Annotated in this window: 56 protein-coding genes and 2 pseudogenes (2 of these 58 cut by a window edge); 17 read left to right on the top strand and 41 right to left on the bottom strand. The window is 71.0% G+C overall.

The annotated features are described in order from the left end of the window. Positions 1-796, top strand: the 3' portion of a protein-coding gene (gene fahA, locus ABD198_RS05600; protein WP_343998232.1) for a fumarylacetoacetase. Its footprint begins 419 nt before the window's first position; the window shows 796 of its 1,215 coding nt (coding positions 420-1,215); the start codon falls outside the window, past its left edge; its stop codon occupies positions 794-796. Positions 797-1,066: 270 nt separating this feature from the next. Further along, positions 1,067-2,005 (top strand): M56 family metallopeptidase, encoded by a 939-nt coding sequence (locus tag ABD198_RS05595; protein ID WP_343998231.1) that lies wholly within the window; start codon positions 1,067-1,069, stop codon positions 2,003-2,005. 54 nt (positions 2,006-2,059) lie between these two features. Here ABD198_RS05595 and recQ read toward each other — a convergent pair whose 3' ends face one another. The 15 genes from recQ to ABD198_RS05520 form a co-directional block, all read right to left on the bottom strand. Continuing rightward, positions 2,060-4,156, bottom strand: a complete 2,097-nt coding sequence (gene recQ, locus ABD198_RS05590; RefSeq protein WP_343998251.1) for a DNA helicase RecQ — start codon at positions 4,154-4,156, stop codon at positions 2,060-2,062. Positions 4,157-4,375: 219 nt separating this feature from the next. Beyond that, positions 4,376-6,034, bottom strand: a complete 1,659-nt coding sequence (nuoN, locus tag ABD198_RS05585) for an NADH-quinone oxidoreductase subunit NuoN (protein ID WP_343998230.1) — start codon at positions 6,032-6,034, stop codon at positions 4,376-4,378. Beyond that, complete coding sequence (locus tag ABD198_RS05580; RefSeq protein WP_343998229.1) at positions 6,031-7,602, bottom strand: NADH-quinone oxidoreductase subunit M; 1,572 nt, start codon at positions 7,600-7,602, stop codon at positions 6,031-6,033. Before ABD198_RS05580 ends, nuoN begins: the two co-directional genes overlap by 4 nt. A gap of 5 nt (positions 7,603-7,607) precedes the next feature. Further along, a complete protein-coding gene (nuoL, locus tag ABD198_RS05575; RefSeq protein ID WP_343998228.1) occupies positions 7,608-9,581 on the bottom strand; it encodes an NADH-quinone oxidoreductase subunit L in 1,974 nt (657 codons plus the stop codon). 11 nt (positions 9,582-9,592) lie between these two features. Then, the gene (gene nuoK, locus ABD198_RS05570; protein ID WP_028420845.1) at positions 9,593-9,892 is read right to left on the bottom strand and encodes an NADH-quinone oxidoreductase subunit NuoK; all 300 of its coding nucleotides are present in this window, start codon (positions 9,890-9,892) and stop codon (positions 9,593-9,595) included. After that, entirely contained in the window at positions 9,889-10,734 is an 846-nt protein-coding gene (locus ABD198_RS05565) for an NADH-quinone oxidoreductase subunit J (RefSeq protein WP_343998227.1), read from the bottom strand. Before ABD198_RS05565 ends, nuoK begins: the two co-directional genes overlap by 4 nt. After that, positions 10,731-11,372 (bottom strand): NADH-quinone oxidoreductase subunit NuoI, encoded by a 642-nt coding sequence (nuoI, locus tag ABD198_RS05560; protein WP_343998226.1) that lies wholly within the window; start codon positions 11,370-11,372, stop codon positions 10,731-10,733. Before nuoI ends, ABD198_RS05565 begins: the two co-directional genes overlap by 4 nt. Further along, positions 11,365-12,762: an NADH-quinone oxidoreductase subunit NuoH gene (gene nuoH / locus ABD198_RS05555; RefSeq protein WP_343998225.1), complete on the bottom strand. Its 1,398-nt coding sequence runs from the start codon at positions 12,760-12,762 to the stop codon at positions 11,365-11,367. The genes nuoI and nuoH overlap by 8 nt, the downstream gene beginning before the upstream one ends. Then, positions 12,759-15,263, bottom strand: a complete 2,505-nt coding sequence (locus ABD198_RS05550; RefSeq protein WP_343998224.1) for an NADH-quinone oxidoreductase subunit G — start codon at positions 15,261-15,263, stop codon at positions 12,759-12,761. Before ABD198_RS05550 ends, nuoH begins: the two co-directional genes overlap by 4 nt. After that, on the bottom strand, positions 15,260-16,609 hold the full coding sequence (gene nuoF, locus ABD198_RS05545; RefSeq protein ID WP_425580425.1) for an NADH-quinone oxidoreductase subunit NuoF: 1,350 nt from the start codon (positions 16,607-16,609) through the stop codon (positions 15,260-15,262). The genes ABD198_RS05550 and nuoF overlap by 4 nt, the downstream gene beginning before the upstream one ends. Beyond that, complete coding sequence (gene nuoE, locus ABD198_RS05540; RefSeq protein ID WP_343998222.1) at positions 16,609-17,469, bottom strand: NADH-quinone oxidoreductase subunit NuoE; 861 nt, start codon at positions 17,467-17,469, stop codon at positions 16,609-16,611. Before nuoE ends, nuoF begins: the two co-directional genes overlap by 1 nt. Further along, positions 17,466-18,806 (bottom strand): NADH-quinone oxidoreductase subunit D, encoded by a 1,341-nt coding sequence (locus ABD198_RS05535; protein WP_343998221.1) that lies wholly within the window; start codon positions 18,804-18,806, stop codon positions 17,466-17,468. Before ABD198_RS05535 ends, nuoE begins: the two co-directional genes overlap by 4 nt. Beyond that, complete coding sequence (locus ABD198_RS05530; RefSeq protein ID WP_343998220.1) at positions 18,803-19,552, bottom strand: NADH-quinone oxidoreductase subunit C; 750 nt, start codon at positions 19,550-19,552, stop codon at positions 18,803-18,805. The genes ABD198_RS05535 and ABD198_RS05530 overlap by 4 nt, the downstream gene beginning before the upstream one ends. Then, positions 19,552-20,103, bottom strand: coding sequence for a NuoB/complex I 20 kDa subunit family protein (locus ABD198_RS05525; protein WP_343998219.1), 552 nt, complete (start codon positions 20,101-20,103; stop codon positions 19,552-19,554). Before ABD198_RS05525 ends, ABD198_RS05530 begins: the two co-directional genes overlap by 1 nt. A gap of 13 nt (positions 20,104-20,116) precedes the next feature. Next, entirely contained in the window at positions 20,117-20,476 is a 360-nt protein-coding gene (locus tag ABD198_RS05520) for an NADH-quinone oxidoreductase subunit A (RefSeq protein WP_003992243.1), read from the bottom strand. Between the two features lie 758 nt (positions 20,477-21,234). On the opposite strand from ABD198_RS05520, the gene ABD198_RS05515 reads away from it, so the two are divergent. Beyond that, positions 21,235-22,059 carry a C40 family peptidase gene (locus ABD198_RS05515; protein WP_343998218.1) on the top strand — a complete coding sequence of 275 codons (825 nt, stop codon included), beginning with the start codon at positions 21,235-21,237 and terminating at the stop codon, positions 22,057-22,059. 599 nt (positions 22,060-22,658) lie between these two features. Here ABD198_RS05515 and ABD198_RS05510 read toward each other — a convergent pair. After that, positions 22,659-22,874, bottom strand: a complete 216-nt coding sequence (locus ABD198_RS05510) for a hypothetical protein (protein WP_343998217.1) — start codon at positions 22,872-22,874, stop codon at positions 22,659-22,661. Positions 22,875-23,253: 379 nt separating this feature from the next. Between ABD198_RS05510 and ABD198_RS05505 the strand changes: the two genes are divergently transcribed. Continuing rightward, positions 23,254-23,430 carry a hypothetical protein gene (locus ABD198_RS05505; RefSeq protein ID WP_343998216.1) on the top strand — a complete coding sequence of 59 codons (177 nt, stop codon included), beginning with the start codon at positions 23,254-23,256 and terminating at the stop codon, positions 23,428-23,430. 140 nt (positions 23,431-23,570) lie between these two features. On the opposite strand, the gene ABD198_RS05500 is transcribed toward ABD198_RS05505, so the two are convergent. After that, positions 23,571-24,905, bottom strand: a complete 1,335-nt coding sequence (locus ABD198_RS05500; protein WP_343998215.1) for a geranylgeranyl reductase family protein — start codon at positions 24,903-24,905, stop codon at positions 23,571-23,573. Positions 24,906-24,952: 47 nt separating this feature from the next. Between ABD198_RS05500 and ABD198_RS05495 the strand changes: the two genes are divergently transcribed. Both ABD198_RS05495 and ABD198_RS05490 read left to right on the top strand, forming a co-directional pair. After that, on the top strand, positions 24,953-25,459 hold the full coding sequence (locus ABD198_RS05495; protein WP_343998214.1) for a GNAT family N-acetyltransferase: 507 nt from the start codon (positions 24,953-24,955) through the stop codon (positions 25,457-25,459). A 120-nt stretch (positions 25,460-25,579) separates the two neighbouring features. Further along, entirely contained in the window at positions 25,580-25,924 is a 345-nt protein-coding gene (locus tag ABD198_RS05490; RefSeq protein WP_343998213.1) for a PASTA domain-containing protein, read from the top strand. 21 nt (positions 25,925-25,945) lie between these two features. On the opposite strand, the gene ABD198_RS05485 is transcribed toward ABD198_RS05490, so the two are convergent. Continuing rightward, positions 25,946-26,641 (bottom strand): demethylmenaquinone methyltransferase, encoded by a 696-nt coding sequence (locus ABD198_RS05485; RefSeq protein WP_343998212.1) that lies wholly within the window; start codon positions 26,639-26,641, stop codon positions 25,946-25,948. A 164-nt stretch (positions 26,642-26,805) separates the two neighbouring features. On the opposite strand from ABD198_RS05485, the gene ABD198_RS05480 reads away from it, so the two are divergent. Next, on the top strand, positions 26,806-27,822 hold the full coding sequence (locus ABD198_RS05480) for a chitinase (protein ID WP_343998211.1): 1,017 nt from the start codon (positions 26,806-26,808) through the stop codon (positions 27,820-27,822). A gap of 19 nt (positions 27,823-27,841) precedes the next feature. Here the strand turns inward: ABD198_RS05480 and ABD198_RS05475 are convergent, their stop codons facing one another. From ABD198_RS05475 to ABD198_RS05450, 6 genes are all read right to left on the bottom strand, one after another. Continuing rightward, positions 27,842-28,507, bottom strand: coding sequence for an imidazolonepropionase-like domain-containing protein (locus ABD198_RS05475; protein WP_343998210.1), 666 nt, complete (start codon positions 28,505-28,507; stop codon positions 27,842-27,844). Positions 28,508-28,514: 7 nt separating this feature from the next. Beyond that, positions 28,515-29,714, bottom strand: a complete 1,200-nt coding sequence (gene mqnC, locus ABD198_RS05470; protein WP_343998209.1) for a cyclic dehypoxanthinyl futalosine synthase — start codon at positions 29,712-29,714, stop codon at positions 28,515-28,517. Between the two features lie 124 nt (positions 29,715-29,838). Next, positions 29,839-30,651: a prepilin peptidase gene (locus tag ABD198_RS05465; RefSeq protein ID WP_343998208.1), complete on the bottom strand. Its 813-nt coding sequence runs from the start codon at positions 30,649-30,651 to the stop codon at positions 29,839-29,841. Between the two features lie 252 nt (positions 30,652-30,903). Beyond that, entirely contained in the window at positions 30,904-31,137 is a 234-nt protein-coding gene (locus ABD198_RS05460) for a hypothetical protein (protein WP_343998207.1), read from the bottom strand. A 591-nt stretch (positions 31,138-31,728) separates the two neighbouring features. Next, entirely contained in the window at positions 31,729-33,615 is a 1,887-nt protein-coding gene (locus ABD198_RS05455; RefSeq protein ID WP_343998206.1) for a serine/threonine-protein kinase, read from the bottom strand. A gap of 98 nt (positions 33,616-33,713) precedes the next feature. Beyond that, the gene (locus tag ABD198_RS05450; RefSeq protein WP_343998205.1) at positions 33,714-34,562 is read right to left on the bottom strand and encodes a menaquinone biosynthetic enzyme MqnA/MqnD family protein; all 849 of its coding nucleotides are present in this window, start codon (positions 34,560-34,562) and stop codon (positions 33,714-33,716) included. Positions 34,563-34,883: 321 nt separating this feature from the next. Here ABD198_RS05450 and ABD198_RS05445 point away from each other — a divergent pair, with 321 nt between their 5' ends. Further along, positions 34,884-35,087 carry a cold-shock protein gene (locus ABD198_RS05445; protein ID WP_004984723.1) on the top strand — a complete coding sequence of 68 codons (204 nt, stop codon included), beginning with the start codon at positions 34,884-34,886 and terminating at the stop codon, positions 35,085-35,087. Between the two features lie 358 nt (positions 35,088-35,445). Here ABD198_RS05445 and ABD198_RS05440 read toward each other — a convergent pair. Next, a pseudogene (locus ABD198_RS05440) lies at positions 35,446-35,853 on the bottom strand (cupin domain-containing protein); the annotation flags it as partial. On the opposite strand from ABD198_RS05440, the pseudogene ABD198_RS05435 reads away from it, so the two are divergent. After that, positions 35,844-36,464, top strand: a pseudogene (locus ABD198_RS05435) (LysR family transcriptional regulator substrate-binding protein); the annotation flags it as partial. The pseudogenes ABD198_RS05440 and ABD198_RS05435 overlap by 10 nt on opposite strands. 65 nt (positions 36,465-36,529) lie before the next feature. On the opposite strand, the gene ABD198_RS05430 reads toward ABD198_RS05435, so the two are convergent. Both ABD198_RS05430 and ABD198_RS05425 read right to left on the bottom strand, forming a co-directional pair. Beyond that, complete coding sequence (locus tag ABD198_RS05430; RefSeq protein ID WP_343998204.1) at positions 36,530-38,458, bottom strand: AMP-dependent synthetase/ligase; 1,929 nt, start codon at positions 38,456-38,458, stop codon at positions 36,530-36,532. Between the two features lie 254 nt (positions 38,459-38,712). Further along, positions 38,713-39,999, bottom strand: coding sequence for an acetyl-CoA C-acetyltransferase (locus ABD198_RS05425; protein ID WP_343998203.1), 1,287 nt, complete (start codon positions 39,997-39,999; stop codon positions 38,713-38,715). Between the two features lie 92 nt (positions 40,000-40,091). Here ABD198_RS05425 and ABD198_RS05420 point away from each other — a divergent pair, with 92 nt between their 5' ends. Both ABD198_RS05420 and ABD198_RS05415 read left to right on the top strand, forming a co-directional pair. Beyond that, positions 40,092-41,393 (top strand): 3-oxoacyl-ACP reductase, encoded by a 1,302-nt coding sequence (locus ABD198_RS05420; protein WP_343998202.1) that lies wholly within the window; start codon positions 40,092-40,094, stop codon positions 41,391-41,393. Positions 41,394-41,396: 3 nt separating this feature from the next. Next, the gene (locus tag ABD198_RS05415) at positions 41,397-42,242 is read left to right on the top strand and encodes a MaoC family dehydratase (RefSeq protein ID WP_343998201.1); all 846 of its coding nucleotides are present in this window, start codon (positions 41,397-41,399) and stop codon (positions 42,240-42,242) included. On the opposite strand, the gene ABD198_RS05410 is transcribed toward ABD198_RS05415, so the two are convergent. The 6 genes from ABD198_RS05410 to ABD198_RS05385 all read right to left on the bottom strand — a co-directional run bounded on the left by ABD198_RS05410 (position 42,212) and on the right by ABD198_RS05385 (position 46,872). After that, positions 42,212-42,895 (bottom strand): TetR/AcrR family transcriptional regulator, encoded by a 684-nt coding sequence (locus tag ABD198_RS05410; protein ID WP_343998200.1) that lies wholly within the window; start codon positions 42,893-42,895, stop codon positions 42,212-42,214. The genes ABD198_RS05415 and ABD198_RS05410 overlap by 31 nt on opposite strands. Before the next feature lie 343 nt (positions 42,896-43,238). Continuing rightward, positions 43,239-43,604: a DUF4229 domain-containing protein gene (locus tag ABD198_RS05405; protein WP_343998199.1), complete on the bottom strand. Its 366-nt coding sequence runs from the start codon at positions 43,602-43,604 to the stop codon at positions 43,239-43,241. A 122-nt stretch (positions 43,605-43,726) separates the two neighbouring features. Beyond that, complete coding sequence (locus tag ABD198_RS05400; RefSeq protein ID WP_343998198.1) at positions 43,727-44,251, bottom strand: GNAT family N-acetyltransferase; 525 nt, start codon at positions 44,249-44,251, stop codon at positions 43,727-43,729. A 238-nt stretch (positions 44,252-44,489) separates the two neighbouring features. Further along, positions 44,490-45,653: an aminofutalosine synthase MqnE gene (mqnE, locus tag ABD198_RS05395; RefSeq protein ID WP_343998196.1), complete on the bottom strand. Its 1,164-nt coding sequence runs from the start codon at positions 45,651-45,653 to the stop codon at positions 44,490-44,492. Between the two features lie 49 nt (positions 45,654-45,702). Continuing rightward, a complete protein-coding gene (locus ABD198_RS05390) occupies positions 45,703-46,161 on the bottom strand; it encodes an Lrp/AsnC family transcriptional regulator (protein ID WP_343998195.1) in 459 nt (152 codons plus the stop codon). A gap of 72 nt (positions 46,162-46,233) precedes the next feature. Further along, a complete protein-coding gene (locus tag ABD198_RS05385) occupies positions 46,234-46,872 on the bottom strand; it encodes a UbiX family flavin prenyltransferase (RefSeq protein ID WP_425580424.1) in 639 nt (212 codons plus the stop codon). A gap of 140 nt (positions 46,873-47,012) precedes the next feature. On the opposite strand from ABD198_RS05385, the gene ABD198_RS05380 reads away from it, so the two are divergent. Both ABD198_RS05380 and ABD198_RS05375 read left to right on the top strand, forming a co-directional pair. Further along, positions 47,013-47,606, top strand: coding sequence for a rhomboid family intramembrane serine protease (locus ABD198_RS05380; RefSeq protein ID WP_343998193.1), 594 nt, complete (start codon positions 47,013-47,015; stop codon positions 47,604-47,606). Further along, entirely contained in the window at positions 47,603-47,947 is a 345-nt protein-coding gene (locus ABD198_RS05375) for a hypothetical protein (protein ID WP_343998192.1), read from the top strand. Before ABD198_RS05380 ends, ABD198_RS05375 begins: the two co-directional genes overlap by 4 nt. An 18-nt stretch (positions 47,948-47,965) precedes the next feature. On the opposite strand, the gene ABD198_RS05370 is transcribed toward ABD198_RS05375, so the two are convergent. Continuing rightward, positions 47,966-48,253 (bottom strand): hypothetical protein, encoded by a 288-nt coding sequence (locus ABD198_RS05370; protein ID WP_343998191.1) that lies wholly within the window; start codon positions 48,251-48,253, stop codon positions 47,966-47,968. Beyond that, positions 48,250-48,579, bottom strand: a complete 330-nt coding sequence (locus ABD198_RS05365) for a hypothetical protein (RefSeq protein WP_343998190.1) — start codon at positions 48,577-48,579, stop codon at positions 48,250-48,252. The genes ABD198_RS05370 and ABD198_RS05365 overlap by 4 nt, the downstream gene beginning before the upstream one ends. 153 nt (positions 48,580-48,732) lie before the next feature. On the opposite strand from ABD198_RS05365, the gene ABD198_RS05360 reads away from it, so the two are divergent. Further along, positions 48,733-49,014 carry a GntR family transcriptional regulator gene (locus ABD198_RS05360; RefSeq protein ID WP_343998189.1) on the top strand — a complete coding sequence of 94 codons (282 nt, stop codon included), beginning with the start codon at positions 48,733-48,735 and terminating at the stop codon, positions 49,012-49,014. A gap of 57 nt (positions 49,015-49,071) precedes the next feature. On the opposite strand, the gene mqnP is transcribed toward ABD198_RS05360, so the two are convergent. Both mqnP and ABD198_RS05350 read right to left on the bottom strand, forming a co-directional pair. Continuing rightward, entirely contained in the window at positions 49,072-49,977 is a 906-nt protein-coding gene (mqnP, locus tag ABD198_RS05355) for a menaquinone biosynthesis prenyltransferase MqnP (protein ID WP_343998188.1), read from the bottom strand. Then, the gene (locus ABD198_RS05350) at positions 49,974-51,425 is read right to left on the bottom strand and encodes a menaquinone biosynthesis decarboxylase (RefSeq protein ID WP_343998187.1); all 1,452 of its coding nucleotides are present in this window, start codon (positions 51,423-51,425) and stop codon (positions 49,974-49,976) included. Before ABD198_RS05350 ends, mqnP begins: the two co-directional genes overlap by 4 nt. A gap of 67 nt (positions 51,426-51,492) precedes the next feature. On the opposite strand from ABD198_RS05350, the gene ABD198_RS05345 reads away from it, so the two are divergent. Continuing rightward, positions 51,493-51,840, top strand: a complete 348-nt coding sequence (locus ABD198_RS05345) for a PLD nuclease N-terminal domain-containing protein (RefSeq protein ID WP_343998186.1) — start codon at positions 51,493-51,495, stop codon at positions 51,838-51,840. A 101-nt stretch (positions 51,841-51,941) separates the two neighbouring features. Here the strand turns inward: ABD198_RS05345 and ABD198_RS05340 are convergent, their stop codons facing one another. Genes ABD198_RS05340 through ABD198_RS05330 form a run of 3 tightly spaced genes read right to left on the bottom strand, consistent with a single transcriptional unit; the run spans position 51,942 to position 53,165 of the window. Continuing rightward, positions 51,942-52,136, bottom strand: a complete 195-nt coding sequence (locus tag ABD198_RS05340) for a DUF397 domain-containing protein (RefSeq protein ID WP_343998185.1) — start codon at positions 52,134-52,136, stop codon at positions 51,942-51,944. Between the two features lie 5 nt (positions 52,137-52,141). Continuing rightward, entirely contained in the window at positions 52,142-52,255 is a 114-nt protein-coding gene (locus ABD198_RS05335) for a DUF397 domain-containing protein (RefSeq protein WP_343998184.1), read from the bottom strand. After that, positions 52,203-53,165: a helix-turn-helix domain-containing protein gene (locus ABD198_RS05330; protein WP_425580423.1), complete on the bottom strand. Its 963-nt coding sequence runs from the start codon at positions 53,163-53,165 to the stop codon at positions 52,203-52,205. Before ABD198_RS05330 ends, ABD198_RS05335 begins: the two co-directional genes overlap by 53 nt. Positions 53,166-53,272: 107 nt before the next feature. Between ABD198_RS05330 and ABD198_RS05325 the strand changes: the two genes are divergently transcribed. Beyond that, on the top strand, positions 53,273-53,746 hold the full coding sequence (locus ABD198_RS05325; protein ID WP_343998182.1) for a DUF7848 domain-containing protein: 474 nt from the start codon (positions 53,273-53,275) through the stop codon (positions 53,744-53,746). 42 nt (positions 53,747-53,788) lie between these two features. Beyond that, positions 53,789-54,247, top strand: coding sequence for a nucleoside deaminase (locus ABD198_RS05320; protein ID WP_343998181.1), 459 nt, complete (start codon positions 53,789-53,791; stop codon positions 54,245-54,247). A 28-nt stretch (positions 54,248-54,275) separates the two neighbouring features. On the opposite strand, the gene ccsB is transcribed toward ABD198_RS05320, so the two are convergent. Further along, positions 54,276-55,000, bottom strand: the 3' portion of a protein-coding gene (gene ccsB, locus ABD198_RS05315; RefSeq protein ID WP_343998180.1) for a c-type cytochrome biogenesis protein CcsB. 385 nt of this gene lie beyond the right edge of the window; only the last 725 of its 1,110 coding nucleotides appear in the window; the start codon falls outside the window, past its right edge; its stop codon occupies positions 54,276-54,278.

Here is a 55,000-nt window from a genome sequence, read left to right as displayed (position 1 = left end):
GACGCCCAACTGGAAGCACCTGCCGATCGGCTATCACGGCCGCTCGGGCACGGTCGTGGTGTCCGGCACCGACGTGGTCCGCCCCGCTGGCCAGCGCAAGGCGCCGACCGACCCCGCGCCGGTGTTCGGCCCGTCCGTCCGGCTGGACATCGAGGCCGAGGTCGGCTTCGTCGTCGGCGTGCCCTCCGAGATGGGCCGTCCGGTGCCGCTCGGCGCCTTCCGCGACCACGTCTTCGGGCTGTGCCTGCTCAACGACTGGTCCGCGCGGGACATCCAGGCCTGGGAGTACGTCCCGCTCGGCCCGTTCCTCGGCAAGTCCTTCGCCACCTCGGTGTCGGCCTGGATCACCCCGCTGGACGCCCTGGACGCGGCGCGGGTGGCGCCGCCGGAGCGCACCCACGAGCTGCTGCCCTACCTGGACGACTCGGACGAGGAGCCGGGCGGCTACGACCTGCGGATGTCCGTCAGCATCAACGGCCATGTCGTCGCCGAGCCTCCCTTCTCCACCATGTACTGGACGGCCGCCCAGCAGCTCGCCCACATGACCGTCAACGGCGCCTCGCTGCGCACCGGCGACCTCTACGGCTCCGGCACGGTGAGCGGTCCCACCGAGCGGGAGCGCGGCTCCTTGCTGGAGCTCACCTGGAACGGCCGTGACCCGCTGGAGCTGCCCGACGGCAAGCGGACCTTCCTGGAGGACGGCGACGTGGTCACGCTGTCCGCCTGGGCGCCCGGCCCGGACGGGGTCCGGGTGGGCCTCGGCGAGGTCACCGGCCGGATCGTCCCCGGGAGCTGACCGGCGGGCCGGCCGGCGGGCGGCGACCCGAGCGGGCGTTCGCCGTCGCCGGACCCCGCCCGGCTCGCGGCCGGCCACTCCCGTCACGGGGATCGCCGCCGACCCCTGCCTCACACCGCCCGGCGCCGTCATACTGGGCGTCGGGCGGTGTGCCGCGTCCGTACGTCCGGCACCGCCGCCCGCCCCCACGCGCGAGCCGTGCCCCCCGCCACGGCTTGCCAGCCCGCACGACCCGAAGCCGCCCTTCCGACGAGATCCGGAGCCCGTGGCATGACCGTCTGCCTGCTCCTGCTGAGCGTGGTCGCCCTGACGGCCGCCGTGCCCGTCCCCCGTGTGCTGACCCGGGCGAAGTGGCCGGAACGGGAGCCGGTGGTGGCCCTGTGGGTGTGGCAGTGCCTGGTCGCCACCGTGCTGCTGTGCTGCGTGACCGCGCTGGCGCTGGGGGCCGCCGCCGTCTTCGGCACCGTCCGCGCCCAGCTGTTCGCCCCGGCGCCGCCCGCGGTGACCGCTGCCTACGATCTGTCCGCCGCCTCGCCCTGGGCGACCGTGCTGACCGTGCTGCTGGCGGCCGGGGCGGCCTGGACCACCGCGATGCTCGGGCGGGAGCTGGTCGAGGCCCGCCGGCGCCGCGCCCGGGAGCGGGCGCATCTTCGGGAACGCGCCCCCGACCTGCCGGCCGGTCTGCCCGCCGCCCGCGGCCCGCTGCTGGTGCTGGAGGACGAATACCCGGACGCCTGGTGGATGCCGGGCCACCCGCCGCAGCTGATCGTCACCACCGGCGCACTGCACCGCCTCACCGACCACCAGCTGGACGCGGTCCTCACCCACGAGCGGGGCCACGCCCGCGCCCACCACGACTGGCTGCTGCACCTGTCCACCGCACTGGCCACCGGTTTCCCCCGCATCCCGCTGTTCGCGCACTTCTGCGACCAGACCCACCGCCTGGTCGAACTGGCCGCCGACGACACCGCCTCACGCCGCTGCGGCCACCTCACCACGGCCCTGGCGCTCATCGAGCTCAACCAGCACCGCGGCGTGCTGTCCTGCGCCTCCAGTCACCGCCTGCTCGGCGAGCGCGTCGACCGCCTGCTGGAGCCGCCGCCCCGGCTCGACCGCCGCCGGCGCGCGCTGACGACGACCGCGGCGTCCCTGGTCCCGCTGCTGCCCCTGCTGATCACCTTCGCCCCGGGCCTGACGGCCCTGCCCTGACGGGCCCCCGACCGGCGCACCCCGCCCGGCCCGGGCTGGGCTGTGCCGGACTGGTCACCAGTCGAGCTCGGGCTCCGGCTCCTCCTCCCCAGCGGGCCACATCCCGGCGTCCTCCGCCGCCGGGTCCGCCGCCCTGCCGGATCCTCCGGGGCCGCCCGTTGCATCGCCGGATGCCCCGGACAGGTCCCCACCTGGCGTCCCTGCCGTCCCTGGCGTCCTGGCCGCCCCGTCCTCACCAGCCGACGGACCGCCCAGCCCTTCCAGCACCGCCAGCACGCCCTCCCCATACGTCGCCAGCTTCTTCTCGCCCACCCCGCTGATGCCGCCCAGCTCCCGCACGGACGTGGGCCACACCGTGACGATCTCCCGGAGCGTGGCGTCGTGGAAGATCACATACGCGGGGACACCCTGCTCCCGGGCCTGCTCCGCCCGCCAGGCGCGCAGCGCCTCGAAGGCCGGGACCAGCGACTCGGGCAGCTCCGCCACCGCGGCCTTCGCCTTGCGCTCGCCCCGCGCGGAACCCGACGCTCCCGCTTTCGACCGCGAGGCGGCCGGCTTCTTCGGGTCCCTGCGCAACGGCACCTTCCGGTCGCCGCGCAGCACCGCCCCGCTGGCCTCGGTCAGCACCAGCGTGCCGTACTCCCCCTCGACCGCGAGCAGCCCCTGGGCCAGCAACTGCCGCACCACACCGCGCCACTCCGCCTCGCCGAGCTCCTGCCCGATACCGAACACGGACAGCTGGTCGTGGTCGAACTGGATCACCTTGGCCGTGCGCCGGCCCAGCAGGATGTCGGTGATCTGCACCGCGCCGAACTTCTGCCCGCGCTCCCGGTGCAGCCGCACCACCGTGGACAGCACCTTCTGCGCCGCCACCGTGCCGTCCCAGGTCTCCGGCGGGTCGAGGCAGGTGTCGCAGTTGCCGCAGGACGGCGAGTCGGGGTCCTGGCCGAAGTAGGCGAGCAGCTGAGCGCGCCGGCACTGGACGGTCTCGCACAGCGCGAGCATCGCGTCCAGGTGCTGGTTGGCCCGGCGCCGGAAGGCCTCGTCGCCCTCGCCGAGCTGGATCAGCTTGCGCTGCTGTATGACGTCGTTGAGGCCGTAGGCCATCCAGGCCGTGGAGGGCAGCCCGTCGCGGCCCGCGCGCCCGGTCTCCTGGTAGTAGCCCTCGACGGACTTGGGCAGGTCGAGGTGGGCGACGAACCGGACGTCGGGCTTGTCGATGCCCATGCCGAACGCGATGGTCGCGACCACGACCAGCCCGTCCTCCCGCAGGAACCGCGCCTGGTGCTCGGCGCGCGTGGCCGCGTCCAGCCCCGCATGGTAGGGCACCGCCTCGATGCCGTTGCGGGTGAGGAACTCGGCCGTCTTCTCCACCGAGTTGCGCGACAGGCAGTACACGATGCCCGCGTCGCCCGCGTGCTCCTCGCGCAGGAAGCTCAGCAGCTGCTTCTTCGGGTCCGCCTTGGGCACGATCCGGTACTGGATGTTGGGCCGGTCGAAGCTCGCCACGAAGTGCCGGGCGCCCTCGAGACCGAGCCGCTCGGTGATCTCCCGGTGGGTGGCCCGGGTGGCCGTCGCCGTGAGCGCGATCCGGGGCACGTCCGGCCACCGCTCGCCGAGCACGGACAGCATCAGGTAGTCGGGCCGGAAGTCGTGGCCCCACTGCGAGACACAGTGCGCCTCGTCGATGGCGAACAGCGAGATCTTCCCGCGCGAGAGCAGCTCCAGCGTGGCGTCGAGCCGCAGCCGCTCCGGGGCCAGGTACAGCAGGTCCAGCTCGCCGGCCAGGAACTCCGCCTCCACCACGCGCCGCTCGTCGAAGTCCTGCGTGGAGTTGATGAAACCGGCCCGCACGCCCAGCGCCCGCAGCGCGGTCACCTGGTCCTGCATGAGGGCGATCAGCGGGGAGACGACGACACCCGTGCCCGGCCTGACCAGGGCGGGGATCTGGTAGCACAGCGACTTGCCGGCCCCGGTGGGCATCAGGACGACCGCGTCGCCCCCGGCCACCACATGCTCGACGACGGCCTCCTGCTCACCGCGGAAGGCCTCGTACCCGAAGACCCGGTGCAACGCCTGCAGCGCCTCACTCCGCGCCACTGCCGTCTCCACCGTCTCTGCCATCCCGGCGACACCGCCCGTCCCACCCATCGTCTCGTCCCCCGTACGTCGTCCCTCGACCACGCCGTCCACGATAGGCGTCCGCGACGACAGACCCCGGAGTTATCCACAGGTCCCCGCCCGCGGCGCCCCGGCGTCCCCCACTCGTGCATCACCTGCCTCCCCCGTTCCCCGAACGGCCAGTGACGCACCGAAGCCCGCCCTCCCGCAGGAGGACGGGCCCCGGTCACTGCACCACCCGGATGCCGGTCAGCGCACGAACACCCCCGCGTCTCCGGCGAGGTCGAGGAAGTACTGGGGCGCCACGCCCAGTACCACCGTCACCGCGACGCCGACCGCGATGGCCGTCATGGTCAGCGGGGAGGGGACCGCCACCGTCGGGCCCTCGGGCCTCGGTTCGCTGAAGAACATCAGGACGATCACGCGGATGTAGAAGAACGCCGCGATCGCCGAGGAGATCACACCGATCACGACGAGCGGGACCGCGCCGCCCTCGGCCGCCGCCTTGAACACCGCGAACTTGCCGGCGAAGCCGGAGGTCAGCGGGATGCCGGCGAAGGCCAGCAGGAAGACGGCGAACACCGCAGCGGTGAGCGGGGAGCGGCGTCCGAGGCCCGCCCAGCGGGACAGGTGGGTCGCCTCGCCGCCCGCGTCGCGCACCAGGGTGACCACCGCGAAGGCGCCGACGGTCACGAAGGAGTAGGCGGCCAGGTAGAAGAGGACCGAGGAGATGCCCGCCGGGTTGGCGGCGATCACACCGGCGAGGATGAAGCCGGCGTGGGCGATCGAGGAGTAGGCCAGCAGGCGCTTGATGTCGGTCTGGGTGATGGCGACGATCGCACCGGCGAGCATGGTGACGATCGCCACCGCCCACATCACCGGCCGCCAGTCCCAGCGCAGGCCCGGCAGGACGACGTAGAGGACGCGCAGCAGCGCGCCGAACGCCGCGACCTTGGTGGCCGCCGCCATGAAGCCGGTCACCGGTGTCGGGGCGCCCTGGTAGACGTCCGGGGTCCACATGTGGAACGGGACGGCGCCGACCTTGAACAGCAGGCCCATCACCAGCAGCGCGGCGCCGACCAGCAGCAGCGCGTCGTTGCCCATGGTGCCGGCGAGCGCCGGGGTGACGTCCTGCACGGTGCCGTCGACGACCTGCGCGATCGTGCCGTACGACATGGAGCCCGCGTAGCCGTAGAGCAGGGCGATGCCGAACAGGGTGAAGGCGGAGGCGAAGGCGCCGAGGAGGAAGTACTTCACGGCCGCTTCCTGCGACATCAGCCGCTTGCGGCGGGCCAGCGCGCACAGCAGGTACAGCGGCAGGGAGAAGACCTCCAGCGCCACGAAGAGCGTCAGCAGGTCGTTGGCCGCAGGGAAGATCAGCATGCCGGCGACCGCGAAGAGCAGCAGCGGGAACACCTCGGTGGTGGTGAACCCGGCCTTGACCGCCCGCTTCTCGGCGTCGCTGCCCGGCACGGCTCCGGCCTGGGCGGCGAAGGAGTCGACCCGGTTGCCGTGGGCCATGGGGTCGAGCCGCCGCTCGGCGAAGGTGAACAAGGCGACCAGGGCGGTCAGCAGGATCGTGCCCTGCAGGAACAGGGCCGGTCCGTCGACGGCGAGGGCACCCATCGCCGCGATGCCGGCCTTGGTCGTGGCGTATCCGTCGGCCGCGAGCGCCACCACCGCGGCGAACGCGGCGGCCAGCGCCACGGTGGCGACGAACATCTGGGCGTAGTAACGGGACTTGCGGGGGACGGCGGCCTCGATCAGCACCCCGACGACCGCCGCGCCGACGACGATCAGCGTGGGCGCGAGCTGCCCGTACTCGATCTTCGGTGCGTCGATCTTCGAGATCGGATCGGCCGCGGTGGCCGCCGTTGTCCACAGGCTGTGGACGGCTGTTGCGCTCACTTGGCCGCCTCCACCTCGGGCTGGGGGTCCTTCTGTTCGACGTCGGACATGGTCTGCTTCACCGCCGGGTTCACGATGTCCGTGACGGGCTTCGGGTAGACGCCCAGGAAGATCAGCAGCACCACCAGCGGCGCCACCACCGCGATCTCCCGCACCCTGAGGTCGGGCATCTTCGCGACCTCGGGCCTGACCGGGCCGGTCATCGTCCGCTGGTAGAGGACGAGGGTGTAGAGCGCGGCGAGGACGATGCCGAAGGTGGCCATGATGCCGATCACCGGGTACCGCGTGAAGGTGCCGACCAGGACCAGGAACTCACTGACGAACGGGGCGAGCCCCGGCAGGGAGAGGGTGGCCAGGCCGCCGATCAGGAAGGTGCCGGCGAGCACCGGGGCGACCTTCTGCACCCCGCCGTAGTCGGCGATGAGCCGCGAGCCGCGCCGGGAGATCAGGAAGCCGGCGATCAGCATCAGCACGGCCGTGGAGATGCCGTGGTTGACCATGTACAGCGTCGCCCCGGACTGGCCCTGGCTGGTCATCGCGAAGATGCCCATGATGATGAAGCCGAAGTGCGAGATCGACGCGTACGCGATCAGCCGCTTGATGTCGCGCTGGCCGACGGCGAGCAGCGCGCCGTAGATGATGCTGACCAGCGCCAGCACCAGGATCACCGGCGTCGCCCACTTGCTGGCCTCCGGGAAGAGCTGGAGGCAGAAGCGGAGCATCGCGAAGGTGCCCACCTTGTCGACGACCGCCGTGATGAGCACGGCGACCGGGGCGGTGGACTCCTGCATGGCATTGGGCAGCCAGGTGTGCAGCGGCCACAGCGGCGCCTTCACCGCGAAGGCGAAGAAGAAGCCGAGGAACAGCCAGCGTTCGGTGCTGGTGGCCATGGTGAATTCGCCGCTCGCCCGGGCCTCGGCGATCTCGGTGAGGGAGAAGCTCCCCGCGACCACGTAGAGACCGATCACCGCGGCCAGCATGATCAGACCGCCGGCCAGGTTGTACAGGAGGAACTTCACCGCGGCGTAGGAGCGCTGGGTGGCCGCCTTCTCCTCGCCGTGCTCGTGGGCCCGGTCCCCGAAGCCGCCGATGAGGAAGTACATCGGGATCAGCATGGCTTCGAAGAAGATGTAGAAGAGGAAGACGTCGGTGGCCTCGAAGGAGAGGATCACCATCGCCTCGACGGCCAGGATCAGCGCGAAGAAGCCCTGGGTGGGCCGCCAGCGCCTGCTGCCCGTCTCCAGCGGGTCGGCGTCGTGCCAGCCCGCCAGGACGATGAACGGGATCAGCAGCGCGGTCAGCGCGATCAGCGCCACCGCGATGCCGTCCACGCCCAGTTCGTAGCGGACGCCGAAGTCGGCGATCCAGGAGTGGGACTCGGTGAGCTGGTAGCGCGCGCCGCCCGGGTCGAACCGCACCGCGACGACGATCGCGAGCACCAGGGTGGCGAGCGAGAAGAGCAGCGCGAGCCATTTGGCGGCGGTGCGCCGGGCGGCCGGCACGGCGGCCGTGGCGATCGCCCCGACGGCCGGGAGCGCCGCTGTCGCTGTCAGCAGAGGAAAGGACATCGGTATCAGACCGCCCTCATCAGCAGGGTCGCGGCGACCAGGACCGCCGCGCCGCCGAACATGGAGACCGCGTAGGACCGCGCGAAGCCGTTCTGCAGCCTGCGCATCCGTCCGGACAGGCCGCCCATCGCGGCCGCCGTGCCGTTGACGACGCCGTCGACCAGGGTGTGGTCGACGTAGACCAGCGAGCGGGTGAGGTGTTCGCCGCCACGCACCAGGACCACGTGGTTGAAGTCGTCCTGGAGGAGGTCGCGGCGGGCGGCCCGGGTGAGCAGCGAACCGCGCGGGGCGACGGCCGGGACCGGGCGGCGCCCGTACTGGCCCCAGGCGATGGCCACGCCGAGGACCATGACGGCGACCGTGGAGAGCGTCAGCGTCAGGGCGCTGACCGGCGGGTGGCCGTGCTCGAACCCGGTGACGGGCTCCAGCCAGTTCACGAAGCGGTCGCCGATGCTGAAGAACGCACCGCCGAACACGGAGCCGACCGCCAGCACGATCATCGGGATCGTCATGACGCCGGGCGACTCGTGCGGGTGCGGCGGCTCGTATGTGCCGCCGGTCTGCGCGGCGGGCTCCACGTCGGGCGAGGCCGGCGACGGCGTCGGGGCGTTGCGCCAGCGCTCCTCGCCGAAGAAGGTCATCAGCATCACGCGCGTCATGTAGTAGGCGGTGATGGCCGCGCCGAGCAGGGCGCAGGCGCCGAGGATCCAGCCCTCGGTGCCGCCCTTGGCGAACGCCGACTCGATGATCTTGTCCTTGGAGAAGAAGCCGGACAGGCCCGGGAAGCCGATGATCGCCAGGTAGCCGAGGCCGAAGGTGATGAAGGTGATCGGCATGTACGTGCGCAGTCCGCCGTAGCGGCGCATGTCGACCTCGTCGTTCATCCCGTGCATCACGGAGCCTGCGCCGAGGAAGAGCCCGGCCTTGAAGAAGCCGTGCGTCACCAGGTGCATGATCGCGAAGGCGTAGCCGATGGGGCCGAGGCCCGCGGCGAGCACCATGTAGCCGATCTGGGACATGGTGGATCCGGCGAGCGCCTTCTTGATGTCGTCCTTGGCGCAACCGACGATCGCACCGAAGAGCAGCGTGACCGCGCCGACGATGGTGACGACGAGCTGGGCGTCCGGCGCTCCGTCGAAGACGGCCCCGGAGCGGACGATCAGGTAGACGCCCGCGGTCACCATGGTCGCGGCGTGGATCAGGGCCGAGACCGGGGTCGGGCCCTCCATGGCGTCACCGAGCCAGGACTGCAGCGGCACCTGGGCGGACTTGCCGCAGGCCGCGAGCAGCAGCATCAGCGCGATCGCAGTCAGCTTGTCCTCACCGGCGGCCGCCGCGAGGCCTTCCTCCCCGTGGCCGCCGAGCACCGGCCCGAAGGCGAAGGTGCCGAACCACAGGAACATCAGCATGATCGCGATGGACAGACCCATGTCGCCGACCCGGTTGACCAGGAAGGCCTTCTTCGCGGCCGTGGCGGCGCTGGGCTTGTGCTGCCAGAAGCCGATCAGCAGGTAGGAGGCGAGACCGACGCCCTCCCAGCCGACGTACAGCAGCAGGTAGTTGTCGGCGAGGACGAGCAGCAGCATCGCCGCGAGGAACAGGTTCAGATAGCCGAAGAAGCGGCGGCGCCGCTCGTCGTGCTCCATGTACCCGACGGAGTACAGGTGGATCAGCGAGCCGACGCCGGTGATCAGCAGGACGAACGTCATCGACAGCTGGTCGAGCTGGAAGGCGACGTCGGCCTGGAAGCCCTCCACCGGGATCCAGCTGAACAGATGCTGGGTGAGGGTGCGTTCCTCGGCGCCCTTGCCCAGCATGTCGGTGAACAGCACGACGCCGAGGACGAAGGAGACGGCCGCGAGCAGCGTGCCGATCCAGTGGCCGACGGCGTCCAGCCGGCGTCCGCCGCACAGCAGGACCGCCGCTCCGAGCAGAGGCGCCGCCACCAGCAGCGCAATCAAGTTCTCTGCGTTTGTCACGTTTCAGCCCCTTACAGCTTCATCAGGCTGGCGTCGTCGACCGAGGCCGAGTGGCGGGTACGGAACAGGGACACGATGATCGCCAGCCCGACCACGACCTCCGCGGCGGCGACGACCATCGTGAAGAAGGCGATGATCTGGCCGTCGAGGTTGCCGTGCATCCGGGAGAAGGCGACGAACGCGAGGTTGCAGGCGTTGAGCATCAGCTCGATGCACATGAACACCACGATCGCGTTGCGCCTGATCAGCACGCCGGTGGCGCCGATGGTGAACAGCAGGGCGGCGAGATAGAGGTAGTTGACCGGGTTCACTTGGACGCCTCCTCGGACCGCTTGAACGCCTTCAGCGGCTCGATGGCCGTGCGCTCCAGGCGCTCCTCGGCGCGCTGCTCCAGCGCCCGCAGGTCGTTGAGCGCCTCCTGCGACACGTCACGGATCTGGCCGCGCTCGCGGAGCGTCTTGCTGACGGTGAGATCGGACGGGGTGCCGTCGGGCAGCAGGCCCGCGATGTCCACCGCGTTGTGCCGCGCGTACACGCCGGGCGCGGGCAGCGGCGGGATGTACGTGCCCTCGCGGATCCGCTTCCGGGACAGTTCGCGCTGGGTCCTGGCGCGCTCGGTGCGCTCCCGGTGGGTGAGCAGCATGGCCCCGACGGTGGCCGTGATCAGCAGCGCACCGGTGATCTCGAAGGCGAAGACGTACCTGGTGAACAGCAGGCTTGCGATGCCCTCGACATTGCCGCCGGCGTTCGCCTGGCCGATGCCGTTGAACTCCGTGAGGGCGGCGTTGCCGATGCCGGCCATCAGCAGGATGCCGAAGCCGAGCCCGCACAGCAGGGCCAGCCAGCGCTGGCCCTTGATGGTCTCCTTCAGGGAGTCCGCCGCGGTGACACCGACCAGCATCACCACGAACAGGAACAGCATCATGATCGCGCCGGTGTAGACGATGATCTGGACGACGCCGAGGAAGTAGGCGCCGTTGGCGAGGTAGAACACCGCCAGAACGATCATGGTGGCGGCGAGGCAGAGCGCGCTGTGCACGGCCCGCTTCATGAAGACGGTGCACAGGGCGCCGATCACCGCGACGGTGCCGAGGATCCAGAACTGGACGGCCTCTCCGGTGGACGTGGTGTACGCGGCGAGCTGCTCGGTCATCGCCCGATCACCTTCTCGGACGCGGGCTCGGTCGGGCCGAAGGTGGAGTCGGCCTCCTGCACCACCTCGCCCTTGGAGTGGGGGACCTGGCGCTCGGTGCCGGGGGCGGCCTCGGTCACCAGGCCCTTGTAGTAGTCCTGTTCGTCGGTGCCCGGGTACATGGCGTGCGGGGGCTCGACCATGCCCTCCTCCAGGCCGGCGAGCAGTTGCTCCTTGGTGTAGATGAGGTCGGCCCGGCTGGAGTCGGCCAGCTCGAACTCGTTGGTCATGGTCAGCGCCCGGGTCGGGCAGGCCTCGATGCACAGCCCGCACAGGATGCAGCGGGCGTAGTTGATCTGGTAGACGCGGCCGTACCGCTCGCCGGGCGAGTAGCGCTCCTCGTCGGTGTTGTCCGCGCCCTCGACGTAGATCGCGTCGGCGGGGCAGGCCCAGGCGCACAGCTCGCAGCCGACGCACTTCTCCAGGCCGTCCGGATGGCGGTTGAGCTGGTGCCGTCCGTGGAAGCGCGGAGCGGTGGTCTTCTGCTGCTCCGGGTACTGCTCGGTGAGCCGCTTCTTGAACATGGCCTTGAAGGTCACGCCGAAGCCGGCCACCGGATTCAGGAAACCGGGCTTGGTCTCCTTGGGCTCCTCAGCCATCGGACGCCTCCTTTCCATCCGTAGATCCACCCAGAGGTCCGTCACTCTGAGTATCGGGCCCACCACTGACAATCAGCTCCCGCTCCCGGCGCGGGCGGCGCCGGGGCACCGGCGGCAACTCCTGTCCGGGCAGCGGCGGTACCGGGAAGCCGCCGGCCATCGGGTCGAACTCGGCCGGGGCCTTGGCGGGCGGCGCCTGCTTGGCCTTCCTCGCGCGGAACATGTCGGCGACGAAGGAGAGCAGCAGCAGGCCGAGCACGGCGGCGCCGATGTAGAGGGCGATGTCGGCGAAGTCGTAGTTCTCGTTCCTGAGGGCCCGCACGGTGGCGACGAGCATCAGCCACACCAGGGAGACCGGGATGAGGACCTTCCAGCCGAGCTTCATCAACTGGTCGTAGCGGACTCGCGGGAGCGTGCCGCGCAGCCAGACGAAGAAGAACAGCAGCAGCTGCAGCTTCAGCACGAACCACAGCATCGGCCACCAGCCGTGGTTGGCGCCCTCCCAGAAGGTGCTGACCGGCCAGGGTGCCCGCCAGCCGCCCAGGAAGAGCGTGACGGCCACGGCCGAGACGGTCACCATGTTGACGTACTCGGCGAGCATGAACATCGCGAACTTGATCGACGAGTACTCGGTGTTGAAGCCGCCCACCAGGTCGCCCTCGGACTCGGGCATGTCGAAGGGTGCGCGGTTGGTCTCACCGACCATGGTCACGATGTAGATGATGAAGGAGACCGGCAGCAGCACCACGAACCAGCGGTCGGTCTGCTGCTCGACGATCGCCGAGGTCGACATCGACCCCGAGTAGAGGAACACCGAGGCGAACGCGGCGCCCATGGCGATCTCGTAGGAGATCATCTGCGCGCAGGAGCGCAGTCCGCCCAGCAGCGGGTAGGTGGAGCCCGAGCTCCAGCCGGCCAGCACGATGCCGTAGATGCCGACCGAGGCGACCGCGAGGATGTACAGCATCGCGATCGGCAGGTCGGTCAGCTGCATCGTGGTGCGGTGGCCGAAGACCGAGATCTCGTTGCCGGCCGGGCCGAACGGGATGACCGCGAACGCCATGAAGGCGGGGATGGCGGCGACGATCGGCGCGAGGACGTAGACCGCCTTGTCCGCGCGCTTGACGACGACGTCCTCCTTGAGCATCAGCTTCACGCCGTCGGCGAGCGACTGGAGCATGCCCCAGGGGCCGTGCCGGTTGGGTCCGATGCGCAGCTGCATCCAGGCGACGACCTTGCGCTCCATCACGATGGAGATCAGCACCGTCACCATCAGGAAGGCGAAGCAGAACACCGCCTTGAGGGCGATGAGCCACCACGGGTCGCGGCCGAACATCGACAGGTCCTCGGCGGCGACGTACGTGCTGACGGCGGCGACGTTCGCGCTCATGCCTCCACCTCCTCGGTGGCCTCACCGGCGGGCGTCGCCGGACCGATGCGGACGAGGGAGCCGGGGCGTGCCCCCGTGTCGGAGGCGACACCGCCGCCGGCGGAGTTCAGCGGGAGCCACACCACGCGGTCGGGCATCTCGGTGACGGCGAGCGGCAGCTGCACGGTGCCGGCGGTGCCGGTCACCGCGAGCAGGTCGCCGTCCTTGACGCCGATCTCGGCGGCCGTGGCGGCCGACAGCCGGGCGGGGGCGGCGTGCCGGGTGCCGGCGAGCGCCTCGTCGCCCTGCTGCAGGACGCCCTGGTCGAGCAGCATCCGGTGCCCGGCGAGCACCGCCTCCCCGGCGGCGGGCCGGGGCAGCGCGCCCGCGGTCTCCAGCGGTTCGGTGGCCCGGGGGCCGTCCCAGGCGCCGAGCCGGGTCAGTTCGGCGCGGATGGTGCGCAGGTCCGGCAGGCCCAGGTGGACGTCCATGGCGTCGGCAAGCATCTGCAGCACCCGCGCGTCGGTGGGCTGGAGCCGGCGGGTCATGTGGTCGGGCTTGAGCGCCGCCTCGAACGGCCGGGCGCGGCCCTCCCAGTTGAGGAAGGTGCCGGCCTTCTCGGCGACGGCCGCGACCGGCAGGACGACGTCGGCGAGTTCGGTGACCTCGCTGGGCCGCAGCTCCAGGGAGACCACGAACCCGGCCTCGGCCAGCGCCGTCCGGGCGCGGGCCGGGTCGGGCAGGTCGGCCACCTCGACACCGGCGACCAGCAGCGCCTGCAGTTCGCCGCTGACGGCGGCCTCGACGATCTGGCCGGTGTCCCGGCCGTAGCGCTGGGGCAGTTCGGCGACGCCCCAGATCGCGGCGACCTCCTCGCGGGCCCGCGGGTCCGTCGCGGGGCGGCCGCCGGGCAGCAGCGACGGCAGCGCGCCCGCCTCGATCGCGCCCCGCTCGCCCGCCCGGCGCGGGATCCACACCAGCCGGGCGCCGGTGGCGGTGGCGGCACGCACGGCGGCGGTCAGGCCGCCGGCCACTCCGGCGAGGCGTTCGCCGACGACGACCACCGCGCCCTCGGCGCGCAGCGCCTCGGCGGCCGCGGCCCCGTCACCCTCCAGGCCGACACCGGCGGCGAGCGCGTCCAGCCACTCGGTCTCGGTGCCGGGCGCGGCGGGCAGCAGCGTGCCGCCGGCCTTGGTCAGGCCGGGAGTGGCGTGGGTGGCCAGCGCGAAGGTGCGCTGCCCGCGCTTGCGCCAGGCCTTGCGCAGCCGCAGGAAGACGCCGGGCGCCTCCTCCTCGGACTCGAACCCGACGAGCAGCACCGCGGGCGCCTTCTCCAGCGCGGTGTAGGTGACGCCGGTGCCGTCCAGGTCACGTCCGCGGCCGGCGACCCGCGCGGCGAGGAAGTCGGACTCCTCACTGCTGTGGACGCGGGCCCGGAAGTCGATGTCGTTGGTGCCGAGCGCCACCCGGGCGAACTTGCTGTAGGCGTAGGCGTCCTCGACGGTGAGCCGGCCGCCGGTGAGCACGCCGGTGCGGCCCCGGGAGGCCAGCAGCCCCTGGGCGGCGATCTGCAGGGCCTCCGGCCAGGAGGCGGGCTGCAGCTCGCCCTCCGCGTTGCGCACCAGCGGGGTGTCGAGCCGGTCCCGCTGCTGTGCGTAGCGGAACGCGAAGCGCCCCTTGTCGCAGATCCACTCCTCGTTGACCTCGGGGTCCTCGGCCGCCAGGCGCCGCATGACCTTGCCGCGCCGGTGGTCGGTGCGCATCGCGCAGCCGCCGGCGCAGTGCTCGCACACCGACGGCGAGGAGACCAGGTCGAAGGGGCGGGAGCGGAACCGGTAGGCGGCCGAGGTGAGCGCGCCGACCGGGCAGATCTGGATGGTGTTGCCGGAGAAGTACGACTCGAACGGTTCGCCCTCGCCGATGCCGACCTGCTGCAGCGCGCCCCGCTCGATCAGCTCGATCATCGGGTCGCCCGCGATCTGGTTGGAGAAGCGGGTGCAGCGCGCGCACAGCACGCACCGCTCGCGGTCCAGCAGCACCTGCGTGGAGATCGGCACCGGCTTCTCGTAGGTGCGCTTCTTGCCCTCGAAGCGGGACTCGGCGTTGCCGTGCGACATCGCCTGGTTCTGCAGCGGGCACTCGCCGCCCTTGTCGCAGACGGGGCAGTCCAGCGGGTGGTTGATGAGCAGCAGCTCCATCACACCCTTCTGCGCCTTCTCCGCGACCGGCGAGGTCAGATGGGTCTTGACGACCATCCCGTCGGTGCAGGTGATGGTGCAGGAGGTCATCGGCTTGCGCTGGCCCTCGACCTCGACGATGCACTGGCGGCAGGCGCCGGCCGGGTCGAGCAGCGGGTGGTCGCAGAACCGGGGGATCTCGATGCCGAGCTGTTCGGCGGCCCGGATGACCAGGGTGCCCTTGGGCACGCTGATCTCGATGCCGTCGATGGTCAGGGTCACGAGGTCCTCGGGCGGCAGTGCCGCCTCGCCTCCTCCGGAGGGAGCGCTCGTGGTCACAGTCATGCGTTCACCTCCGTACGGTGGTCGGCCCAGGCCGTGGACCTGGCCGGGTCGAAGGGGCAGCCGCGGCCCGTGATGTGCTGCTCGTACTCCTCGCGGAAGTACTTCAGCGAGGAGAAGATCGGCGAGGCGGCGCCGTCGCCGAGGGCGCAGAAGGACTTGCCGTTGATGTTGTCGGCGATGTCGTTCAGCTTGTCGAGGTCGGACATCTTGCCCTTGCCGGCCTCGATGTCGCGCATCAGCTGGACCAGCCAGTAGGTGCCCTCGCGGCAGGGGGTGCACTTGCCGCAGGACTCGTGGGCGTAGAACTCGGTCCAGCGGGTGACGGCGCGGACCACGCAGGTGGTCTCGTCGAAGCACTGCAGGGCCTTGGTGCCGAGCATGGAGCCCGCGGCGCCGACCCCTTCGTAGTCGAGGGGGACGTCGAGGTGCTCGTCGGTGAGCAGCGGCGTGGAGGAGCCGCCCGGGGTCCAGAACTTCAGCCGGTGCCCGGGCCGCATGCCGCCGCTCATCTCCAGCAGCTGGCGCAGGGTGATGCCGAGCGGGGCCTCGTACTGGCCGGGGTTGGCGACGTGGCCGGAGAGCGAGTACAGCGTGAAGCCGGGGGACTTCTCGCTGCCCATCGACCGGAACCACTCCTTGCCCCGGTTCAGGATGGCGGGAACCGAGGCGATCGATTCGACGTTGTTCACCACAGTGGGGCAGGCGTAGAGGCCGGCCACGGCCGGGAAGGGGGGACGCAGCCGGGGCTGTCCGCGGCGGCCCTCCAGCGAGTCCAGCAGCGCGGTCTCCTCACCGCAGATGTACGCGCCGGCGCCCGCGTGCACGGTGAGCTCGAGGTCGAGTCCGCTGCCGAGGATGTTCTTGCCGAGGTAGCCCGCCTCGTAGGCCTCGCGCACCGCGGCGTGCAGCCGCCGCAGCACGGGGACGACCTCACCGCGCAGGTAGATGAAGGCATGGGAGGACCTGATGGCGTAGCAGGCGATGACGATGCCCTCGATCAGGCTGTGCGGGTTGGCGAACAGCAGCGGGATGTCCTTGCAGGTCCCGGGCTCGGACTCGTCGGCGTTGACCACCAGGTAGTGCGGCTTGCCGTCGCCCTGCGGGATGAACTGCCACTTCATCCCGGTGGGGAAGCCGGCGCCGCCGCGGCCGCGCAGTCCGGAGTCCTTGACGTAGGCGATGACGTCGTCCGGGGACATGGCCAGCGCCTTGCGGAGCCCCTCGTAGCCCTCGTGCCTCTTGTACACGTCCAGCGTCCAGGACCTGTCCTCGTCCCAGAAGGCCGACAGCACGGGTGCGAGCAGCTTCTCCGGGCTGGTGTCCTTCAGTTCGGGTGCCAAGGTCATCACTCCCCCTCCTCGGCGGCGGGCCCGGCCGGGTGGTCCGGGTCGGAGGCCGACGTCTGCTGCGGCGCGTCGTGCGAGCTGAGGTGCTCGGTGGGCGACGGCTCGTGCGGCGGCGCGTCGTCGGGGGCCGCGCCGCGCGGGTGCACCACGCGCGCGGGGGCGGCCTCGCCCTTGGCCAGCTTCAGGCCGACGAGGGAGGCGGGGCCCGCGCTGCCGGAGGCCTCGACGGCTCCCTCCCGCTCGTCGGGGAAGCCGGCCAGCATGCGCGCGGTCTGCTTGAAGGTGCACAGCGGGGCGCCGCGGGTGGGCGTGACGGTGCGGCCGGCGCGCAGGTCGTCCACGAGGCGCTTGGCGCTCTCGGGGGTCTGGTTGTCGAAGAACTCCCAGTTGACCATCACCACCGGCGCGTAGTCGCAGGCGGCGTTGCACTCGATGTGCTCGAGGGTGACCTTGCCGTCCTCGGTGGTCTCGCCGTTGCCGACCCCGAGGTGCTCCTGCAGCTCCTCGAAGATCGCGTCGCCGCCCATGACGGCGCACAGCGTGTTGGTGCACACCCCGACCTGGTAGTCGCCGCTGGGCTTGCGCCGGTACATGGTGTAGAAGGTGGCGACCGCGGTGACCTCGGCCGAGGTCAGGCCGAGCATGTCCGCGCAGAACTGGATCCCGGTGCGCGTGACATGACCCTCCTCCGACTGCACCAGGTGCAGCAGCGGCAGGAGGGCGGACCGGGAGCCCGGGTAGCGGGAGATGATCTCGCGCGCGTCGGTCTCCAGCCGGGCCCGGACGTCGTCCGGGTAGGGGGGTGCGGGCAGTTCGGGCATGCCCAGGCTGACGCCCCGCTCGGAAGAAGAGGTGGTCACCGGTCGACGCCTCCCATCACGGGGTCGATGGACGCGACGGCGACGATGACGTCGGCGACCTGGCCGCCCTCGCACATCGCCGCCATGGCCTGCAGGTTGGTGAAGGACGGGTCACGGAAGTGGACCCGGTAGGGGCGGGTGCCGCCGTCGGAGACGACGTGCACGCCGAGTTCGCCCTTGGGCGACTCGACCGCCGCGTAGGCCTGTCCCGGCGGAACCCGGAAGCCCTCCGTGACCAGCTTGAAGTGGTGGATCAGGGCCTCCATGGAGGTGCCCATGATCTTCTTGATGTGGTCGAGGGAGTTGCCCAGTCCGTCCGGGCCCAGGGCGAGCTGGGCGGGCCAGGCGATCTTCTTGTCGGCGACCATGACCGGTCCCGGCTCCAGCCGGTCCAGGCACTGCTCGATGATCCGCAGCGACTGGCGCATCTCCTCCAGCCGGATCAGGAAGCGGCCGTAGGCGTCGCAGGTGTCGGCGGTCGGGATGTCGAATTCGTAGGTCTCGTAGCCGCAGTAGGGCTGGGCCTTGCGCAGGTCGTGCGGCAGGCCGGTGGAGCGCAGGATCGGGCCGGTGGCGCCGAGGGCCATGCAGCCCGCCAGGTCCAGGTAGCCGATGTCCTGCATGCGGGCCTTGAAGATGGGGTTCCCGGTGGCGAGCTTGTCGTACTCCGGGAGGTTCTTCTTCATCTTCTTCACGAACTCGCGGATCTGGTCCACCGCGCCGGGCGGCAGGTCCCCGGCGAGTCCGCCGGGGCGGATGTAGGCGTGGTTCATCCGCAGGCCGGTGATCAGTTCGTAGATGTCGAGAATGTGTTCACGATCACGGAAGCCGTAGATCATGATCGTGGTGGCGCCGAGCTCCATTCCGCCGGTGGCGATGGCCACCAGGTGCGAGGAGATGCGGTTGAGCTCCATCAGCAGGACCCGGATGACCGTGGCGCGGTCGGGCACCTGGTCCTCGATGCCGAGCAGCTTCTCGACCGCGAGGCAGTACGCCGTCTCGTTGAAGAACGGCGTCAGGTAGTCCATGCGCGTCACGAACGTGGTGCCCTGGGTCCACGTCCGGTACTCGAGGTTCTTCTCGATGCCGGTGTGGAGGTAGCCGATGCCGCAGCGGGCCTCGGTGACCGTCTCGCCGTCGATCTCCAGGATCAGGCGGAGCACCCCGTGGGTGGAGGGGTGCTGCGGGCCCATGTTGACGACGATGCGCTCGTCGTCGGTGCGGGCCGCGCTCTGGACGACCTCGTCCCAGTCGCCGCCGGTGACGGTGTAGACGGTGCCTTCCGTGGTCTCGCGCGCCGAAGCGGCGGACGCGGCGGATGTGTTCGACGTGCTCACGAGTACGACCTCCGCTGGTCCGGAGCCGGGATCTGGGCGCCCTTGTACTCGACGGGGATGCCGCCGAGGGGGTAGTCCTTGCGCTGCGGAAAGCCCTGCCAGTCGTCCGGCATCATGATCCGCGTCAGGGCCGGGTGACCGTCGAAGACGATGCCGAAGAAGTCGTACGTCTCGCGCTCGTGCCAGTCGTTCGTCGGATACACGGAGACCAGCGACGGGATGTGCGGGTCGCTGTCGGGGCAGCTGACCTCCAGGCGGATCACCCGGTTGTGGGTGATCGAGCGCAGGTGGTAGACGGCGTGCAGCTCGCGGCCCTTGTCACCGGGGTAGTGCACTCCGCTCACGCCGGTGCACAGCTCGAAGCGGAGCGCCGGGTCGTCGCGCAGGGTGCGGGCGACGCGGACCAGGTGCTCGCGCTCGATGTGGAAGGTGATCTCGCCGCGGTCGACGACCGTCTTCTCGATGGCGTTCTCCGGGAGCAGCCCCTGCTCCTCCAGCGCGCCCTCGAGTTCGTCGGCGACCTCGTCGAACCATCCGCCGTAGGGGCGGTTCGCCGGTCCCGGGAGCCGGACCGAGCGGACCAGGCCGCCGTAGCCGGAGGTGTCGCCGCCGTTGCTGGCGCCGAACATCCCGCGCTGGACGCGGATCTCCTCGCCGCCCTCGCCGCGCCGGCCGGGCAGGTTCTCGGCGGAGAGCTCCTTCTCGGGGTTCACCCCGTTCGCGTCCTTGGGTGCGTCGTCGCTCATCACAGCAGCCCCTTCATCTCGATCGTGGGCAGGGCCTTGAGCGCCGCCTCCTCCGCCTCACGGGCCGCTTCCTCCGCGTTGACGCCGAGCTTGGAGGTGCGGATCTTGTCGTGGAGCTTGAGGATGGCGTCCAGCAGCATCTCCGGCCGGGGCGGACAGCCGGGCAGATAGATGTCGACGGGGACGATGTGGTCGACGCCCTGGACGATCGCGTAGTTGTTGAACATGCCGCCCGAGGAGGCGCAGACCCCCATGGAGATCACCCACTTGGGGTTCGGCATCTGGTCGTAGACCTGCCGCAGCACCGGCGCCATCTTCTGGCTCACCCGGCCGGCGACGATCATCAGGTCCGCCTGGCGCGGCGAGCCGCGGAAGACCTCCATGCCGAAGCGCGCCAGGTCGTAGCGGCCGGCGCCGGTGGTCATCATCTCGATGGCGCAGCAGGCGAGTCCGAATGTGGCGGGGAAGACGGACGACTTGCGCACCCACCCCGCGGCCTGCTCGACGGTGGTCAGCAGGAAGCCGCTCGGCAGCTTTTCTTCGAGTCCCATGTCCTAAGGCCCCTCAGTCCCATTCCAGGCCGCCGCGCCGCCATACGTACGCGTACGCGACGAAGACGGTGAGCACGAAGAGCAGCATCTCCACGAGCCCGAAAATCCCCAGGGCGTCGAAGGTGACGGCCCAGGGGTAGAGGAAGACGATCTCGATGTCGAAGACGATGAAGAGCATCGCCGTCAGGTAGTACTTGATGGGAAAGCGCCCGCCGCCGGCCGGCGTGGGGGTCGGCTCGATGCCGCACTCGTAGGCCTCGAGCTTGGCGCGGTTGTACCGCTTGGGCCCGATCAGCGTGGCCATGACCACGGAGAAGATCGCAAAGCCTGCCCCGAGGGCTCCCAGTACGAGGATGGGCGCATACGCGTTCACCGCTCCTCGCTCCTCTCAGTCGGCACTGACTGCTGGCGGTTGTGCAGCGGGCCCGTCCGCCTCACCAGCCCCACGAACCACGCCCGCCCCGGCGAAGATCGAGAACATGTGAAGCAGGTCACAAGCCCAACTGCTCCGCATCTTATGCCCGTGGGTCTGTGATCTGCGACACGGGGTATTGCACAAGCTTTGTGATCTTCACCACCTGACGAACGATCATGAAGTCGGATGAGCGGTGATCTTCGCACTCGAAGCGTCCAGCCGATCACCAGCGGTGACATTTTAGCTTGTCAGTGCAGGCCAGAGGGCACGTCTCCATATCAAGAGGCTTCCCTTGCATGCAAATTGGAGATGGACTCGATCTCTTGATAAAGGCGGCGTTCACACATGAGAGGGCATTCACGGCGCGATGTGGACGTGTGCACGCGTTCACGAAGTCCGGTCGTCGCGATCCGGCCGCGATCGCTCCGTGATCACGGCGGGGCGACGCAGGCCGCCACGACGGGGCGACGCAGGCGCCGGGTTAATCGTTCCGTGACCTCCGCCACATTCATGAGAGCCGGATGAGAGCCGGGCTTGGCCAACGAACCGTTCCAGTGGTAAGTGGAGCGCAATTCGGGCGTATTGATCAAAGACCGTGATCACAGCCCCGAAGCGGGGCGTCCGCAATGTCCGTTACGACGTCAATAGGCAGTCGCGGGACCGGTGTTTGAAGGTCACTTTGAACAACTGTGGCGCAGACCACGTTTCTTGAAGATATGAAGGAGCCCCTGGTACCGGTTGTTCCCATGTCCCACACCGCTCACATACGCAGCCACCGGAAGCCCCGCCGCACCGCGACCTCCACGATCGCGATGCGGGCCGGAGTTGCCGGTGGCGTCCTCAGCACCCTGGCAGTCGCCGGTGCGTCCAGCTCGGCCAACGCCGCCGAGCCCGTGACGCAGACCATCGAACTGCCCACCCTGACGGCCGACCTGGCCGCTCAGGTCGCCCAGTCCGCCGAGGTCACCCAGCAGGCCGCCGCGGACTACCAGCTGAAGGCCGAGCGTGACGCGGCCGCCGCCAAGGCCGCCAAGGAGGCCAAGGCGGACCTCGCCGAGGCCAAGAAGAAGGCCGAGGCCCGCAAGAAGGCGGCGGAGGAGGCCCGCAAGGCCGCCGCCGAGCGCGCGGCGCGCAACGCCGAGCGCCCCTCCCTCGAGAGCACCACGACCGCCTCCGCGCCGGCCAGCGGCAGCGTCGCGACGGTCATCTCCTTCCTCAAGGCCCAGGTCGGCGACGCCTACGTCATGGGCGCCACCGGCCCCAACGCCTGGGACTGCTCCAGCCTGGTGCAGGCCGCGTTCCGCCAGGTCGGCATCGACCTGCCGCGCGTCTCCCAGGACCAGTCGATGGTGGGCACCGACATCCCGCTGTCCCAGATCCAGGTCGGGGACATCCTCTACTGGGGCGGCAAGGGCTCCGCGTACCACGTGGGTGTCTACATCGGGAACGGCCAGTACCTGGACGCCGCGAACCCCTCCAAGGGCGTCGTCATCCAGGACCTCTCCGGCTACCCGGCCTCGGGTGCGGTGCGGGTGCTCTGACAGCCGGATACGGGTGCTCTGCACCGGATGCCCTGAAACCGGGCATTCTCCGGGCGTTCTCCAACAGGGCACCCCCAAACAGCGCTTCGCGCTCATAACGGACCGAAGGGTCGTCGCCGCTCGGGGGTGACGACCCTTGTCCGTCGCTCCTTGTCCGGTGCTGCTTCTGCGGCAGCCGATCGGAGAGGGCGAGATCACCGTATTGCCCGAATCGTCCCCATCCGCGGGCGGGTTGACGCTCCCGCACGCACACCCACGACCCGCGTGCGCCCCCGCGACAGCCCCTCACGGCGCCTCGGAGGCGCCGAAGGTGCGGGGAAGCCCGGCCACGGAAATCCGGCCGCCCAGAGAGGCGCTCAGACCGTCTCGTCGTGCCCGGGATCCGGCTGCCGGCTTCTCGAGGCGGCTGCCTCCGCCCGGATGAGTAGTCGTCCAGATGAGAAGTTGTCCGGATGGCGGCCGTACATCACGTACCAAACAGGGGGATACAGGACGCTCCTTGGTCTGCGCGGTGGGCTCTACTCCCGGAAGAGCGCGTACCCAGGGAAAGCGGACGGGGAAGAAGCACTGCGCCCCCGCTCACCGGGCTGCCTCTGTCATCACGCTGCAGCGACGAGTTCGCGAGCGCGCTCGTTGAAGTCCGCGACGAGCCGATGCTTGCCGTACGGCTGCATCCGCCGTACGGTCGTCGCGTCCGGCGTGATGTGCGCCTGTCCCCACGTCTGAGCTGCGGCTTTCACGCGACGCGCGAGTTCCTTGCGACTCATGCCTGACCGCGCGAGCCAGCGTTCGAGATCCTCGTTCGGATTCTTCATGGTGAACCCTTACCCCTCGGTCATGGGGTGGTAGCCAAGTGACACCTTCCGCCACCCCTGGTGACGGTACCGCCCTGCACGCTCCCGCGGTTGCCTGTACGACGAACCAAGCATCAAGCAGCGGGAGTTCAGCAATGGCGCACGATGTCGACGTCGATACCGCGCGTGACGCCGACCAGCCTCGGCCGAGGGCGCGGGAGGAACGGGCCGCCGTCATAGGGGCGAGACCGAGAGCGGCGACGGGGCCGCAGGACTGTCTCGCTCTCGCCGCCGTCAATGACCGCTTGCTCATGGGCAAGACGTACGTGCGCCGCGCTTCGCGCGCCCGGGCCCGTGATCGCCTGGGCGGCACTACATGAATGCGACGACTCTCCGCCCCGTGCGCCTGCTCGAAGCCGACGCCGTATTCAGGCCGTCCCGCCGCGACATCGACCCGGAGACGGGCGAGCCCGACGTACACGCCCTGTGGGATCGCCACGAGTGGCACCTCGGTGCCGGCTGGCTGTGGTGCGACCGAGAAGACATCGAGCCCCGCCCGCCCGTCACCCACCCGTGAGGGTGGCGGGCGGACCACAAACGCTGAATCCGCCCGCCGGAGGCTGCGCCCCGGCGGGCGGATTCATGTCCACGGTGGAAAGGAGGCCAAGCCCGAGGGCCACGCGCACACAACCGGCGCGGAACATGCCGGTTGAATCATCATGAACGCGGGACCACCTTGCTCAGGCCGTTGATGATGCGGTCCATCGCGTCGCCGCCCGTCGGGTCGGTGAGGTTGGCGAGGAGCTTGAGGGTGAACCTCATCAGCATCGGGTGGGTCAGGCCGCGCTGCGCGGCGATCTGCATGATCTTCGGGTTGCCGATGAGCTTCACGAAGGCGCGGCCCAGCGTGTAGTAGCCGCCGTAGGTGTCCTTCAGGATGCGCGGGTAGCGCTGGAGGGCGATCTCCCGCTGGGCCGGGGTGGCCCGCGCCTGCGCCTGGACGATGACGTCGGCGGCGATCTGGCCGGACTCCATGGCGTAGGCGATGCCCTCGCCGTTGAACGGGTTCACCAGGCCGCCCGCGTCGCCGACGAGCAGCAGGCCGCGCGTGTAGTGCGGCTGGCGGTTGAAGGCCATGGGGAGGGCCGCGCCGCGGATCGGACCGGTCATGTTCTCGGGGGTGTAGCCCCAGTCCTCCGGCATCGAGGCGCACCAGGCCTTGAGCACCTCGCGCCAGTCGAGCTCCTTGAACGCCTCGGAGGTGTTCAGGACGCCCAGGCCCACGTTGGAGGTGCCGTCGCCCATGCCGAAGATCCAGCCGTAGCCGGGCAGCAGCCGGTCCTGTGGGCCGCGCCGGTCCCACAGCTCCAGCCAGGACTCCAGGTAGTCGTCGTCGTGGCGGGGCGAGGTGAAGTACGTGCGCACCGCGACGCCCATCGGGCGGTCCTCGCGGCGGTGCAGCCCCATCGCCAGGGACAGCCGGGTGGAGTTGCCGTCGGCGGCCACCACCAGCGGGGCGTGGAAGGTGACCTCCCGCTTGTCCTCGCCCAGCTTGGCCCTGACGCCGGTGATGCGCCCGGTGCGGTCGTCGACGACCGGGGCGCTCACATTGCAGCGCTCGTACAGCCGGGCGCCCGCCTTCTGCGCCTGCCGGGCCAGCTGCTCGTCGAAGTCGTCGCGCTTGCGGACCAGACCGTAGTCCGGGAAGGAGGCGAGATCCGGCCAGTCCAGCTGGAGGCGGACCCCGCCGCCGATGATGCGCAGGCCCTTGTTGCGCAGCCAGCCGGCCTCCTCGGAGATGTCGATGCCCATCGCCACGAGCTGCTTCACCGCGCGCGGGGTCAGACCGTCGCCGCAGACCTTCTCCCGCGGGAACTCGGTCTTCTCCAGCAGCAGCACGTCGAGTCCGGCCCGGGCCAGGTGGTAGGCGGTGGTGGAGCCGGCTGGCCCCGCGCCCACGACGATCACATCGGCAGTGTTGTCGGAGAGGGGCTCGGTCACGGCGGGATCTCCCCAAGGTTCGAAATCTGCGTGCCGACCGGCACTGGACATGGGCAGTCTATGCAGCACAATCGATCACCGGCTGAAGGGCTGTCCACGTGAACCGAGCTCTCCCCGCCGTAACGCTGCGCGTCCCGACCGACGAGGACGCCCATCTCTGGCACCGTCTCTTCGACGACCCGGACGTCATGGAGTTCTTCGGCGGCAAGTCCGCGGAACTGTCGGTCTACGAGGAGCTCACCGCCCGCCAGCGGCGGCACGACGCCGAACTCGGCTTCTGTCTGTGGTCCGTGCTCGACGACTCCGGCCGCGTCCTCGGTTTCACCGGCGCCCAGCCCTGGCCGCAGGACTGGGGGCCCACCGGCGAGACAGAGATCGGCTGGCGGCTGGGACGCGAGCACTGGGGCAAGGGCTATGTGACGGCGGCGGCGCAGCAGACGCTGGAGCGGGTGCGGGCGGCCGGCGTGCGGAGCGTGGTGGCGATGGTCGACGCCCGCAACTCCCGCTCGATAGCGGTCACCCGGCGGCTCGGGATGCGCCTGGCCGAGACGTTCACGACCCCGGTCCGCAAGGCCGAGGCCCACTGCTACCGGCTGGATCTCTGAGCGCTCTCTCCGACGCCCTCACTTTGAGTGACGTCGCGTCACGGAATGCCACGCGATGCTTCCTGCGGGGGTGCGGGCGGGTCTACCCTGCCCGTACCGCAGGGGGTGATGTCCGTGCGCATGCCACCCAGAGGATTCCGGAGGCCGGAGGTGCGGGTACCGCGCCTGGTCGGCCTGATGGCCGTGGACGCGCGGGAGTCGGCCCGGGCGCGCGGGCTGTCGCTGACCTCGCCGGACCGGCCGGACCTCCACCTCGCCGTCGTCGACTACGTGGTACGCCAGTACCCGGAGCCCGGTGCCGAGGTGCCGCGGGAGTCGATGATCTACGTGTGGTTCGACCTCGGTGAGGGCGACGGCGGGGGCGGCGTGCGCGAGCCACGGGGGTCGCTGCCGCCGCCCGGCGGGCTCCGGCGGGAGCTGTCCGAGCCGCACACCCCCGGCACGGCCCTGCTCAGCTGTCCTTGACGCTCCAGCCGCCCCTGAGGCTCAGCTGTCCTTGAAGCCCCGGTGCAGGGCGACCACGCCGCCGGTGAGATTGCGCCAGGCCACCCGGGACCAGCCCGCGCCCTTGAGCCGCTCGGCCAGCGCCGGCTGGTCGGGCCAGGCGCGGATGGACTCGGCGAGGTAGACGTACGCGTCCGGGTTGGACGACACCGCGCGGGCCACCGGCGGCAGCGCCCGCATCAGGTACTCGGTGTAGACGGTGCGGAACGGCGCCCAGACCGGCTGCGAGAACTCGCAGATCACGAGGCGCCCGCCGGGCCGGGTCACCCGGTGCATCTCGCGCAGCGCGGCGTCGAAGTCCTGCACATTGCGCAGCCCGAAGGAGATGGTGACGGCGTCGAACACGTCGTCCCGGAACGGCAGCCGCGTCGCGTCACCGGCGGTGTACGGCAGCCAGGAGTGCTGCCGCTTGCCGACGGCGAGCATGCCGAGGGAGAAGTCGCACGGCACCACATAGGCTCCGGTGCGTGCGAAGGGCAGCGACGAGGTGCCGGTGCCGGCCGCCAGGTCCAGGATCTTCTGCGCGGGACGCGCGTCGACCGCCTTCGCGACCTCCTTGCGCCATCTGCGGTCCTGGCCCAGGGACAGCACGTCGTTGGTCAGGTCGTACCGTTCCGCCACGTCGTCGAACATCGAGGCGACTTCGTGCGGCTGCTTGTCCAGGGATGCGCGGGTCACGGGCTCATTCTTGCAGCCCGGCCGTCCGGTACCCCGTCCGGCCGGGCACCACTCGGGAATCGTATGAAGTGCAACCCCGTATGCGAGGTTCGCGTCATCAGGGAAACGTGGTCAGTGAAAGTCATCGGGTCATACGAGGGATCCGAGGAACGGGAGCGAGCTCGATGCGCGGTCCGATGAAATCCGTTGCCGGGATCGGCTGTCTGCTGGTCCTGGCCGCCACCGCGGGCTGTTCGCCGTCGGACGGCGGCAGCGACGCGGCGGCGCCCGCGGAGAAGGGCGCGCCACCACCGGCCGTCACCGGGTACGCCCCCTACGTCAACGCCACGTCCGCCGATCCCAACGACGCGGCGGGCTCTCCTGACGTGTACAACCTGGCGTTCGTGATCTCCTCCGGCAAGGGCTGCACCCCGGCCTGGCACGGTGTGCAGGCGGTCGACGACCCGTCGGTGACCGCGCGCATCGGCAAGCTCACCGCCTCCGGCGCCAAGGTCCGTGTCTCCTTCGGCGGTGCGGACGGCAAGGAGCTGGCGACGACCTGCGGCAGCGCGAAGGAGCTGGCGCAGGCGTACGGGAAGGCGCTGGACGCCGCCGGTGCGCAGCGCGCCGACTTCGACATCGAGGGCGACGAGCTGACCGACCCGGACTCGGTGGCCCTGCGGTCGGAGGCGATCGCGCTGCTGCAGAAGGAGCGGCCCGGCCTGGAGGTGTCCTACACCGTCCCGGTCATGCCGTCGGGGCTCGACAAGGACACCGTGGCACTGCTGGAGTCGGCCAACGACCACGGGGTGAAGGTCGGGACGGTCAACATCATGACCATGAACTACGGCGAGTCCTTCGACGGCGACATGGGGGACTACGCCGTCACCGCGGCGAAGGCGGCGCACCAGCAGCTCCGGGACATCTTCAGGCTGCCGGGCACGAAGGCGTGGCGCGGGATGGCGCTGACCTCGATGATCGGGGTGAACGACGTGAAGGGCGAGACGTTCACCCTCGAGGACGCCGAGCAGGTGCGCGACTTCGCGGAACGGCAGGGGATCGCCTGGGTGTCGATGTGGTCGACGTTCCGGGACCGGCAGTGCGAGGCGTCCGCGGACGACGAGCTGACCGAGTGCAGCGGAGTCGAGCAGGAGGACGGGGCCTTCGGCAGGGCGCTGGCGGGGCGGGCCGCGAAAAACTGATGCTCCCGTTCTTGCACACCTAGCGCCGGCGGTACAGCAGCCGGCCGGCCACGACCGTCGCCACGCACGTTCCGGCCCCGCGTCCGGTGAGCGCGGCCTCGTCGGGGACGTCGAAGACCGCGAACGTCGCCTCGGGTCCGCCGCCGTGCTCCGGCTGCTCGCCCTCCGGCGGCAGAGGGCCGGCGATCGCCTCCGTCAGGTTCCTCCCCCGCAGCGGGTCGAGCACCGCGGGACCGGCGGGCACCGCCGGGCGCGGCAGCACGCCCAGCCCGGCCCGGTGCACGGCGTCCCGTACGGCCGGAGTGGGCAGCTCGCCCGCCACCGCCACGACCCCGTGCGCCAGCAGCCGCTGCACCCCGCGCCGCGCGCTCCCGCCCCGGCGGGCCTCGGTCAGCGCGAGCGCCGCCAGGGCCTTACCGGTGAGCGGCTCCGTGCCGAGTTCGCCGGCCTCGCGCGGGTCCGGGTGGTAGGCGTGCTCCAGCAGTTCGGGGCCGTACGGATTGACCAGCCCCGGCGTGAGCAGGCCCGGCCAGCGGCGGACGCGTGCGGCGGGATGGGCGGCCGTCAGCGCCTTGAGGGGGCCGACCGCCGCCAGCCGCCGGTCGCGCACCAGCACGGCGCCGTCCGGCAGCGCGGGCCGCCGGTCCCCGGGGACGAGCAGGTCGGCCGCGTGAATCGTCAGCACGGCAGCGTCAGTTGGAGGCCAGCAGCTTCAGCTCGGGGTGGGCGGTGCCGCCCTCGATGGCGGTGGACGAGATGTGCGAGACCACGCGGTCGTCGACCGGGTCGTTCGCCGGGTCGTCGTGCACCACCAGGTGCTCGTAGGTCGTGGAGCGCTGCGCCGGGACCCGGTCCGCCTTGCGGATCAGGTCGATGATCTCCAGCCGGTTGGAGCGGTGCTTGGCGCCGGCCGAGGAGACCACGTTCTCCTCCAGCATGATCGAGCCCAGGTCGTCCGCGCCGTAGTGCAGGGAGAGCTGGCCGACCTCCTTGCCGGTGGTCAGCCACGAGCCCTGGATGTGGGCCACGTTGTCGAGGAACAGGCGGGCGATGGCGATCATCCGCAGGTACTCGAAGACGGTGGCCTGGGTGCGGCCCTTCAGGTGGTTGTTCTCGGGCTGGTAGGTGTACGGGATGAAGGCGCGGAAGCCGCCCGTGCGGTCCTGGACGTCCCGGATCATCCGCAGGTGCTCGATCCGTTCGGCGTTGGTCTCGCCGGTGCCCATGAGCATGGTGGAGGTGGACTCGACGCCCAGGTTGTGGGCGATCTCCATGATCTCCAGCCAGCGCTCGCCGGACTCCTTCAGCGGGGCGATGGCCTTGCGCGGACGCTCCGGCAGCAGCTCGGCGCCGGCACCGGCGAAGGAGTCCAGGCCGGCGGCGTGGATGCGCCGGATCGCCTCCTCTACCGGGACGCCGGAGATCCGGGCCATGTGCTCCACCTCGCTCGCCCCCAGGCTGTGGATGACGAGCTGCGGGAACTCCTTCTTGATCGCGGCGAAGTGCTTCTCGTAGTACTCGACGCCGTAGTCCGGGTGGTGGCCGCCCTGGAACATGATCTGCGTGCCGCCCAGCTCGACCGTCTCCGCGCAGCGGCGCAGGATGTCGTCGAGGTCGCGGGTCCAGCCCTTCTCCGTGTCCTTCGGAGCGGCGTAGAAGGCGCAGAACCGGCAGGCCGTGACACACACGTTGGTGTAGTTGATGTTCCGCTCGATGATGTACGTCGCGATGTGCTCCGTACCGGCGAACTTGCGCCTGCGCGCCGCGTCGGCGGCGGCGCCCAGCGCGTGCAGCGGGGCGTGGCGGTAGAGCTCGAGCGCCTCTTCCGGGGTGATCCGTCCACCGGCGGCTGCACGGTCGAGGATGGGCTGAAGGTCGGCCTTCTCGGTCACCGGGCGTCCCTTTCGTGGTGGTGGGAGACGGGTGGGCGGACTTGCCCAGCGTACGCCAGGGGGTCCGAGGGGCCGACGTCAGGCCGTGTCCGCGTCCGGCGCCGGGCCGCGCACGCGCCCTCGGTCAGGCGGTGTACGCGCCGACCAGGAGCCCCGCGAAGGCGCCGGTGATCAGGAACGGGCCGAACGGGATGGCCGTCTTGCGCCCCGCCCGCCGGGCGACCACCAGGGCGCCGCCGTAGAGCGCCCCCGACAGGAACCCGGCGAGGGTGCCCAGCATCAGGGTGGGCCAGCCGTACCAGCCGAGCACGGCGCCCGCGCCGAGGGCCAGCTTCACATCGCCGAAGCCCATGCCGGCCGGGTTGATGAGGAACAGCACGAAGTAGCCGCCGCCGAGGGCGAGGGCGCCCAGCAGTGCGGTGGTCCACTCCCCCGCGTGCTCGGGGACCAGGGAGACCAGGCCGAGCAGGAGCAGCGCGGCGGCGGCGAAGGGCAGGGTGAGCGGGTCGGGCAGCCGCTGCACCCGGAAGTCGACGATCGCCAGCAGCACGCCGACGGGCGCGAGCAGCAGCCAGACGGCCAGCTCGGGGCGGGTCCCGGTGGCCGCGGCGAGGGCGGCGCAGACCAGGGCGGTGGCGAGCAGCGCGGGGGCGGTGGAACCGTAGGCCCCGGCCGTCCTCGTTCCCGTCGCCTGCCCCGTGCCCGTCGCCGTTCCTGCCCCCGTTGCCGTTCTCGTCCGCCCTGTGGCCGGTCCGGTTTCTGTGCAGTGGGCGCAGTGGGCCCGGCCGAGCCATCCCCGTACCGGATGTCCCGCCGGGCAGGCCGCCAGCCACTCCTCCCCCTGCGGGGCGGAGAAGCGGTACGCCGCCCGCGGCAGCAGCGCTCCGGCCGCCGCGCCCCACAGCACGGCGACGGTCGCCAGCAGACCGGTGCTCATGTCACCCCCACCGCCGCGGTCTCATGGGCTGCTCCGGGTCCCCGGGAGCCACCGGGATCCTATTGACTCGCGGGCCGCAGCCGAAGGGCCCGGCCGCACCCGCCTCGGAGAACCTCGCTCCGGCACGGAGGAGAACCTCGCTCGGGCACGGAGGAGAACCTTCCTCCGGCACGGAGGAGAACCACGCTCCGGCACGGAGAAGCGGGGCGGGAGTCGAACTCCCGCCCCGCTGCTGCCTGTCGGCGCCGCCGCTCAGTACAGCGTCGCGCTCAGGTGGCCGTCGGCGGAGACACCCTGGAGGGAGGCGGTCACGCCACCGCCCGCGGTGATACCGAGGGGGCCCGCCTCGACGTGGGCGCCCAGGGCACCCGGCTCGGCGTGGACGCCGACGGCGAGGCCGGCGCTGACGCCCGCCTGACCGCCGGAGACGGAGTCCAGGTCGGCGTCGGTGAGTTCGGCGGTTTCGACCTGGGGAGCGAGGTTCATGGCGCTTGTGTCCCTTCGTGCGTGCACTGGGCGAGAGCGAGATTCGGAGCCCCGATGAAAACACGCCCCTCAGGGGGCGACCAGCCGCTCAGGAGCCTGCGGGCACGGCTGTCACCTGCATCGTTCACGGCTGTGGGATCGCGGTCACCGATCGGCGCCACATCTTCACGCGATGCCCCGCCCCAGGGGGTTGCCGGTCCCCGGCGGCGTTCTCTCGGGCCTCCTTGCCCACGGCCCGAGTTGAACCCGGGGTTGCCTTCGCCTGAACCCGGAGCGTCCACGCGTGAACACTGTGCAGATCCGTGAAATGTTCCACGAGGGTCGGCACAAACCGGGCCAGGTCCGCCCCGGCCGGACCTGCTGCCGGCACTCCCCCTGCCGGACAGTCCGGACACTTCCGCTCGCTGCCCGCGGAGGACCCGGACCCGGCGCAGCCCGTACCGACCGGGGCCTCCGCCACCAGCTGACCGGCGACCACCGAAAGACGTCAGGGACTGGAACGCACCATGGGAAGCTCCGCCAGCCTCGCCACCCTCGCCGTCCTCATCCGGTACTTCCTCCGCCGCCCTCACCACTCGCGTGACATGAGCCCTACTTGATCCTCGACAAGCGCCCCTTGGGCCGGCCCGAGCCCTCGCTGTCGGACTCGTAGACCAGGTCGTCGCCGGTCGGGGTGAGGCGGACCGTGTGCAGGGCCTGTTCGCAGACGCTGCGGTTGTTCTTCGCTCCCACGGCGTCGGCGATGATCTGCTTCTTGGTGATCTGCTTCAGGGTGAGGACGTCGTCGCAGGTGCCGCCGAAGAAGTCGGTGTGGCGGACGGTGCCCAGCTTCTCGCCCACCGCCGCCTTCCTGACCGTCACCCGGAAGGTCCCCAGCGGGATGGAGATGCTGTCGCGGGCGTTGGCCTGGCCCTCCCAGGTGCCGACGTAGGCCGCGGGAACCGTGGGGGCCGGTGGCTTGGATGCAGCCGCGTCGCCGCCCGAACCGGCGTCGCCGTCTGCGGACTTGCCCGGCAGCAGGTCGAACACGAAGACCGAGCCGACGGTCACCGCGGCCAGCGCGCCCGCCACGGCGAGGGCCACCGTGCAGCTCACCCGCCTGCCCCGCCCGCCCTGAACTCCGGGCTCCGGCACGGAGGTTGCCGTCACGGAGAGGGAGAGCCCACCCGGAGACCTCCCGGTGGCCGCGGAGGACGAACCGGGCGGCGTTCCCGGTGCCGGGGGCCTGCCGGACGCCGCCGGCTCGGTGGGCGGATGCGGCTCCCGCGGCTGCGGCACCGGCGGCTGCGCGGGCGGCGGCCCGGCGGCCGGCATCACCGGTGCGGGACCGAAACTCGCGGGACCGGAGGTGAGCCCGGATCCGGCCCCGGCCCCGGACGCGGGCCCGGCCGCAGCGGCACCCGCCCCTCCGGCCACACCCTGAGCGCCCGGCGCGAGCGCGGCACCCCGCCCGCTCGACGCGGCTGCTGCACCCCCAGAGGCAGCCGGAGCATCCGGACCGCCCGGTGCGGCCTCCGCGTCCCCCGGGACCGCCGGGTTGGTGAAGGCCACCGGTCCCGACGCGGGGTCGGCCGGTGCCTCCCCCGCCTCCAGGTTGAGCAGCCGCACCGCCGCCCGGCTCACCTCCTCCACCAGCGGGCCCGGCAGCCAGCCGCCCGTGACCAGGCGGGCCGCACCCTCGGGTGCGAGGCGGCGGGCCACCTCGGCCGGGGCCGGACGGGCGGCGGGGTCCTTGTCGAGGCAGGCCTCGGCCAGTTCACGCAACTCGCCGCCCAGGTCGCCCAGTTCCGGCGGCTCGTGGACGACCTTGTAGAGCAGCGCCGCCGAGGAGTCCCCGGGGAAGGGCGACGCGCCCGTCGCCGCGTAGGTCAGCACCGCGCCCAGGGAGAAGACGTCGGCCGCGCCGGTGACGCCCTTGCCGAGGATCTGCTCGGGGGACATGTAGCCGGGCGATCCGATGGAGACGCCGGACGAGGTCAGGGAGGCCGTGGCGTCCAGGGCGCGGGCGATGCCGAAGTCGATGAGCAGGGGGCCGTCGAGGGTGAGCAGGACGTTGGACGGCTTCACGTCCCGGTGCACCAGGCCCAGCCCGTGCACCGCCGTGAGCGCCTCGGCCAGGCCCGCGCCCAGCGCCCGTACCGTCGCCCCCGGCAGCCGGCCGTGCTCCTGGACCGCCGCCGCGAGGGACGGGCCGGCGGCGTAGGCGGTGGCCACCCAGGGGATCCGGGCCTCGGGGTCGGCGTCCAGGACGGGGGCGGTCCAGGCCCCGCCCACCCGGCGGGCGGCCTCGACCTCGCGCCGGAAGCGGGCCCGGAACTCGTCGTCCAGCGCGAAGTGCGGGTGCACGACCTTCACCGCCACCGTGCGGCCGCCCGCGCTGCGCCCCAGGTAGACCCGGCCCATGCCGCCCGAGCCGAGCCGGCCGAGCAGCCGGTAGGACCCCACGACCGTGGGTTCGTCCGCTTCGAGCGGCCGCATGCGCGTTCCACCCCTCCCCCGTAGTGCCGGAAACTTCCAGCAGGGTAGTGGGCCGCTCCTGAAGCCTCACTCGTTCCTGCTCACCGCCGGCCGCCGTCTCACGTCTGCAGCAGATCCACCTTCACGTCCGCCGCGAAGCCCGTCGTCGGGCCGACCCGCCGGGCGAACTCCGCGACCGCCTCCAGCTGCGGCGGGCCGAAGCTGAAGTCGAGGGTGGTGAAGTACTGGGCCAGGGTCCGCTCGTCGAAGGCCTCCCAGCGGGCCGCCTGCTCGGCGACCTTGTCGACCTCCTCCAGGGAGAGGTTGCGGGAGGCGAGGAACGCCTCGTGCACCTTGCGGGTGATGACCGGTTCGCGCTCCAGGTAGTCCCGGCGCGCCGCCCACACCGCGAAGACGAACGGCAGGCCCGTCCACTCCTTCCACAGCGCGCCCAGGTCGTGCACATCGAGCCCGTAGCGGGGCCCGTCGAGCATGTTGGCGCGCAGCGCCGCGTCGCCGATGAGGACGGCCGCCTCGGCCTCCCGCATCATCAGGCTCAGGTCGGGCGGGCAGGTGTAGTAGTCGGGCTGTACGCCGTACCGCTCGGCGAGCAGCAGCTGGGCGAGGCGTACGGAGGTGCGCGAGGTCGACCCGAGGGCGACCCGGGCTCCGTCCAGCCGTTCCAGCGGGACCTGCGAGACGATCACGCAGCTCATCACCGGCCCGTCGCAGCCGACGGCGATGTCGGGGAAGGCGACCAGGTCGTCCGCGTGCTTGAGGAACTCGACCAGGGTGATCGGCCCGATGTCGAGGTCGCCCTGCACCAGCTGCTCGCTGAGCTTCTCCGGGGTGTCCTTCGTCAGCTCGAAGTCGAGCAGCGTGCCCGTTCTCGCAAGCCCCCAGTACAGGGGCAGGCAGTTCAGGAACTGGATGTGGCCGACGCGCGGCCGGGTGCGAGGATTGTCCACATCGTGAGGCTAGCCCTCGGCCCTCACGGCGCGGCCCCCGGCCCCGCCCGTTGTGGACGCCTTGTGCCACGGGCCCCGGTACGGCACCCGGGGGAAACGTTCAAACATTCGGGTGACGTGATCTTGCCCTCTCTTGCGTTCGGGCCCCCGCGTGCTACGCTCATCGGCAAGTTGCAGTTTGGTTTCCCTTGCAGTACAGAGCCTGCGGAGCATGTGACCGCGGGCTCTCGTCGTTCTCAGACATATGCAGTTGTGCGGAATTCGCGTCTTCACACTTGCTGGTTCTGGAGCAGGGCAACCCTTTGGGCCCAAGGAGGGCTTATGGCTACCGGAACCGTGAAGTGGTTCAACGCCGAAAAGGGCTTCGGATTCATCGCCCAGGAGGGCGGCGGCCCCGACGTCTTCGTCCACTACTCCGCGATCAACGCGACCGGCTTCCGGTCCCTCGAGGAGAACCAGCAGGTGTCGTTCGACGTCACGCAGGGCCCGAAGGGCCCGCAGGCGGAGAACGTCACGCCGGTCTGATCTTCGGATTCCTCTGATCGGGAACGACTAGCAGTACCCAAGGAGCCCCGCGCCGTCAGGCGACGGGGCTCCTGCCTTTTCGACGGCAGCCGGCTTCCCTGCCCTCCCGGTCGCCCCGGTGCGCGCCACTCTTTCGGCCGGCTCCTCCCCGTCGGCCCCCCGTCGGCCCCCCTTCGGCCGCACGCTCTCCGCACACGGGCGCCAGGCAGCCCGCCCCCCGCCGACCGTCACTCCTCCGGCCGTTTCCCGCGTGAATTCCGGGTGAATTTCTCCCCGGCGCGGCTCCTGCGCGCAGCCATGATCCCGGACTCGTACGTGCCTCGGAATCAAGCCACTTCCGTGCCGCGCGATCCCGGCCTCACACGTGCTGCATGATCAGAACGCATCTCGTGCCGGGCTCCAGCGCCTCGTACGTGTGCGGTACGTCCCCGCGGCACGCCATGTAGTCCCCCGGCCCGAGCTCGACGCTCTCCCCCGCCGGACCCGCCTTGACCCTCCCGGCGCCCACCACCAGGTGCTCCACCGTCCCCGGAAGGTGCGGGTCGGAGTCGCGCACCGTGCCCGGCTCCAGGGTGACGGCGTAGATGTCGCGGCGGGCCCCCGGCGGGCTCGCCGACAGCAGGGTGGCCAGATAGCTCGACTGCTCGGAGTGGACGGTCGGTCCCTCACCGGCCCGGATGACCTGGACGGCGGACACCGGCGGCTCCACCAGCGCGGCGAACGGCACGCCGAGTGCCACCGCCAGCGCCCAGATGGGGCGCCACGACCGTACGGCACTTCATGTCGGAGGCGGTGGTCGCCTTCCGGCAGCGTCACCCCGACGTCAGCCTGGAGTTCCGTACCGAGAGTTCCAGCCGGGGCTGCTTCGACGCCCTGGCCGACAGCGGACTGGACCTGGCCTGGATCACCCTGGGCGGGCCCGTGCGCGGCATCGAGCAGCGCCCGGTGATGGATCTGCCGTGGGTGCTCGCGCTGCGCGTGGACGACCCGCTGGCCTCCCGCCGGTACGTCGAACCGGAGGAGCTGCGCGGGCTGCGTCTGATCCGGCTGCCGCCCAACTCCACCTCGGCGGCTCATCTGGACGCCGCCTGCGCCGAGGTGGGGGTGCGGTTCTCCTTCGACACCAGCGTCGCCGACTGGGACACCGCGCTGCTGCTGGCCGGACTGGGGCTGGGCCGTGCCGTGGTGCCCGCGCTGCCGGGGCACTCCATACCGGGCGACGAGGGCCCGCTGCGCCTCGTCCCGATCCGCGCCCTGCGCCCCCTTTCGGTGGGCTGGGCGGTCCGTCAGTGGGACGCGCTCAGTCCGCTCGCCCGCGCCTTCGCCGACACGGTGGTCGACAGCTGCCGGCGCAACGCCCCCGCACCCGCCGCCTGATCAGCCCCAGCCGCCGCCCGAGCCCACCCGGCTTTCTGTGCCCACCCCGGCAACGGGCTGCCCCCTCAGGCCCCCGCCCTTCCCTCGTACAGCGCCTCCACCTCCGCCGCGAAGTCCTTCAGGATCACGTCCCTGCGCAGCTTCATCGACGGGGTCAGATGCCCCGCCTCCTCTGTGAAGTCCACCGGCAGGATCATGAAGCGGCGAATCGACTCCGGGCGGGAGAGCGTCTTGTTCGCCTCGTCCAGGGCACGCTGGATCACGCCCTGCAACTCCTCGTCGTCGACCAGGAGTTCCGGCGGCACCGGGTGCTTGCCGTTCATGCGGCGCCAGTGGGTGATGCCGTCGGGGTCGAGGGTGATCAGCGCCACCACATAGGGGCGGCCGTCACCGACGAGCATGCACTGCGAGATCAGGGGGTGGGAGCGCAGCCAGTTCTCCAGCGGGGCCGGTGCGACGCTCTTGCCGCCCGCCGTGATCAGGATCTCCTTCTTGCGGCCGGTGATGGTCAGGTACCCCTCGTCGTCCAGCTCGCCGAGGTCGCCGGTGGCGAACCAGCCGTCGCGGGCGGCCGGGACGACTCCGCCGGCCCGGGCGTCCCAGTAGCCGCGCAGCACATGGTCGCCGGAGATCAGGATCTCCCCGTCGGCGGCGATGCGGACCCGGGTGCCGGGCATCGGCCAGCCGACCGTGCCGAGCCGGGGTTTGAGCGGGGGTGTGACGGTGGTCGCGCCGGTGGTCTCGGTCAGGCCGTAGCCCTCGAAGATCTCGATGCCGGCGCCGGCGAAGAACGCGGCGAGCCGGCGGCCCAGCGGGGAGCCGCCGCAGATGGCGTAACGGACCCTGCCGCCCATGGCGTTGCGGATGCGGCGGTAGACGAGCGGGTCGTACATCGCCCGGGCGGCCTTCAGGGAGCGGCCGGGGCCGGGCCCGGTGCCGGTCTGTCTCGCCTCGAGTGCCTCGCCGTAGCGGATGGCGACCGCTGCCGCGCGGTCGAAGGTGGACGCCCGTCCGCCCGACTCCGCCTTGGCGCGGGCGCTGTTGTAGACCTTCTCCAGCATGTAGGGGATGGTCAGCAGGCAGGTGGGCCGGAAGCTCGCCAGGTCGGGCAGCAGGTCCTCGGGCCTGAGGCTGGGCGCGTGCCCGAGCCGCACCCGGGCGCGCACGCAGGCGACGGCGACCATCCGCCCGAAGACGTGCGACATCGGCAGGAAGAGGAGCACGGAGGCCTTCTCACTCGTCTGCGCCTTGAAGACCGGGTAGAGCAGCTCGATGGCGTTGTCGATCCCGGCGAAGAAGTTGCCGTGGGTGAGGGCGCAGCCCTTGGGGCGTCCGGTGGTGCCGGAGGTGTAGACGAGGGTGGCGATGGTGTCCGGCACGAGCATGCCCCGGCGGACCTCCACCTCCGAGTCGGGCACGTGCGCTCCCGACTCGGCCAGCAGCTCGACGTGGTCCTTCTCCACCACCCACACATGCCGCAGGTCGGGCAGCCGCCCCAGTTCGGGGCCGAGGGCGGCGGCCTGCCCGGCGGTCTCCGTGATCAGGGCGACCGCTCCGGAGTCGTGCAGGATCCAGCAGGCCTGGTAGACGGAGGAGGTCGGGTAGATGGGGACGGTGACCAGCCCGGCCGCCCAGGCGGCGAAGTCGATCAGGGTCCACTCGTAGATGGTGCGGGCCATCACGGCGATCCGGTCGCCCGGCATCAGCCCCTCGGCGATGAGCCCCTTGGCGACCGTCTGCACCTGCCCGGCGAACTCCGCGGCCGTCACATCGGCCCAGCGGCCGTCCACCGTCTTGCGGCTGAGCACCACGGACTGCGGGACGGCGTGGGCGTTGTCGAAGGGCAGGTCGGCGAGCGAGCCGTGCCGTACCGGCCGGACGAGCGGCGGGACGGCGGCTTCCCGCACGATGCCGTCCAGCCTCCGGAGCTCGGGCTCGACCAGCACGGGGGCGCCGTACTCGTCGCCGGTGGCGGAGGAATACGCAGTGGACACGGGCGGCTCCTGGGACGTGCAGCGGTGTGCCGGCTCTCAGTCAGGTACGGGTCGCGCAGCCGGCGGCACTCAGGGGCGGCACCCCCGGGGGTGAGGGGTTACCGCCGGTCAGTCTGGGGATCGTACGGCCCTGGCGTGGGGGGTTTGTGCGGGTCCGGGGATGATCCGGAGCCGGGCATGTGCAATCTCGGCGGTTATGTGAGGGTCGTTCACCTTCTGTGCGGAACCCGGCTCGTCCGCGCCGGCCCCGCAGGTCAGGCGCGTTCCAGGATCGCCGTCACCCCCTGGCCGCCCGCCGCGCACACCGAGATCAACCCGCGCGCCGGGGCGTCCCGTTCGGCGAGCAGCTTCGCCAGGGTGGCGACGATCCGGGCGCCGGTCGCGGCGAAGGGGTGTCCGGTCGCCAGCGAGGACCCGGCCACGTTCAGCCGCGCCCGGTCCACCGGCGCCAGCCCCTGCTTCTCCCAGGCGGCCAGGGTGGCGAGCACCTGGGAGGCGAACGCCTCGTGCACCTCCACGAGATCGAAGTCCTCGATGCCCAGCCCGGCCCGCTCCAGCATCCGCGGCACCGCGTACGCCGGTGCCATCAGCAGCCCGTCCTCGCCGCCCGCGACATCGCCCGCCACGAAGTCCACCGCGGCCGTCTCGTACGCGGTGAGGTAGGCCAGCGGCTCCAGCCCCCGCTCCTCGGCCCACTCCTCACTGGCCAGCAGCACCACCGCGGCCCCGTCCGTCAGCGGCGTCGAATTGCCGGCCGTCATCGTCGGCTCGGGCCCGTCCAGCCCGAACACCGGCTTCAGTTCGGCCAGTTTCTCCACGGTGGACCCCGGCCGCAGATTCTGGTCACGGGCCAGCCCCCGGAACGGCACCACCAGGTCCTGGAAGAACCCGCGTTCATAGGCCGCTGCCAGCCGCTGGTGACTGGTGGCCGCCAGCTCGTCCTGCGCCCGGCGGCTGATGCCCCACGCACGGGCGGTGATGGCCGCGTGCTCGCCCATGGACAGCCCGGTGCGCGGTTCCGCGTTGCGCGGGATGTCCGGCACCAGATGCCCCGGCCGCACCTTGGCCAGCGCCTTCAGCCGCGCCCCCAGCGACTTGGCGCGCCGGGCCTCCAGCAGCACCTTGCGCAGGGTGTCGTTGACGCCGAGGGGCGCGTCGCTCGCGGTGTCCGCGCCGCCCGCGATCGCGGACTCGGTCTGCCCGAGGGCGATCTTGTTGGCGGCGGCGATCACGGCCTGGAGTCCGGTGCCGCAGGCCTGCTGGATGTCGTAGGCGGGGGTGCGGGGATCCAGCGCCGAGCCGAGCACGGTCTCCCGGGCGAGATTGAAGTCCCGGCTGTGCTTGAGCACGGCCCCCGCGACGAACTCGCCCACCGCACCGCGCCCCCGCAGCCGGTACCGCTCGACGAGACCATTCAAAGCCGCCGTGAGCATCTCCTGATTGGACGCGGTGGCGTACGGGCCGTCGGAGCGGGCGAACGGGATACGGCTGCCGCCGATGATCGCGACGCGGCGCACGGCCGCCGGTTCCAGGGGACTCATCTCGACCTGCTCCTCACCGTGAGCTTACCTCCGGTAACCTTACTCCAGAGTAAGCACCGACGTGAGCCCTTCACACCCGCTGGGAGTCGCACATGGCCGACCGCTACCTGAGCTTCACCGGCACCGCGCCCGGCCGCTTCCTCACCCGCCGCCTGGGCCTCCCCCGGCCCGCGGCGCTGAAGCGCCACTCGCCCGAGCAGCCGGATCTGGCGGGCGGCCTGCTGCACCTCACCGCGGGCAAGTCCGACCTCGACCTCGCCCCGGTCCTCGCCCGCACCAACCTCCCCGCCACCGGCACCGACCCCGCGGCCGTCGTCCTCGACGCCACCGGCATCCGCAGCATCGAGGACCTGTCCGAAGTCCACTCCGCCCTGCATCCCGTCCTCCGCTCCATCACCCCCAGCGGCAGGGTCGTCGTCCTCGGCGCCCCGCTCGACCCCGCCGACCACCACCAGGCCGCCGCCCAGCAGGCCCTGGAGGGCTTCACCCGCTCCCTCGGCAAGGAGATCGGCCGCGGCAGGACCGTCAACCTGGTCCGCCTCACCGACGCCGAGGCCGCCGAGTCGACCCTCCGCTTCCTCCTCTCCCCCAAGTCCGCCTACGTCAGCGGCCAGGTCGTCGAGGTCGGCACCGCGCCGGTCACCACCCCCGCCGACTGGAACCGCCCCCTGGCCGGCCGCACCGCCCTGATCACCGGCGCCGCACGCGGCATCGGCGAGGCGGTCGCCGAGACCCTGGCCCGCGACGGCGCCAAGGTCGTCGTCCTCGACGTGCCGCAGGCAGAGGCGGACGCCCGCCGCGTCGCCGACCGCCTCGGCGGCACGGCCCTCCCCCTCGACATCACCGCCGCCGACGCCGGCGCCCGTATCGCCGAGGCCCTCCCCGACGGCCTCGACATCCTCATCCACAACGCCGGCATCACCCGCGACCGCCGCCTGGTCAACATGCCCGCCGAACGCTGGATCCAGGTCCTGGAGGTCAACCTGGCGAGCGTGCTGCGCACCACCGACTTCCTCCTCACCGCCGGCACCCTCAAGCCGGGCGGCCGCATCGTCGCCACCGCCTCCATCGCGGGCATCGCCGGAAACGCCGGCCAGACCAACTACGGCGCCAGCAAGGCAGGCATCATCGGCCTGGTCCGCTCCCTCGCCCCCCGTGCCCTCGCCGACCACGACGTCACCGTGAACGCCGTCGCCCCCGGCTTCATCGAAACCAAGATGACCGCGGCCATCCCCCTCCTCATCCGCGAAGCCGGCCGCCGCATGAACTCCCTGGCCCAGGGCGGCCAACCGATCGACGTCGCCGAGACCACCGCCTGGCTCGCCCACCCCGCCTCCGGCGCGGTCAACGGCCAGGTCGTACGGGTCTGCGGCCAGAGCCTGCTGGGAGCGTGACCCGTGCAGCCCCGCCACGTCCTCACCGCACCCCCGTCCCTGACCCCCCTCCTCACCCGGGGCGCCCTGCTCTCCCCCCTCAAGCGCCCCCGCCCCGACGCGCCCTTCCCGCGCACCCGCCTGGTCCTCCCCGGCCTGCGCGTGGACCTGGCCCGCCTCGCCGCCTACGAGCGGGTCTGCGGCTTCCCCACCGGCGAGGACGACCTGCCGGTCACCTATCCGCACGTGCTGGGCTTCCCTCTCGCCATGCGCCTGATGAGCGACCGCGCCTTCCCGCTCCCGCTCCTCGGCCTGGTCCACACGTCCATCGCCATCACCCGGCAGCGCCCCCTCCCCGCCACCGGCGCGTACGAACTCCACGTCCACATCGCCGATCTGACCCCCCACCGGCGCGGCACCGAGGCGACCGTCGTCACCGAACTCCACACCGACGACTCCGTCGCCTGGGAATCCCGCAGCACGTATCTGGCCCGCCACCGCACCGACACCGGGCCATCCCCCGAACGCAAGACTCCGGACCCCCTCCCCACCCTCTCCGAATGGCGTCTGCCCGCCGACCTGGGCCGCCGCTACGGCGCCGCGTCCGGCGACCGCAACCCGATCCACCTGCACCCGCTCACCGCGCGCCTCTTCGGTTTCCCCCGCGCCATCGCGCACGGCATGTGGACGGTGGCCCGCTGCCTGGCCGCCCGCGGCGTGCCTCCGGCGGCGACGATACGAGCGGATTTCAAGGCACCGGTCCTGCTGCCGGGCACGGTGACCTACGGCGCGCGGGACGGGCGCTTCGAGCTGAGGAGCGGCGAAGGCGGACGACGCCTTCACCTCACCGGCGAAGTACTCCCCTGCTGATCACCCTCGTCGTCGGCCGGGGGCACCCACCGGTGCCCGTTCATCAGATCGCCGAGTCCTGCCCAGGCGAAGTTCATCAGGGTGGCCGCGGCCTGGCGGGCGGTGACTCCGGGGGTGGCGTTGGCCCAGTCGGCCAGCGACTCGGCGGCGCCGACGAGGGCCTCGGCGAGGCCGGCGACCTCGGCCGCCGGGAGGTCGGGGTCGCGGTGGGCGTCGCGGGCGGCGGCGAGGATCAGCTGGGTCACGAAGGCGACGATCTCGGCGCGCATGGCGGCGACCTCGCCGGCGAAGACCTCGCCGTGGGTGCGGGCCTGGAGGTGCAGGACGGACCAGCCGTCGGGGTTGCGGGCGGTGTGCGTGAAGAAGGCGGTCAGGCCGGACCAGAGCTGGCGGTCGGCGGGGAGGTCCGGGCGGGCGCCGGCCCGCACGGCGTCGATGAGGGCCTTTGCCTCACGGCGGATGCAGGCGCTGAACAGGTCCTCCTTGGAGTTCAGGTAGAGGTAGACCAACGGCTTGGAGACACCGGCCAGTTCGGCGATCTCGTCCATGGACGCGGCCATGTAGCCCCGCTGGCCGAAGATCTTTACGGCGGCGTCCAGCATCTGCTGTTCCCGCACCGCGCGCGGCATCCGCTTGGTCTTGACGGCAGGCATACCTTTCAGAGTACGGGGCGGCTTGACGGGCCGAGCTGCAGCTCGCGCACGCCTGGACATCGAACGTGGTCTCCGACCGGGGCTTTCACCCGCCCTGCGTTGAGCTTGCCGACTCGCAGGGTGCCCTTCGCTTGGCTTGGCACCCGGGGTGGGCGCTACGCGCACCCCCACCGGAGCCGCGGTTGCGCCGCAGGCATCAGACGCGCACCCCCACCGGGCCACACGGGCGGCGGGAACGCCGCTGCCCCGCCCGGCGGGTGTGCGGGCGGGGCCCGGCGGGTGTGCGGGCACGGGGTTTCCGGAAACCGGGGCGCCGATCATGCCCTGTCTGATGTGACAGACCTTACGAAGCCTGCCCCTGCGCCGGCCGCTGAGCCGGGCCCTGAGCCGAACCCTGGACGGGCTCCGGCTTCTGCTCCGCACCCTGCGCCCGCGCCGCCTCGTCCGCACCGTCCTCCGCCTTGCGGTTGGCCTCCAGGTTCGCCTTCACCCGGTCCACCCGCCGCACGATCTGCTCCGAGGCACGATCCCGCTCCTTGCGCAGCGCGACAAAGCTGATCGGCGCGGAGATCACCAGCGCGAGCAGCACGATCCACAGGCCGTTGGACCGGCCCAGGCCACGCGGGGCGAGGCCGGAGTAGACGAGACCCCAGACGACCACGAGGCAGCCCACGAAGATCCCGAGGCGCATCAGCGTGTAGCGGAGCATCTCAATCCACTCTTCCGTTTCTGGCACAAAGAGGCACCGTCCAGTGAAGCATGCCGGGACACCGATCTTTCACGGGGGTACGAAGCAGCCCCTCAGCTCGGCTCGGCTCGGCTCTGCTCAGCTCACCCCAGCTGCAACAACATGATCACGTCATCCCGGTCGTCCCCAGGCGCCACCCGGATCGCCCCCGGAACGCGCCCGACCTCCTTGTACCCGCACCCCGCATAGAACCGCTCCAGCCCCAGCCCACCCCGGCAGGTGAGCCGGATCGCCTCGACCCCCTCCATGTCCCGCGCGGCCCGCTCCGCCGCCGCCAGCAGCTCCCGTCCGTACCCCTTGCCCTGATGCCCGGGGTGCACCATCACCGTGTAGAGCCAGACCCAGTGCGTCATCAGCCGGTGCGTGTTCCGCGTGAGGAACGCCGTGGCCGCCACCCGCCCCTCCTCGTCGTACCCGACGAGCAGCCGCGACCGCTCCTCCGCCATGGCGGCGAACTGCCGCACCAGCTCCGGCCGGACCTCCTCCCGGTCCACCGGCGGCACGAACCCCACCGCCCCGCCCGCGTTACTGACATCGACCCACAGCTCCAGCAGCCCGTCCCGCAGCTCACGCGTCACCGGCGGATCCACGACAAACGTAAGAGGCATAAGCCGACCCTACCCCTTACCCAAGCGCCTCCGCAGCCACTTCCAGATCGGCCACCAGCCCCTGGTACGAGTACCCGACGGCCCAGGCCCGCTGCACCAACCTCAAAGGGGCGCGGGGAACTGCGCGCCCAGCCACACGAAACCCGCACCCGCCGGCGCACAGAACGCCCCCACCCCGAAGGCGCCCGCCCTCAAAAGCGCCCCCAAGGCGCCCGCACTCAAACGGCGCCCCGCGCCATCACACCCGCATCGGCTGCGGCGACTCCCGCCGCTCCGGATCCGGCCCCTCGTACTCCCGGATGATCTCGTACCGCGTGTTCCGCTCCACCGGCCGGAACCCGGCATCCCGGATCAGCTCCAGCAGATCCTCACGCGTCAGCTTGTTCGGCGTCCCGAAGTTGTCCGCATCGTGCGTGATCTTGTACTCGACGACCGACCCGTCCATGTCGTCCGCCCCGTGCTGCAGCGCGAGCTGCGCCGTCTGCAGCCCGTGCATCACCCAGAACACCTTCACATGCGGCACGTTGTCGAACAGCAGCCGCGACACCGCGAAGGTCTTCAGGACCTCCGCCCCCGTCGCCATCTGCGTCCGCGCCTGGAGCCGGTTGCGGACCTTGCCGTCCTTCATGTCGACGAAGTCGTGCTGGTAGCGCAGCGGGATGAAGACCTGGAAGCCGCCGGTCTCGTCCTGCAGCTCGCGCAGCCGCAGCACATGGTCCACCCGGTGGCGGGGCTCCTCGATGTGCCCGTACAGCATGGTGCACGGGGTCTTCAGACCCTTCTGGTGCGCCAGCCGGTGGATCCGGGACCAGTCCTCCCAGTGGGTGTCGTGGTCCACGATGTGCTGCCGGACCTCCCAGTCGAAGATCTCCGCACCGCCGCCGGTCAGGGACTCCAGGCCCGCGTCGATCAGCTCGTCCAGAATCTCCGAGGCCGGCAGCCCGGAGATCTTCTCGAAGTGATGGATCTCCGTCGCCGTGAACGCCTTCAGCGACACGCCCGGCAGCGCGGCCTTCAGCTCGCGCAGCGACCGCGGGTAGTACCGCCACGGCAGGTTGGGGTGCAGCCCGTTGACGATGTGCAGTTCGGTGAGGTTCTCCGACTCCATCTCCTTGGCGAGCCGGACCGCCTCCTCGATGCGCATGGTGTACGCGTCCTTCTCCCCCGGCTTGCGCTGGAAGGAGCAATAGGCGCACGACGCCGTGCACACGTTGGTCATGTTGAGGTGCCGGTTGACGTTGAAGTGCACCACGTCGCCGTTGAGCCGGGTGCGCACCTCGTGGGCGAGCCCGCCGAGCCAGGCCAGGTCGTCCGACTCGTAGAGCGCGATGCCGTCCTCGCGGGTCAGCCGCTCACCGGAGCGGACCTTCTCCTCCAGCTCGCGCTTGAGCCCGACGTCCATGCCGTTACCTCTCTCCCAGAAGACAGACCCGACCCACCGTACGCCCCGGTCAGTGGACCTCTTCGGGCAGCTCGCCCACCCGGTTCTCCCACTTCGTGGAGAGCACGATGGTGGTCCGGGTGCGGGAGACGCCCTTGGTGCCGGAGAGCCGGCGGATGATCTTCTCCAGGCCGTCCACGTCGGTCGCGCGCACCTTGAGCATGAACGAGTCGTCGCCGGCGATGAACCAGCAGTCCTCGATCTCCTGCAGGTCGCGCAGCCGCTGGGCCACGTCCTCGTGGTCGGCGGCGTCGGAGAGCGAGATGCCGATCAGGGCGGTGACGCCGAGACCGAGCGAGGCGGCGTTCACGGTGGCCCGGTAGCCGGTGATGACACCGGCCGCCTCGAGCCGGTTGATGCGGTCGGTGACGCTGGGTCCCGACAGACCGACGAGGCGCCCCAGCTCCGCGTAGGAGGCCCGGCCGTTCTCCCGGAGGGCCTGGATGAGCTGCCTGTCCACCGCGTCCATCGAATCGAAGCCTTCCAGTGAAGAGGTCTGAGGAGTCGTGAGTGAAGTCGTGACTGAGAAGTCCGGTCGTGCTCAGATCGGCCGGTCGCCGCCGCCCAGTTCCCCCTGCCAGCGGCGGTAGAGCCGGTGCTGGACACCCGCCGCGTCCAGTACGCGTCCGGCGACGAAGTCCACCAGGTCCTGGATGTGCGTCGCGCCCGCGTAGAACGCCGGTGAGGCGGGCACCACGGTCGCGCCCGCGTCGTCGAGGGTGACCAGGTGCCGCAGGGTCTGGCCGTTCAGCGGGGTCTCCCGCACGGCCACGACCAGTGGGCGCCGCTCCTTGAGGGTGACGCTCGCCGCGCGCTGCAGCAGGTCCTTGGACAGCCCGAGCGCGACCCCGGCCACGCTGGCCGTGGAGGCGGGCACGATCAGCATGCCCTTCGTCGGGTACGACCCCGAGGACGGGCCGGCCGCCAGGTCGCCCGCGGGCCAGTACCGCACGGCGTCGGCCTCCACGTTCACGGTGAACGTGTCCGGCTTGCCGTCGGCACCCCGGGACAGCCAGGCGCGCAGGTCGTCCCGCCAGTGGGCGTCCCGGAAGGAGATCCCGGTCTCGTCCAGCAGGGTGAGCCGCGAGGCACGGGAGACGACCAGGTCGACGCTCTCGCCGGCGGCGAGCAGCGCACGCAGCACGGCGGCCGCATAAGGCGTGCCGGACGCGCCGGACACCCCTACGATCCAAGGCGTACGCGCCGTCTCTCCTGGCTTGAGCGGGTTCACACCCCCGAGCCTATCCGGCTCCGCAGGGTGGGAACCGGCCCAGGGTCCCCGTGCGTTCCCCGGACGGGACGACTGAGGCGGGGGCTGCCATGTCCGGTGTGCGAGACGAGTGGTCGCGCGGCGACCGCGTGAGGGCCGCGGCCCAGCTGATGGTGGGCTGGGTGGCGCTGCTGTGGCTGCTGGAAGCGGTCGACGTGGCCACCGGTCACGCCCTGGACGACTACGGGATCGTCCCGCGGGAGCCCTCTGAACTGACGGACATCGTCCCGGCGGCCTTCCTGCACTTCGGCTTCGACCATGTCGCCGCGAACAGCGTTCCGCTGCTGGTCCTGGGCTTCCTGGCGGCACTGGGCGGCCTGCGCCGGTTCGCCGCCGTCTGCGCGCTGATCATCGTGGCGGACGGACTGGGTGTGTGGTTGCTGTCCCCGGCGCACAGCAACACGGCGGGCGCCTCCGGCCTGGTCTTCGGCCTCTTCGGCTACCTGCTGGCCACCGGCTTCGTCGAGCGCCGCCCCCACGGCATCCTGGTCGCCGTCCTGATCGCCGCCGTCTGGGGCGGCTCCATCCTGGCGGGCATAGCCCCCACCCAGACGGGCGTCAGCTGGCAGGGCCACCTGGTCGGCCTGATATCCGGCATCGCCGCAGCCTTCCTCTTCCGCCGCCGCCCGGCACCGGTCGCATGACACCACGGACCCCGGCGGAGCAGGCGCTGGCCCAGTCCTGTACGACCGGTGACGGCAGTGTGCGCTTCGTTGTCGAAGACCTGTCGGTGGACCGGCTTCCCCGGGGCCACCTCCTCCTCGCCTACCGGCTGCGCGTGGAGCGTCCGGGAGCGGAGGCCGAGCGCTGGGCCGTCTCCCTCCCCTGGGAGGACCGGTCCTTCACGGACGTCTTCGACTCACCGTCCCCGGAGTCCGAACGGCTGCGGCAGCTCGTGCACCTGATGCGCGCCCTGCTGGAGGAGTGGTGGGACACCAAGGGCCACAACCGCCGCTCGGCCAGGCTGGGCCAACGCCTCCCCTGACACCGTCACATTGTCCGTTCAGCGCTTCACCCTCTGGGCGATGCGCAGGATGTCGCTCAGCGACCGGGTCAACTCCGCCACGAGGTACCGCAGCTCCTGCGGCCCCGCCTCGTCCGCCAACTGCCGGGCGTGCCCCAGCAGGACGTCGGCCATCTCGAGCTGTACGTCCTCCGCCGCGTCGGCAAGGCGGGAGACGCGGCCGGGGCGCTCCGGGTCGGCGATGACGTAGGCGGTCTTGCCGTCCGCGCGGGACCACGGCAGGCAGCGCGGACGGCAACTCTCCTCGGAAGCCGGCTCGAACCTCATGCGACCTCCACCCCGTGCATCACGTACGGCCCGGGCCCGTCGAGCCCCAGCTCCGCCAGCTCCAGCTCCCACCGCCGAGCCGCCTGCTCGGCGGCGATGACGTAGGGGCGTACGGCGCGGGTCTCCTCCCCGGAGAGAGGCTGAGCGTGACGCGGACGCGACCGGGTGCGGATGAAGGGCGGTGTGACGTGGAGGGAAGGCGGAGCGAGGTGTCCGGCCGACGGGACGGGAACGGACAGAAGCATTCGGGCCAGCCTCAGAAGGATCACCAGGGACGCGAGGAAGAGGGCCGCGCAGGAGAGAAGTAGAGGGATAGAGTCGGACATGCGTCAGCTCCTGTTCAGCTGGTGCCGTGCCCCGGGGCGGTTGCAGCCGTCGCCGGGGTTTCTTGCAGTGACGCCACGGTAGCAGGGTCATGCTAAGCATGCTAGGCATCAAGGGGATCGCACGGATGTCTTAGTCCGCCGCACGATGGGAGGATGGAGTTCGAGCCCGACGTTCCCCGCTGGCGGCAGGTGGCCGCCGTCATCCGCGGTCGCATTGAAGACGGCACCTACCCACCCCGTACGCGTGTGCCTTCGGTCGTCCAGATCATCGCCGAGTTCGGCGTCGCATCGGCGACGGCTCACAAGGTGAACCAGAACCTGAAGAAGGAAGGCCTCGTCTACACCGAACCCGGCCTCGGCTCCTTCGTCTCCCCCGACGCCCCGGAGATCCTGCGCAAGGCCCGCGCGGCAGCCGAAGCGGAAGCTACGGAGTAGCCGCGAGGCCCCGGCGCCAGGGCGCGTCCCCTGGCGCCGGGGCCTCGGCCACCTGTTTCAGACCGTCAGCCCCCGGACCAGCAGGTCCAGCAGCGCGCAGACGAAGAGGGCGATGCCGATGAAGCCGTTGACGGAGAAGAACGCGCGGTTCAGGCGGGAGAGGTCGTCGGGGCGGACGATGGTGTGCTCATAGACGAAGGCGGCGGCCACGATCAGCAGGCCCAGCCAGAAGAAGGCACCGGCGCCGGTGAGGACGGCGTACCAGGCGAACAGGGCCGTGGTGACGACGTGGCAGCCGCGGGCGCTCCAGATGGCGGCCGGGATGCCGAAGCGGGCCGGGACCGAGCGCACGCCGATCCTGCGGTCGGCCTCGACGTCCTGGCAGGCGTAGATCAGGTCGAAGCCGCCGATCCAGATGCCCACGGCGAGGCCGAGGACGACGGCGTCCCAGGACCAGGCGCCGGTGATCGCCAGCCAGCCGCCGACCGGGCCCATGGCCTGGGCGAGCCCGAGGATGGCCTGCGGGAAGTCGGTGAACCGCTTGCCGTAGGGATAGACCACCATCGGGATCACCGCGACGGGCGCGAGGGCCAGGCACAGCGGGTTGAGCAGGGCCGCCGCGCCCAGGAAGACGACGAGGGCGATGAGCGCGCCGGTCCAGGCGTGCCGCACGGTCATCGCGCCGGTGACCAGCTCGCGGTGCGCGGTGCGCGGGTTCCGGGCGTCGATCTCGCGGTCGATGATCCGGTTGGCGGCCATGGCGAAGGTGCGCAGCCCGACCATGGCGAGCGTCACCAGCAGCAGCCGGCCCCAGTGGATGTTCTTGTCCCACTGGTACATCGCGGTGAGGGAGGCGATGTAGGCGAAGGGCAGGGCGAAGACCGAGTGCTCGATCATCACCAGGCGCAGGAAGGCCCTGGTGCGTCCCGGCTGCTGCGGCAGCGCTGCGGAGGCCGAGGTCACAGTCCGTACTCCTTCCAGCGGCGGTCCACCTTGGCGGCGGTCTCCGGGTCGGACTCGACCATGTCCGGCCAGCCGCCGTCGCGCGTATACCCCTCCTCGGGCCACTTCTTCGTCGCGTCGATGCCGGCCTTGCCGCCCCAGAACTGCTGGTACGAGGCGTGGTCGAGATGGTCGACCGGGCCCTCGACGACGGTGAGGTCACGGGAGTAGTCCGTGTTGCCCAGCGCCCGCCAGGCCACTTCGTGCAGGTCGTGCACGTCGCAGTCGGCGTCGACGACCACGATCAGCTTGGTCAGCGACATCATGTGCGCGCCCCAGATGGCGTGCATGACCTTCTGCGCGTGCTTGGGGTACTTCTTGTCGATCGAGACGATCGCGCAGTTGTGGAAGCCGCCGGCCTCGGGCAGGTGGTAGTCCACGATGTCCGGGACGATGATCTTCAGCAGGGGCAGGAAGAAGCGTTCCGTCGCCCGCCCCAGCGGCCCGTCCTCGGTCGGCGGGCGGCCGACCACGATCGACTGCAGCAGCGGGCGCTTCCGCATCGTCACGCAGTCGATCTTCAGCGCGGGGAAGGGCTCCTGCGGGGTGTAGAAGCCGGTGTGGTCGCCGAAGGGCCCCTCGGGCAGCATCTCGCCCGGCTCCAGCCACCCCTCCAGCACGACCTCGGCGTTCGCCGGCACCTGGAGCGGCACGGTCTTGCAGTCCACCATCTCGATCCGCTTGCCCTGCACGAACCCGGCGAACAGGTACTCGTCGATGTCGCCGGGCAGCGGCGCGGTGGAGGCGTAGGTCACGGCGGGCGGGCAGCCGAAGGCGATGGCGACCGGCAGCCGCTCTCCCCTGCGGGCCGCCACCTGGTAGTGGTTGCGGCTGTCCTTGTGGATCTGCCAGTGCATGCCGATGGTGCGCCGGTCGTGGCGCTGCAGCCGGTACAGGCCCAGATTGCGGATGCCCGTCTCCGGGTCCTTGGTGTGGGTGAGCCCCAGGTTGAAGAAGGAGCCGCCGTCCTTGGGCCAGGTGAACAGGGCGGGCAGCTTCTCCAGGTCCACGTCGTCGCCGGTGAGCACGACCTCCTGGACCGGTGCGTCCTTCACCTTCTTCGGCGGCACGTGGGTCATCGCGCCGAGCTTGCCGAAGGCCTCGCGGATGCCGACGAAGCCGTGCGGCAGCTCGGGCTTGAGCAGTCCGGCGATCTTGTCGCTGATCTCGCTGTACGACTTCAGCCCGAGTGCCTTCAGCAGGCGCCGGTCGGTGCCGTACACGTTCATGGCGAGCGGCATGCTGGAGCCGCGCACGTTCTCGAAGAGCAGCGCCGGGCCGCCGGCTTTCTGCACCCGGTCGACGATCTCACCGACCTCCAGATACGGGTCGACCTCGGCCTTGATGCGCTTGAGGTCGCCCTCGCGCTCCAGCGCCCTGAGCAGGGAGCGAAGATCGTCGTAAGCCATGCGGTCAAGTATCCCCGAGCGGCTACCCTGGCCGTGTACCACCCACCGCTTCCGCTGGAGAGGCCCCATGCTTCGGGTGCTGATGTTTCTCGTGCCGCTGGCACTGAGCATCTATGCGTTCATCGACTGCATCAGCACGAGCGACGAGGACGTCCGCCACATGCCCAAGCCGCTGTGGGCGATCCTGGTGCTGCTGTTCCCGCTGGTCGGCTCCATCTCGTGGATCATCGCCGGCAAGAAGCGGCACCCGGTCGCCCGTGGGACGGGACGCGGCCAGTGGGTGGCCCCGGACGACAACCCCGACTTCCTGAAGTCCCTCGACGAGAACAAGCCCCGCGAGCGGGACCGGGACCGCGATGCCGACAAGGACCGCGAGCGGGACAAGGACCCGGACGAGGACCCCAGGACCGACTGAGCGGACGGGCGCACTCCGTCCCCGCCTCTCTCCAAGCCCCGCCCCGCTTTCATCCCGTTCTGCGCGTCGCCGCCTAACGGGCTTGTGGAGCGGCAAGTTCGTCAGTGCAGAGCTGCGGTGAAGTCCGCCCACGCGCTCCGGCCGACCACCAGCACCGGGCCGTCAGGCTTCTTGCTGTCGCGGACGGGAACGACGGCGGGAAATCCGGGGGCCACTTCGACGCAGTCTCCACCGTTGGCGCCGCTGCGGCTGCTCTTGATCCAGGTCGTGGCCGAGCTGAACTCGTGGCTGGCCATGGTTCTCAGCGCAGAGCTGCGGTGAAGGCGGCCCAGGCACCCCGGCCCACCATCAACACCGGGCCGTCAGGGTTTTTGCTGTCGCGGACGGGAACGGCACCGGGAAAGTCGGGGGCCACCTCGACGCAATTGCCGCCGTTGTCGCCGCTGTAGCTGCTCTTGATCCAGGTCGTGGCCGAGCTGAACTCGTCGCTGTTCATCGTGCTCGTACCTCTCCATCGCCTCGCTGATCAGTGCGGCGGACTCGAGAGCTGACGGAGCATCCGCCCTGAGCACATCATAGGTCTGCAGGTGCCATCCGTAGACGGCCGGATTGTCGTTGAAATGGCCTCGATCCAGTGATTCCGAGTAGACCCACTTGTGCCCGTCGGGCAGCTCGATCAACGACATCGCGGCATTGGGACGCACGAGTTCGGCACGGTTGGCAGGCGCCACCTGCACATGGATGTTGGGGCGACGAGCGACGTCGAGCAGGTGCGCACACTGCTCACGCATGACGATCGGGCCGCCGACCACATTGCGAAGACAGCTTTCGTCGAGGACAACCGCATAGAAGGGACCTCCGTCCGCGAGAAACCGCCGCTGGCGGCTCAGCCGGGCACGAACCCGCTCCTCCACTTCGTCACCGCTGGTGACGCGCGCGAACAGCGCCCGCGCGTACGCCTCTGTCTGCAACAGCCCGGGCACCACCTGCACTTGATACTCACGCAGCGCCACAGCCACAGCGTCCATCTCCGCACGGCGCCGGAACCAATCCGGATGCTCCACCTGCGGATACCAGTCGATCCTCCCCCACAGCCGCCCCAGCACCCCACCCGTGCCGAGTAGTTCGTCGCACGTCTTCGCGAACGTGTCCGTCGGCACCCGCGTGCCCGCCTCCACCCGTGCAACATGCGACCGGTCGCACGGGATGCGCCCCGCCAACCCCTCCTGCGTCAGCCCCGCCGCCTCCCGGAAGTGCCTCAGCACCTCGCCGAACACGGCGGCCGTGGTAGCCCCCGTACTCCCCCCGGCATTGCGTCGGCTCACGGCGTCCCCCTCCGTGACAGTGGTCCAGTGTCACGCGTCATGCATTGATGCCCACGATTCCACTGCGCCACGCTCGACACACCGAGAGTGACGAAAGGGAACCGCCGATGGATCTGAGCGCCGAGGTCCGCAAGGCCAACCGCCGTTCCGTCAACCGCCTGTTGATGGCTCACCCGCTGGTCCCGGTGAGCCCTCCCCCGGAGCCGGTCCCCGGCTGCGGCGAGTGCGCCGGGCTGGCCGCGCGGCGGAACGAGGCGCGGGCGGCGGACGACGGCAGCGCGGAGACGGACGCGGACGTGCTGCTCCGACGCCACCAGCGCCGGGTCCATGAGGCGCACTCCGCAGGAACCCGCCGCGTCTTCCGCTACGTGCCGTACACGATCGTGCAGGACCCGTCCGCCGAGCCGGAGTACGAGGCCCGGTGTGTGTCCGGGGACGAGGCGGACTGCGGGGCGGCGTCGGGGCCGTGCCGGTCCCCGGCGGGGGTCGAGGAGTGGCAGCGCCGCCACACCCAGGAGACCCGGCACACCCGCTACCGCCGCAGCTTCGCCGACTACGCGGTGCTGGAGCCCTTCGGGTGATCACCTGCGCCCTTGGCCCTTCGGCCGGGGAAGACTGGCCGTATGGACACGATCGACTCCGCCACCGCCCGTTCCTGGCTCGGCACCGCGCTGGAGGAGGCACGGGCGGGGCTTGCCGAGGGCGGGATTCCGATCGGGGCCGCGCTGTACGGGGCGGACGGGACGCTGCTGGGGCGCGGGCGCAACCGACGGGTGCAGGACGGGGATCCGTCGATGCACGCGGAGACGGCCGCCTTCCGGGCGGCGGGCCGGCAGCGGTCGTACCGGGGGACGACGATGGTGACCACGCTGTCGCCGTGCTGGTACTGCTCGGGTCTGGTCCGGCAGTTCGGGATCTCGCGGGTGGTGATCGGTGAGGCGGTCACCTTTCACGGCGGGCACGACTGGCTGGCCGAGCACGGTGTGAACGTCGTGCTGCTGGACGATCCGGAGTGCGTCGCGATGATGCGGGATTTCGTCGAGCGTCATCCACAGCTGTGGAACGAGGACATCGGGAGGTGAGCGCCTCCCGACGTCCTCGTTGCCGGGCTCAGAAGCCGGCGGCGGTCAGCGCGCCGAGGCCGACGTCCGCGTAGGAGTGCTTGCCGGAGACGAAGATGTTGACGCCGTAGTAGTTGAACAGCCAGCAGCCGAAGGCCAGCAGGGCCAGGTACGCGGCCTTGCGGCCCTTCCAGCCGGCGGTGGCGCGGGCGTGCAGGTAGCAGGCGTAGGCGACCCAGGTGATGAAGGACCAGACCTCCTTGGGGTCCCAGCCCCAGTAGCGGCCCCAGGCGTCGCCCGCCCAGATCGCGCCCGCGATGATCGTGAACGTCCACAGCGGGAAGACGGCCGCGTTGACGCGGTAGGCGAACTTGTCGAGCGAGGCGGAGGCGGGCAGGCGCTCCAGGACGCTGGTGGCGAAGGTGCCGGGCTTGCCGCCGCCGGCCAGCTTGCTCTCGTAGGAGTCCTTGAAGAGGTACAGGATCGTGGTGACCGCGCCCAGGTAGAAGACCGCGCCGCAGAGGATCGCCGTGGAGACGTGGATGTAGAGCCAGTACGAGTGGAGGGCGGGAACCAACTGGTCGCTGGCGGTGTACAAGACAGTGACAGCGAGGCCGAGGTCGAGGAGGACCGAGGTGATCAGGAACAGCCCGATCCAGCGCACGTTCTTCTTCAGCGCCAGCAGCGTGAGGTACACGCCGACGGCGACGGTGGAGAACGTGATGTTGAACTCGTACATGTTGCCCCAGGGCGCCCGCTGCACGGACAGCGCCC

The sequence above is a fragment of the Streptomyces thermocarboxydovorans genome, assembly GCF_039524635.1.
In the GTDB taxonomy this organism is placed as follows: Bacteria; Actinomycetota; Actinomycetes; order Streptomycetales; family Streptomycetaceae; genus Streptomyces; species Streptomyces thermocarboxydovorans.
The sequence above is the reverse complement of the archived record's forward strand: the minus strand, read 5'-3'. Positions and strand labels throughout refer to the sequence as shown.

What these genes read in the sequence shown, in the direction of transcription:
- nuoF (WP_425580425.1), bottom strand. Translation starts at nt 16,609, where the DNA reads ATGACCTTGGCACCCGAACTGAAGGACACCAGCCCGGAGAAGCTGCTC.
- ABD198_RS05480 (WP_343998211.1), top strand. Translation starts at nt 26,806, where the DNA reads ATGCGCGGTCCGATGAAATCCGTTGCCGGGATCGGCTGTCTGCTGGTC.
- ABD198_RS05380 (WP_343998193.1), top strand. Translation starts at nt 47,013, where the DNA reads ATGTCCGGTGTGCGAGACGAGTGGTCGCGCGGCGACCGCGTGAGGGCC.
- ABD198_RS05455 (WP_343998206.1), bottom strand. Translation starts at nt 33,615, where the DNA reads ATGCGGCCGCTCGAAGCGGACGAACCCACGGTCGTGGGGTCCTACCGG.
- ABD198_RS05340 (WP_343998185.1), bottom strand. Translation starts at nt 52,136, where the DNA reads ATGGCCAGCCACGAGTTCAGCTCGGCCACGACCTGGATCAAGAGCAGC.
- nuoI (WP_343998226.1), bottom strand. Translation starts at nt 11,372, where the DNA reads ATGGCTGAGGAGCCCAAGGAGACCAAGCCCGGTTTCCTGAATCCGGTG.
- ABD198_RS05490 (WP_343998213.1), top strand. Translation starts at nt 25,580, where the DNA reads ATGCCACCCAGAGGATTCCGGAGGCCGGAGGTGCGGGTACCGCGCCTG.
- ABD198_RS05410 (WP_343998200.1), bottom strand. Translation starts at nt 42,895, where the DNA reads ATGCCTGCCGTCAAGACCAAGCGGATGCCGCGCGCGGTGCGGGAACAG.
- ABD198_RS05595 (WP_343998231.1), top strand. Translation starts at nt 1,067, where the DNA reads ATGACCGTCTGCCTGCTCCTGCTGAGCGTGGTCGCCCTGACGGCCGCC.
- ABD198_RS05500 (WP_343998215.1), bottom strand. Translation starts at nt 24,905, where the DNA reads ATGTCCAGTGCCGGTCGGCACGCAGATTTCGAACCTTGGGGAGATCCC.
- ABD198_RS05350 (WP_343998187.1), bottom strand. Translation starts at nt 51,425, where the DNA reads ATGGCTTACGACGATCTTCGCTCCCTGCTCAGGGCGCTGGAGCGCGAG.
- ABD198_RS05420 (WP_343998202.1), top strand. Translation starts at nt 40,092, where the DNA reads ATGGCCGACCGCTACCTGAGCTTCACCGGCACCGCGCCCGGCCGCTTC.
- ABD198_RS05375 (WP_343998192.1), top strand. Translation starts at nt 47,603, where the DNA reads ATGACACCACGGACCCCGGCGGAGCAGGCGCTGGCCCAGTCCTGTACG.
- ABD198_RS05400 (WP_343998198.1), bottom strand. Translation starts at nt 44,251, where the DNA reads ATGCCTCTTACGTTTGTCGTGGATCCGCCGGTGACGCGTGAGCTGCGG.
- ABD198_RS05565 (WP_343998227.1), bottom strand. Translation starts at nt 10,734, where the DNA reads ATGACCGAGCAGCTCGCCGCGTACACCACGTCCACCGGAGAGGCCGTC.
- ABD198_RS05580 (WP_343998229.1), bottom strand. Translation starts at nt 7,602, where the DNA reads ATGTCCTTTCCTCTGCTGACAGCGACAGCGGCGCTCCCGGCCGTCGGG.
- ABD198_RS05460 (WP_343998207.1), bottom strand. Translation starts at nt 31,137, where the DNA reads ATGAACCTCGCTCCCCAGGTCGAAACCGCCGAACTCACCGACGCCGAC.
- recQ (WP_343998251.1), bottom strand. Translation starts at nt 4,156, where the DNA reads ATGGGTGGGACGGGCGGTGTCGCCGGGATGGCAGAGACGGTGGAGACG.
- ABD198_RS05510 (WP_343998217.1), bottom strand. Translation starts at nt 22,874, where the DNA reads ATGAAGAATCCGAACGAGGATCTCGAACGCTGGCTCGCGCGGTCAGGC.
- mqnE (WP_343998196.1), bottom strand. Translation starts at nt 45,653, where the DNA reads ATGGACGTCGGGCTCAAGCGCGAGCTGGAGGAGAAGGTCCGCTCCGGT.
- ABD198_RS05405 (WP_343998199.1), bottom strand. Translation starts at nt 43,604, where the DNA reads ATGCTCCGCTACACGCTGATGCGCCTCGGGATCTTCGTGGGCTGCCTC.
- ABD198_RS05425 (WP_343998203.1), bottom strand. Translation starts at nt 39,999, where the DNA reads ATGAGTCCCCTGGAACCGGCGGCCGTGCGCCGCGTCGCGATCATCGGC.
- ABD198_RS05325 (WP_343998182.1), top strand. Translation starts at nt 53,273, where the DNA reads ATGGATCTGAGCGCCGAGGTCCGCAAGGCCAACCGCCGTTCCGTCAAC.
- ABD198_RS05465 (WP_343998208.1), bottom strand. Translation starts at nt 30,651, where the DNA reads ATGAGCACCGGTCTGCTGGCGACCGTCGCCGTGCTGTGGGGCGCGGCG.
- ABD198_RS05390 (WP_343998195.1), bottom strand. Translation starts at nt 46,161, where the DNA reads ATGGACGCGGTGGACAGGCAGCTCATCCAGGCCCTCCGGGAGAACGGC.
- ABD198_RS05345 (WP_343998186.1), top strand. Translation starts at nt 51,493, where the DNA reads ATGCTTCGGGTGCTGATGTTTCTCGTGCCGCTGGCACTGAGCATCTAT.
- ABD198_RS05530 (WP_343998220.1), bottom strand. Translation starts at nt 19,552, where the DNA reads ATGAGCGACGACGCACCCAAGGACGCGAACGGGGTGAACCCCGAGAAG.
- ABD198_RS05550 (WP_343998224.1), bottom strand. Translation starts at nt 15,263, where the DNA reads ATGACTGTGACCACGAGCGCTCCCTCCGGAGGAGGCGAGGCGGCACTG.
- ABD198_RS05370 (WP_343998191.1), bottom strand. Translation starts at nt 48,253, where the DNA reads ATGAGGTTCGAGCCGGCTTCCGAGGAGAGTTGCCGTCCGCGCTGCCTG.
- ABD198_RS05515 (WP_343998218.1), top strand. Translation starts at nt 21,235, where the DNA reads ATGAAGGAGCCCCTGGTACCGGTTGTTCCCATGTCCCACACCGCTCAC.
- ABD198_RS05320 (WP_343998181.1), top strand. Translation starts at nt 53,789, where the DNA reads ATGGACACGATCGACTCCGCCACCGCCCGTTCCTGGCTCGGCACCGCG.
- ABD198_RS05445 (WP_004984723.1), top strand. Translation starts at nt 34,884, where the DNA reads ATGGCTACCGGAACCGTGAAGTGGTTCAACGCCGAAAAGGGCTTCGGA.
- ABD198_RS05365 (WP_343998190.1), bottom strand. Translation starts at nt 48,579, where the DNA reads ATGTCCGACTCTATCCCTCTACTTCTCTCCTGCGCGGCCCTCTTCCTC.
- nuoH (WP_343998225.1), bottom strand. Translation starts at nt 12,762, where the DNA reads ATGAGCGCGAACGTCGCCGCCGTCAGCACGTACGTCGCCGCCGAGGAC.
- ABD198_RS05525 (WP_343998219.1), bottom strand. Translation starts at nt 20,103, where the DNA reads ATGGGACTCGAAGAAAAGCTGCCGAGCGGCTTCCTGCTGACCACCGTC.
- ABD198_RS05360 (WP_343998189.1), top strand. Translation starts at nt 48,733, where the DNA reads ATGGAGTTCGAGCCCGACGTTCCCCGCTGGCGGCAGGTGGCCGCCGTC.